The sequence below is a fragment of the Pseudoalteromonas sp. QJM3NY_22 genome (assembly GCF_056173065.1).
The window spans coordinates 1,784,373-1,842,043 of sequence record NZ_CM149655.1 but is presented as its reverse complement, the minus strand read 5'-3'; the positions used below and the strand labels follow the sequence as shown (position 1 = coordinate 1,842,043).

Below are 57,671 nucleotides of genomic sequence, written 5' to 3'. Positions count from 1 at the left end.
TTTTTCTTTACCTACACTTGCTACAATAAACCAGTTTTCAGCACCGTTATTTGCGTATACAAACAATGAAGAGATAATAATGCTTAATAAGAACAGACTATTTTTATAGCTAATATTCCAAGGAATATATTTAAAGCCGATACTAATCTGCTGAAAAACAACCGATAATGCTATAAATAATACACAGGCACTCGATACAACACCCGACACCATCACACCGGTTACCCCATAGCCTAAATAAAGCAATACAAGCGTACACACAGTTTGAACAATGCCCTGTAGTATAGCTAAAATACAAAACTGCTTAGCCATCTCGTAGTATCTAAAGTAACAAAATAAAATTGAAAGCAGCGATGATAGTGCTAAATTAACAGCCAACAGTTTTATATCTATCAAAGTTAATGAAACAGGCAGTAACGCGCTAAACGGCTCTACAAAGTAAACACATACACACACAAAGATACTGCTTAAAAAACCACATAAAATAAATGCATCTCTAAATAATGCTCGCTTTTTTTGAGGGTTGTTTATTTGTTGCTTAAAAAGTAATTCCGGTAAGCCTAAACATAAAAGTAACGACATAACCGCTGATATTGACACTAAAAAAGTTAGCTCACCAAACTCAGTTTGACTCAAAATACGTGTAGAAATAGGTAATAAAGCAAACCCCAGCACTTTAAGTGATAAGGTAGATAAACCAAAATATGCAATTTGCTTAATTCCATTCATAGTTTCACCTACACAGTTTGAATCCAGTTAGATAGCTTTTTAGCTTGCGAATTTGCATCAAACTTTTTAGTCACTAATTTTTTAGCATTTAGTCCTTTTTCGTATCTTTCATACGGGCTAAGATCACAAAATTCAGTTAAAATTCTTTCGAGACCGCCAATACTAGAAGGCTCACATTTAAACCCAACGGAGTCATTAACAATTTCTTTTGCTCCCATCAGTTCTGTCGTTATTACAGGAATGCCACTGGCCATCGCCTCTTTTAAAACCACAGGACCGGTATCGCGATCACCATTACTAGACACACAAAAAGGAGCCACTAAGGCAGAGTAATCACTGGTGTTTTTTGCTAGCCATGTGGGGCTTTTTGCACCTAAAAACTTAACTTCAGTAACAATATTAAGTTCTTCACATAAATAAATTAGATCATTTAATAAAGGCCCTTCCCCTACAATATCTAGCGAAATAGAGTGTTTTTTATTTAACTTTTTTATTGCTGGTAATAGAAATTGCAGACCTTTTTTTTCAACTAATCGCCCTACAAATAAGAGCTTTACTGACTCATTTAGACGACTTGGTTTGGCGTTAAACATACTTAAATCGATACCACAGTGCAGTAATTGAACCTTACCCGCGCTGTAATTATTTAGCTTTATCTGCATGTCTTTACATACCGCAACTGAGAAATCACACAGTGATAATTTAAGTTTTAAATCAGAATCGTTCACGTAAACATCGTGCCCATGCCCTATTGAGGACACGCTAACACCTGCAATTTTGCTGGCAACTATTGAATATGTGAGCGGGGCATGCATGAAATGGCAATGGATATGAGAGATTTTACGAGAATGAATTATCTCAGCAATATTCAGTCCATAACCCATTAGCGATACAAGAGAGATAGCGCTAAATTGACTGGCCAAAATGCTACTTTTAAGTGCCATAACAGGGTGTTGTAATGCAAAACTTATAGCTGACTGAGTCGATTTTTTTATAACAATAATACGAACGCTATTATCTAAATTGATACACTCATTCAAGTTTTCGAACGTCAGTACACTTACTTTATGCCCTGCTTTAACTAAAGCATTGATTTCAGTAACGACAAACGTTTCTGATGGAATGTGAAAGCTGGGGACAACAATACCAATATGTTTCATTTTAAAAACTCCAGATAAACTTAATGTTACTTCGCAAGAACTATGCCCTGCAAAAAACGGCTTAAATGAGCATTAAAAAATCAATATGCGAAGATAAATCGCAATATGCAAACCATTAAACAAAAAATCGCCCCGAAGCGTATTAAAATCGTTGGCGCTTATCTTGCGTAGTCTAACTACCTGAGAAAATGAAGGTTACTTAATATGAGCATTGAAGTAAGCGTTATTATTCCTAATTACAACTGCAAACCCTATTTAGCAAAGGCAATATCAAGCATTGTTATACAAGAGAATATTAGCTACGAAATACTCGTCGTCGATGATGGTTCAACTGACGGCAGTGTCGAATGGTTAGAAAATCTTCAAAAAATACTGCCTGAAATTCGAGTCATTACACAACCAAATACAGGGGTTGTAAAAGCGAGAAACAGAGCAATATCTGAAGCTAAAGGCGATTACATTGCCTTTTTAGACGCCGATGATTACTGGACAGACGACAAGTTATCCAATCAAATTAACTATATGAAACAAAATAGTGACTGTGTTTTAAGTTTTACTAATTACATACATGTAAATGAAAAATATGAACCAATTATTGATTGTTTCTCTTATTGGCCGGAGTTCTCAAAATTTATAGATAAAAATAGCACAGGGTATCAAAACCTTAAATCACCTATGGACTTACTCCTATTTGCTAATGTGATAGGCACGTCTTCTGTGGTGGTAAAAAAATCAGCTATCAGCTTCGTTGGAAAATTTGATACTTCACTCAATAGCGCAAGTGATTGGGATTGTTGGTTAAAATTAGCTCGAATTGGTGATGTTGCATTTTCACTTCAAACATCAATGGGCTATTTAATGAGGGCAGGTTCGATCACAGCAAATAGAAAAAATAGACTTAATGCAATGAAAGTAATCATTTCTCGATGTAAAAACGATACTGGATTTGATACAAAGCTTAAAGCTAAAGCGAGAATGTTAGAGTGTTATGGTGAGTACTACAGGGAAATCGGGCTTAAATTTAAAGCCTTACGCATTACAGCGGCTGCTTTTATGTTATTTCCTCACAAACGAAATTTTCAGCACCTATTACATGATATAAAACAGACGATTAAGCCATCGTGAGCAATTTTTATATACCTAAGCCCATTAAATAGCTTACGCAAACCGATTTTTAAAGGCTCAGCATAAAATCCTGAGCCTTTAAAGTTAATCAATAATTAAATCATAACTAAGCATTCTATGATCACTGCCTTTAAAGTCACTCACTGTTAATCTTTGCAAATTAATGCCTTCACTCATTATACAATGATCTATGGCTAAGCCTGTAAAAATAGATCGCCCACGTTCAAAAGGCATAAAGCTCACATACCGCTCACTTTCTCCGTAACACGTTTTACTATCATCCCAATTAAAGTATTGAGACCAAGGGACAATATTTAAGTCACCAGCGATTACCCAAACGCCCTTTTCATTATGTGCTGCCGTGTTTAGTGCTGCTAATAACGTATTTCTATTTTGCCAATGTTGTCTTGACCGTGGGGAAGGAGGATGAGCTACAAAAACCGTGACAATGCGATCTATAAATAAAAACTTCAATTTAATGTAACCTAATTTATCAGCATCCAGTTTAACTTGATGCTTATACACCATAGGTATTCGTGATAAAACAACTATGCCATAGGGAATTCCTTCTATTTCTTCATAGCCAAACATATCAGTTGTACTTAAAAATTGGTTCAGTAAATTACGATTTTTGTCGCTGAATTCTTGTAAAATCAACACATCCCATTTTTTTTGCAACAACGTTGCTAAATGAGTTTCTATATATTTATTACTATAGTTTAAGTTTATTTGCTTAACAGATAATACCGGCCCACTGTAGGATGTTGAGCTAGATAAATTAAATAACACAGGGGTAACCCCTACAATACACACAAGTAGTAATGCGGCTCCTAATTTAAATAGTTTGAGGGTAATTAATAGCAGCGCACACACTAACGCAGCTGACAATAATTGTAAGCGCAGAGACACAAACACATCTGCATAAAAATGCTCTAAAGGATTATACGCAAGTGCAATAAATAACAATGCGGCTAACAAAAGAATAATCCGCAAAAAAAATCGTTGCGGATTATTAATACCTAAGGCTCTAAACATAAATTTTTGACCCCGTGAGTGAAAACTTTCAAAGGTTATCGCATTATAAATAACTGTTGTTTTTCGCCTGAATTATATTTCCATGAATATAAAAGTGGCTGAGTAGAGCTATCGTAAAACCAAATTTCGGCTATTAACTCAATATCTTCGCGACTCAGTGTAAGCTGTTTTTCAAGCATACTATTGACCAATGGCCCTCTATAAACGCAGTTATTATAATCTGCCCGCTGTGCTGATATTTTCTTTTGGCATACATTTAAATACGCTCTAACCTCTCCCAGTCCAAGATCAACATCAAGATTAAGTGAGTATTTAGTGGAAAGATTAAATTGTTCATCAATTTGTAAAGCTGCTATTCCTGCAGGTTCATTTGAACTTTCCAAAGGTAGAGATACCGCTGCCTCAGGAGCTTTTGATTCTTCTGAACCCGAGCCGCCACATGCAATTAAACCTAGTGATAACATTGAAATTATAATAGCGTTATTCATTATTGATCCCCTTTTACAACATTATTAATACTGTAATCATTAAACCATTTTGTTTTTTGCGCACCCGATGACTCTGCAAATTCGGCAAAGCTGCCATAGGCATCAGTTATATCAACACCCTCAAGTGGATGGAGCCATTGCATACCAACTTCCATTGCCCAAGGTAAGCCACTTTCACTAAGGAAATACAAACCTTTACTTTGATCGCTCACATCATCAGAGCCAACATAGTTATAAAATGAGGAGTCAAACGCTTCAGTCGGCGTTTGATTTTTGATATGCACTTCCCAGCTTCTGGATTCTTTTCCTACCAAAAAGTCTCCATGATAAAAACCATCTGTTGCAAAAATAAAGGGGTCAAGAAGTGTACCTGGAGAGGCTGTGATTGCTTTTGGTAATTTTAATGGAATGGTCATGCTAAATGTGACTTTAACGTTATCATCACAGTTATTTTCTGTTCTAAAGTATTCACAACCGGACTGTCTAGAAACATACTCCCACGTATCTTGCATAAAAATTAGAATAGCTTCATCGCGGTTTTCTTCTAAATAACGGCCATTTTGCAATTGCCCATCAATAACCAAAGAAATAGCACTCTCATCAACTTCATTTCTTAAAATTGAGAGTGGATTACCATTTACCGTTTCCTTTAGCCTCACAGCAAAGCCATTATGATAGGTCGCACCAATCCCTATAAGTTGACCATCTATTTTGTAGCCAACTACACTGCTCCCTTCGATTAGCTGAGTCGTTCTGTAATTTAGTACGACATCATTAAAATCGTAATCACCTGCAAACGGCCATTTATCTTCGTAAGCAAGCGTTACCCAATCACTCTCACCTGGATACACAGCACTGGCAAATGTAGTTACTTCGTAATCTTCAACTTCGCCGCCAAGTACTCCCCCTGTTGCGGTGATAAGCGAGGCTTCGGTACCATCAGTTACTCTAAATCGAGCCCATGTTTGGCCTGACTTTGTATTACTAGGAACACTGACAAGAATACTGTTATCACCCTCATTAAGCTGAAGTTTGGTGACCGTTCGTTCATCTTCACTAAATGCTCCGTTTTGATCCCAATCAAACCATGCATATAAAAAGCTAGTCGCTGATGCCCTAACTATGATTTGGCTATCTTGACCTGCAGATATAGCAGTTACAAAACTAACCCCATCATCCGATCCATCAATCGGAAAATTGACTAAATCAGCTTCTGTATTTATATTTTCGCCATCAACAGAATCTCCTAGATAAATTAACTCACTGCCAGTGCTATTAAGATCAAACAGATGCCTAGCGCCACTTTTTTCAAGACTCGTGTTATACGGTGCTGGTGCATCACCAAAATCAATTGAGCTATCGGTGACTTTAACTTCAGCTATGGCACAACGTGCCCCATCGTTTTGGCTTGATTTAGGGCCTGATGTAAATACGTTAGCAACCGGCGTATAGTCAACAACTGGGCTAATGCTTAAATCAACCTTATGAATTTTACCGCTTTTGTTATTACTGAAATAAAATTGCCCATTAATATCAAAGTATGCAGCTCCAAAAGCCCCAGTATCATCACCAATGTCTACTTGAGTAATAAATCGAGCGGTATTAGCTGCTATGTCTATTTCATGCAAGTCACCATTAGATTCTACAGCGTATAATAAATTACTCTTTGGGTGAAAAGCGAAATCAAATATACCTAGCTTCCATGTATCTGAATCAGGTAGAAGTGTGGCCGTAATAGAGGCATCTAAATCACCATCTAGGTTGATAGAATAAAGACCAAAATTTGGAGTATAAACATAATATGAAGCGCTCTGAGTTCCTTCATCTTCAATGACTTGAATATCACCAACGTAAAAATTTGTTGCAGGAAGACCAACAACATCTAAGCGTTTCATTTCAAAATCATCACCGATTTGCACAACACTACTTGGTAATTGCTTACTAAACCCGTATAAATATTGATCTTTATAATTAAAGCCTATTGCGTTAACACTTTCATTATTAGCCTCATTTGCAAATGTCAGCTCTGTCGTTAAAACGGTAGGTTTAGCAGACACTAAATCTATTCCATACAGTTGTGCTTTTGAGTTTTGCATTAAAAAAGCCTGACTTGGACATTCATCAAATGGCTGACTTAAAACAGCACACGGAACTAGTGATAAAAGTGCTGTGGATAATTGGGTTAATTTCATAATTAGTTGCCCTTATTTATTAAGTAAATAAATCAGTGCAGACTTCATTCCAAAATTTAGTACATTGAATTCTTTATAAAAAAATAAAATAGAGCGATTTCTATGCATGTTGCAACTCTATTAATTCGCATTATGCGAATTAATACCGTGTTTATAAAATAGATATGACGGAAAAAGTTCTAAGCATAAGAGGTGTTAAAATCATTAGTATCGCAAATAAACCAGCTAGCTTATGAACTCTATAAATACCAAGATCTTAACTTTTCATCTAACCATAGGTGCTTTTTAAAATTAAAATGCCCTTAGGTAATCTATCTTCCTTGTTTGTCAGCGCTTTATCTGTAAGCTTTATTAGGTGTGCGAGAATCACTGTTATTTAAATAAAATATTCCCTTATACTTTGGGAAACTAACTCATTAGGTTATTTACATGTTTGATCACGTAAAAAGAGATTGGCTCTCTAATGTTCGTGGCGATGTGCTTGCTGGTATTGTTGTGGCGCTTGCCCTAATACCTGAAGCGATTGCCTTTTCTATTATTGCCGGTGTTGATCCAAAAGTAGGTTTATACGCCTCATTTTGTATTGCGGTTATTATTGCCTTTGTAGGCGGACGTCCTGGCATGATATCGGCGGCCACCGGTGCAATGGCACTGTTAATGGTGACGCTAGTTAAAGATCATGGTTTGGAATACTTACTGGTTGCTACCTTACTTACTGGTGTACTACAAATATTTGCAGGCTTTTTAAAGCTCGGTGAATTAATGCGCTTTGTATCGCGCTCTGTTGTAACAGGGTTTGTAAACGCGCTGGCGATTTTAATATTTATGGCGCAGTTACCTGAGCTGACCAATGTTACTTGGCATGTTTATGCGATGACTGCAGCGGGCTTAGGTATTATTTACTTATTCCCATATATTCCAACTATTGGCAAAATACTTCCCTCTCCTTTAGTGTGTATTGTTGTTATTACACTGGTTTCAATATTTTTGGGTCTTGATATAAGAACCGTTGGCGACATGGGCGAACTGCCAGACACTCTACCTATATTCTTATGGCCCGATGTACCGCTAACACTCGAAACACTGCAAATTGTTTTACCGTATTCAATTGGTCTTGCTGTTGTGGGCTTACTTGAGTCAATGATGACCGCCACTATTGTTGATGACTTAACTGATACAACGAGCGATCGTAATAAAGAATGTAAAGGCCAAGGTATTGCTAATATTGGCGCAGGCTTATTTGGTGGTATGGCGGGTTGCGCTATGATTGGGCAATCAATTATTAACGTTAAATCGGGGGGGCGCGGCAGGCTTTCTACCTTTATTGCAGGCACATTTTTAATCATAATGGTGGTGTTTTTAGATGAGTGGCTGCGTTTAATTCCTATGGCAGCCCTAGTTGCCGTAATGATTATGGTATCGATTGGTACGTTTTCGTGGACATCTGTTAAGGATTTAAAAAAGAACCCGCTTTCATCAAACGTAGTGATGATTTCCACCGTTATTGTGGTTGTTGCCACGCATAACCTAGCCATTGGCGTTTTAGTTGGTGTGTTGTTAGCTACGTTGTTTTTTGCCAATAAAATTGGTCGCTTTATGGTGGTTAAAACCAAGCATGATGAAAGCAACGATAAAATAACCTATGAAGTCGTTGGCCAAGTATTTTTTGCCTCAGCTGAGCAATTTATTGCATCGTTCGATTTTAAAAATGCAGTTTCTAACGTCGTAATTGATTTAACCCATGCACATTTTTGGGATATAACTGGTGTATCGTCACTCGACAAGGTGGTCATTAAATTTAGGCGTGAAGGCGCAACGGTTAATATTATTGGTATGAATAGCGCAACCGAAACTGTAATTGATAAATTTGGTGTGCATAACAACCCTGAAGAAGTCGAAAAACTACTTGGCGGACATTAAGGAGAATGCAATGACTAAAATAATTACCTATGTAGATGGCTCAGCCATTACTAAAAATGTAACCGACGCTGCTATTTGGGCTTCAAAAAAGCTAAATAAACCAATTAGCTTTGTGCATACAATTGAAAAAACGCAGCAAACTAATATCGGCGACTATTCTGGCAGCATTGGGCTTGGTGCGCATTCGACACTTCTTGATGAAATGACCAAGCTTGACGAACAACGCTGTAAAGTAAGTTTAAAAATGGCTGACGAATTATTAAACTCAGTAAGTGAGCATGCTAAATCGGCAGGTATTACTAATTTTGAATTAATTAAGCGCCACGGTGATTTGCTCGATACCGTTATAGACTTAAAAGACGACACACGCCTTATTGTTATTGGCCAAAATGGTGCTGGACATAGTAATAGCTTTGCGGTGCTGGGCTCACATATAGAAACCTTAGTGCGTAATGCAACACAACCTATTTTGCTTATTCCAGAAACATTTAAACAACCTAAATCATTTATGATTGCGTACGACGGCCGCGAAACAGCCGACAAAGCGCTACAACAAGTGATTGATGGCGGCTTGTTACATGGTTTGCATTGCCATTTAGTGAGTATTAAAAATAACGAAAAAGACCTTGAAGAAAAATTTGTTAATGCACAGCACAAGCTTATCAGTATGGACTTTGAAGTGTCGGCAAGCTTTTTAGAGGGCAATATTTTTGACTCGTTAATGCAATATAAAGAGCAAAATAATGTAGAACTAATTGTAATGGGTGCGTTTGGGCACTCTAAATTAAGGCAGTTTTTTGTGGGCAGTAACACCATAAAAATGCTCGAAAACAGCGATGTGCCTGTGGTTATTTTAAAATAATATTTTAATATTCTATTCTAAAAAGCCTAAAATCACTTAACTGATTTTAGGCTTTTTTGTTTTTAGCTTGGGTTTTAATTTTAGTTTTAGTTTTAGTTTTAGTTTTAGTTTTAAAGTAAGGTTGAGAGCCGCTTTATTTTTTAGCTTCAAACTTTTCAAATAAAAACTGAATAAACGACGTAACCTTTTGAGCCACAAATTTTCTATGCGGATAAATAGCAAATAAGCCAAATTCAAAGGTTTTATAATCCACCATAACCTGTACAAGCTTACCCGATGCAATATCGTCTCTCACCACTATTTCAGGGATTAAGCCAATACCGCCACCCGCTACAACCACCTCTTTTACAGCTTGCGGATTATTAACCGAAACACGCGAGTTTACGCTTGCCGTTAATGCCTCACCACTAGGTGAAACTAGAGGCCAATGGCGACCTATTTTAAAGTTGCTATCAATCACTGTGGCGTGTTGTTCAAGCTCATCAACACTCGCTGGTGCGCCAAAGCGCTGAATATAATCTGCTGATGCACATAAAATTAAAGGGTAACTGGTAATTTGCCTCGCAATTAAATTAGAGTCAGACACACTGCCAATTCTTATTGCTAAATCAACCCCCTCTTCTAGCAAATCAATTGTTTTGTCTGAAAGCACTAAATCAATACTTAAATCGGGATAGCGGCTCAGTAACTCAGGCATTAACGGCGCAAGGTTTGATTCACCAAACGACACCGGCGCACTCACCCTAATCTTGCCGCTAGCAAGCGCTGTTTGACCCGATAAGTTATCGAGCATTTCGCTGTAGCTTTCAATTACAGGCACTACGCTTGTGTAATAACTTTGCCCCGCTTCGGTAATCGAAATTCTGCGCGTGGAACGGTTAAATAATCTAACCCCTAAGTCTTGCTCTACAATGCCCACGTATTTACTAACCAGCGCCTTTGAAAGCCCTAGTCTGTCGCCTGCGGCTGTAAAAGAGCCTGTTTCAACAACCGCTATGATTGTTTTAATGCCAATAATAGTATCCATGATTGTCAATATAGCATTGACATTTATTCCTTACTAGCTCGGTTTTTCAAAACTGATAATAGTGAAAGAATAGCGTTATTAAAAATCACTATTCAAAATTAAAAAACAGGACAACCCATGAGCAATCTAACGCTATACCGTTTTACTTTATCTGGTCATTCACATCGTGCAGAGTTATTTACATCGCTTTTAAAGCTTGATGTAAATATGGTTGATGTGGCACTGCAAAACGGCGCACAACAGCACGCTGACTTTCTAAAAATGAATATTTTTGGGCAAGTACCGGTACTAAAACATAACGACGACATTATTAACGATTCAAACGCTATTTTACTGTACTTGGCACAAAAGTTTGATGCTAACAGAACCTGGTACCCAGAAGATATTACTGTTCAAGCGCACATTCAGCGCTGGTTGAGCGTTGCTGCAGGGCTTGTGGCTTCAGGACCGTGTGCAGCGCGTTTAGTTTCGGTATTTGGCGCAGAGCTTGATCATCAAAACGCGATAAACATTGCCCACACATTATTTAAAACAATGGATGCATACTTACAAAATCGCGAGTACTTAGTAGGCACTCAGCCTACTATTGCCGACATTGCCAATTTTTCGTACATAGCGCACGCACCAGAGGGCGGTGTATCACTTGAGCAATACCCAAATATTTTAAGATGGCTAAACAACGTTCGTAAACTTGACGGCTTTATAGCAATGCCTGAAACAAAAGCAGGTTTACTAGCTTAGTTTTAAGTTTTTAATACTGTTTTATAAGAGGCTACGTAGCCTCTTTTTTACGATATAAACCACTTCAATTTAATTAGATAATTATAGCTTCACGAGGCAGTATTTTGATGGAAGATTGACGATATATCTGGACTTTGTTGCGCCTTTATATTTAACGCATTCATATAAAAACCTTGCAAATCTATCTGGAGATATTAAACCTATTTAGCTGGCTTTTTGTTTTCATATTTAAGTAGTGATTATCTTTTTACTGAGCGTAACAGTAATGACAAAAATATTCCAAGCCTCCTAGATACAATACTGAGCTCTGTTACTTTTTAAATATGTAGTAAGTAACATCTACCAAACAAACAGTTGAATACGTCTAAGGTAAAGACTAATGCCACATTTTGAGTTAAAAACACAAACCAAGAAGCCCCGAAACCAATTAACAACCTACATTTAGACATCCTTAAACAAGCAACCAATAACGCATTAATCATTGAATTTATTAACTAAAGAGTTCAGAATAAAAATACGAGAAAGTAAGTACTTGACCCTAGTGCTAAAAGGATAGAGTTTAACAATGATTGATTTTGTTTTTGGTAAAAAAACCAACCCTCAAGCGGTTAGTGATTTAGTAGAGTCACTGAAAAGGCTAGACCTAACCGGAAGTCTGTACATTGGCTATCCGATTTTTGACGTTGATGATAACTCCTTGTTAACCGATGCACTATTGGTCACAAAAGAGCATGGCGTTGTTGCCTTCGATTTAACCACTGCCCCTGACAGTGATATAGACTCTATCATAGAGTACCAAGATGACATTTACAGGGGGTTATTCAAAAGGTTTTTCACCGAAAAAAGACTCGTTAAACGTAGAAAACTACTTTTTGAAATTATAACGTTTTCATTCCGTCAAACAGATGAAAAGAGTGACGATGTTGAATTAACGTCTCCAGGTAATATCGCAAATGACATACATGAACTAGGAAGTATTGATGACGATGTCTTTACCCTTGTCAATGCCGCGATACAAAAAACCTCAGTATTAAAACCACAGAAAAAAAGAACCAAAGCACAGTCTGAGGGCTCTCTAGGCTACACAATCAAAGAAATTGAAAAAGAAATAGCCAATCTCGACAAATGGCAAAAGAAAGCAGCTATTGAATCACCAGAGAAACCTCAGAGAGTTAGGGGGTTAGCTGGTTGTGGTAAGACTATTATTCTAGCAATGAAGGCCGCTTACTTGCATGCATATAACGAAAACCTAACTATTGCAGTTACATTTCAGAGTCGCTCCCTGTACCAGCAATTCAATAAATTAATTGAAAAATTTTACTTTGAACACTTAAAGGACGAGCCGGATTTTGAATACCTAAAAATTCGTCATGCATGGGGAAGCAATAAGGAAGTTGGTCTCTATTCTGAGATTTGTAATTTACTTGGAATGGAGCCCTTAAGTTTTTTCGAAGCCAAGTCAAAATACGGTCAAGATCTCGCATTTGAAGGAGCATGCCAAGAGGCACTGGACTTCTCTGAATCAGTTGACATTACACCTATTTATGATTACGTACTCATCGATGAAGCTCAGGATTTTCCTGTCCCATTCTTTAAACTTGTCTATAAATTCACAAAGAACAGTAAAAAAATAGTCTGGGCGTATGACGAACTACAGAACCTAGGCAGCTTTCAAATGCTCCCTCCAGATGAGCTTTTTGGTCTTAACGATAATGGCACTCCTTTGGTCACCCTAGTAAATGAAGAAGGGATGCCCAAGCAAGATAACATGCTCCCTATTTGTTACCGAAACCCTCCATGGACCCTAACCCTAGCTTTGGCTTTAGGACTTGGAATATACAGAGAAGAAGGCCCTGTAAGGATGTTTTCAGACCCTGATTTCTGGAAAAATATAGGGTACGAGGTTGCTGGTGGAAAACTTCGTCTCGGTGAAAGAGTTAACCTACAAAGGAGTAGTGAAAGAAATCCAGAATATTTTGACCGACTACTGAATCCTGAGTCGTCGATTGTGTATGGATCATTTCAAACCACGGTCGCTCAAGCCCAATGGGTAGCCTCTGAAATAAGGAAAAACATTACAACCGACGAATTAGAACATACAGATATTTTAGTCGTGTTTCCTGATGCGTACACATTAACCAGCGAGTCGTCTCACTTAATCCATGAGCTTAGAAAGCTTAATATCGATTGTCACATAGCTGGAAAAAACACTAGTCGCGACGTTGTTTTTATGGAAAAGTCTATCGCCATCACTCACATCTACAGAGCTAAGGGAAACGAAGCCCCTATGGTTTACGCCATGAACTCAAATTACAGCTATGCGGGCTTAGAGTTAGGCAAAAAGAGGAACGCATTATTTACCGCAATAACTAGAACAAAAGCTTGGATTAGGATTGTTGGAGTAGGAGATAATATGAACAAGCTATCTCAAGAAATAAAAAAGGTGTTTGACAATGAATTTCGCTTGGACTTTAAATACCCAACCAAAATAGAGCTTGAGCAACTCGATAGCGCATACCAAGACAAGACCGATGAAGAAAAGCAAAACCTATACGAAGGATTTGGGAAGATAAAAGAAATAAAGCGCCTATTGGAAACCGGAGAGCTATCCCTAGAAGATGTCCCACCAGAACTTCATGATTTTTTTAAGTCGAGTTAGAAGATGATAATTACCCCTCAAAAACTTATTAATAATATTAATGACTTGATTTATGAGTGGCAAAAATCTGGTCTCGTTTTTGACTCAAGAAACCATCAGATATTCAGGAAATCCAACGGAGTTCTTGAAGTTACATGGGGTAACGATGGATATATATTAAAAGATCAGCCATTTTCTACAATAGCTGAATATTGCGCCCTAATTGAAAACAAGCAATATTCAATGCTACTGAATGACGGTTCTTTTTTTCAGATATCATATTCCTTTAAACGAGGCGATGTAATTAAGCATAGGCTATGCTGGTATCCTGCCCCTATCAAAGTATCCGCTGACGAACTTGAACACGAAGACATAAGTGATATGGTACTATCAAAAATGTCTGCATTTAATATAGAGAGTTTTAAGAGCAGAAGCCCCTTGAGATTTGATTTTGCTCCTGATCAAAAGACAGAGGAGCACCCCGAAGTCCACCTACACATAAGCGAAGAAAACTGCAGAATCCCTGTTCGAGCGCCACTTTGCCTAAGAAAATTTATATTCTTCATTGTTGATAATTTTTATAATGACATTAAAGGCAAAGAGTCACTCTATACTACGGCCAGCTCTTGGGTAGGAAATGACACGCTTACAAAGGGACAAAAGACAAATCATCACCTAAATATTTTTGAAGCAATATAACCTCCACCCACTTCATAGCAAAAAAGCCTTCATTCTTTTTTGTTATTTAAATATAAAGCTCAATAAAGTGTTTATCCGGAGCCAAAATAAACGTGACATCCTTATCTAAATTTTCCTTGTATAGAATATTTGGATAAGGATCAGCACTCAAACATCACGTTTACCTTGGTAACTATTCAACTCCATAGCGATACCTAATTTTTATAAAGCACTTAAAGATTATTTCATAAGCTCATTTTTAAATTAATTTTCGCTGTTAGAGTTATTTTATTCTACAACCTTGCCATGTTTTCTTTCATAATATAGATGTATACTCAACTTAATACGTTATCAAAAGGTGATTGTGATGAATAAAAAAGTAGAAGCTTATGGCGTTTCAGCAGTTGCTAGACCTAAGATTAAAGCAACTAAAATTTTAGATTTATCTGGGGAATCAGGTAAGCAAATTGTAAAATCTGAAGCTAAACTAGCTATAAGAACGCACAGAAAAACATTTACTAAATTGGCTCATATGTAATGGAAATAATTTGCTTTCCATTTGAAAGGGTTATTGAAATTAATGCTTTTATTTTAGAAAGTGAACCCGGTATGAAAGGTGCTGTTGACATTCCTAAATTACAGGGTGCTTTAGGGCGAATAGATAATGCAATTATCTACGATGGATTGGATGATGTATTTGAAATAGCAGCTAAATATACAGCAAGTATAGCTATAGCTCATGCATTACCTGACGCAAATAAACGAACAGGGCTAGTTGTTGGTCTAGAGTATCTGTCATTAAATGAATACGAATTAATTAGCGATAACGATTTAATAGCTGATGCTGTAAAAGATTTAGTTATCGGTGAAATTAGTGAAAATGATTTTGCTGATGTATTGTATGCACAGTATTTCCAAGAAAACCCTACCAATAAAAATACATAATCGGATAGCTAAATAGTCATTACCTAAAACAGTATTAATTCCATTTTGGGCTTCGCAAATTTTTACACCTCAAGTGCAATTTTACCCCATAGCTCTATATTAACAACTACAGCTCTATATCAAGCTCATCAACGCCTTTAGCTGGTACGGCGCAGCAAATTAGCGCCTGCCCTGTCTCTACTGGGTAACTTACGTCATTACGATAAACCACAGCGCCTGCATTTATTTTTACGGCGCAACTGCCGCAGCTGCCGTTTCGACAGCCAAATTCAGGTTCTAAACCATGGGATTCGGCTACATTAAGTATAGTGTTATCGCCTTTGTTCCAGCGCTGTTCAAAGCCCGATTTACTAAATTTAATTACAGTGTTGTCTGCTTCCTCAGTGCTAATCTCTTTGCTTTTATTAGGCGCTTCGTTTGTGTTAAGTACTTTGCGCTTAATACTGGAGGGCCCAAATGCTTCAGCAAATATGTTTTTATCCTGCACACCGAGCAATAACAGTTCGTTATATACGTGTTGCATAAACGCTTCTGGTCCGCATAAAAAGAACTCGTAATCATCAAGTGGTAAATAGTATCTAAACACATCCGCATTTATGCGCCCTTTTAAATCAAAGCTTTCGTCTTTTAAATTAAAGCTCTCATCTTTTACGTTAAAGCCATCGCCTTGTTTTTCACTAAGCTCAGGCTGCGATAAAAGTGAGTAGTAATCTATCGCCCCGCCACTCGTATCTGCAAGTGTTTTTAGCTCGTTATAAAACGCACGCTGTTGGGTGTTTTTAGCACTGTGAAAAATATGCAACGGGCGAGTATAACGGGTTCTTAACCCTTCGTGTGCAATGTGTTTAGCCATTGAGATCATAGGTGTAATGCCTATTCCGCCACCAATTAGCACCGCAGGTTTAATGCTGGTTGGGTCAATAAAAAACTGCCCTTGTGGGTATTTAGCTAAAATAACGCTCCCGAGTTTTACATTATTATGAAAGTAGTTAGAAACCTCGCCACTGAGTTCTTTTTTAATAGATAACCGATAAAATAGTTCATGAGGGCTTGATGACACGGTGTAGGTTCTAATAACAGGTTTGCTATTACTGTTATTGCTACTATTTTTACATGGTATTTGTACAGTTAAATGCTGCCCAGCTTTAAACGGTAACAAGGTTGTATTGTTATGCCCTTCTAAATAAAAGGAGGTAATTACATTACTTTCTTTTATTATTTTGGTTACTTTTAAAGGCTGCCAAGTATGTTTTAGTTTTTCTGCTTGTTTGTTTTTATCAGCCTCAAGCCACGTGCCCGTCATTTTAGTGTTAGGGGAATAAGCATCAAATTTAGCACTAAACGGGAGTAAGTTTTTAAGCCACATTCCTTTAGTAAGCGTAAATTTCCAGCCTCGGTCTGCGCCAATAAAGCCCTCAAGCTCTGGGTGCCCATCCCATAAAATTTCAACGCTGCCGGTAAGCATTAATACATTGCCGGTGTCAAAATCAGGAAATAACAAACCTGCTTTTGGATTTAATAAAAAGTTACCTAGCGTATTAAAAAAATTATTACCTGCGTAATCAGGAATCGTTAATGTATTGCCTTCGCGCTTTACAAAGCCCGGCAACCCACCACGGTGAGAAACATCAACCCCTTCAATTTTTGGATTGTTTTTAGCGGTTATAAAACTTGAAACAAAAAATGTATCGGTGGTGTCAATTAACGTACTGGCTGCGTTATCAAGTGTATTAAATTCAACTTTTTGTACTGCATTACTTTTAAGTAAAGGATCTCTATTAAACGTTAAGTCGCGCGTTTGAATATACTGCGGGCAATTTCCAAAGGATTGATCAACATTAAAACTCACTTTATTATCACTAATTACCTCACCTACGCGCACATTTAAACGGTTACGCCTGCGCGTGCTTAACTCAATGCCTAATAAACCAATTGGCGAGCCGGCAATATTTAACGTGTTATGTAAGGGGTCGTTTTTATCAACCGCGTGGGTCATTAATAACGACGTGGGTGTGGGGGCGCTTAAAAAGCCTGACTGTCCTGAAACAATAGATACCCACACATCGGCGTTTTCATCAACACTGCCTGCAACCACAAATGGTAACTGCTCAAAAAAGGCTTGATGCTGCTCTGGCATAAATGAGCGCACGGCACGTTTGCCAAATGTTGCCAAATGTTGCCATTATTTCTCGTTTACCGAGTTTGTCTTGTATTGCCAGCTCGCCTTCGTGAAACGGTGAAGCATCTATTGAGTTTGTGTTAGTCATTTTGATCGTAATTCGTGTGCGTATTTTATGGGTTAAATTTAACGCAACACACACTCAATGATAATGAGTGTTTTATTGACTGATAATGCACAAAACAATGACAATACTTGCACCCTCTTAGTGCTAGGCGCGCACCAAAATATAACAAAATGGGTTTTATCATTACTCTAATAATACATTAAATACTATTTAAACAATAACTTAAAAAACTGGCTGTATTTTTGCAAACATTCTATTAACAAGCCCATTTTACTTACGGCAAAAATTTAGGTTGTGAGCACAATAGCTATTAGCAACCACCGGCAAAGAAGCCCGCACACAGTTATGCATAATGCGTATTTGTGGCGGGCTTTTTTGTTAATTGTATTTAAACCGTCACTTTAAGGAATGCCCTATGCAAACCTCGCAAAAAATACTCATTATTGGTAATGGTATGGTCGGACACCACTTTGTTGAGCAAATGCGCCAAAGCGATGCCAACGCAGACATTACTGTACTTTGCGGAGAAGCAAATCTTGCATACGATCGCGTGTACTTATCAAGTGTATTTGATGGCAAAACAGCTGCCGATTTAGCACTTACCACTCACGACAACTACAAACAGCTTAATATTAATGTGCATACCAGCCAGTGGGTTGAAGGCATTGATAGAACAGCAAAAATAGTGACCACATTAACCGGTGAGCAATACCCATACGACAAACTGATACTCGCGACAGGTTCATTTCCGTTTGTGCCGCCTATAAAAGGGAACGACCAACCCCATTGTTTGGTGTATCGCACATTAGAAGATTTAGAACAAATAAAAGCCAGTGCCGCTGTAAGCAAAAGCGGTGTTGTTATTGGTGGTGGTTTGCTGGGGCTTGAAGCCGCAAACGCAATTAAGCAACTAGGGCTTGATACCCACGTAGTTGAATTTGCGCCGCAACTTATGGCTGTTCAGCTTGATGGACAAGGCGGTACGCTACTAAAAAATAAAATAGAAAAACTCGGCGTAACGGTACACACATCAAAAGCAACCAGTGAAATAGTAAAAGGTGAAACGAGCCGCTTTAGATTAAATTTTTCGGACGAGTCATTTTTAGAAACAGATCTGATTTTGTTCTCTGCCGGTATTCGCCCGTATGATCAGCTCGGTAAAATTGCTGATTTAGAACTGGGTGAGCGCGGCGGTATTATTATTAATAACCAATGCCAAACGTCAGATCCTGATATTTTAGCCATTGGTGAATGTGCCCTGTGGGACAAAAAACTATTTGGCTTAGTAGCACCGGGTTACAACATGGCGCGCGTTGCAGCGAGTCAATTAAGTGGTGGCGAGCTTGAGTTTTTAGGTGCTGATATGAGCACAAAACTTAAGTTATTAGGTGTAGAAGTAGGCTCAATTGGTGACGCTCATGCAAAAACGCCAGACTGTAAAGAACTTATATACCAAGACGCTATTCGCGGCTGCTATAAAAAAATTATACTAAGTGAAAAAGGCGATAAATTACTGGGCGCTGTACTAGTTGGCGATACCAGCGATTACGATACTTTATTGCAGTACATGCTTAACGACATGGACTTACCAGAAAACCCTGAGTGTTTAATTTTACCAGACAGCGGCGGCGCGCCGTCGTTATCGGGCAGCGCCCTACCCGACACCGCCACTATTTGTTCGTGTCACAATGTGAGTAAAGGCGACATTATAGGTGCAATTGATGGCGGCTCATGCGATTTAGCATCGGTGAAATCATGCACTAAAGCAGCAAGCGGCTGTGGTGGTTGTGCCGCGTTATTAAAATCAGTTGTTGATAACGAATTAGCAAGCCGCGGTGTTGAAGTAAACAACCATGTATGTGAGCACTTTGCGTATTCACGCCAAGAACTACTGCACATGGTAAAAGTAGAAAGCATTAAAAGCTTTGATGACTTACTAACTAAACACGGCAGCGGTCATGGCTGTGAAATATGTAAACCTGCAATTGGCTCTATTTTAGCCTCAACATGGAACGACTTTATTTTAGAACCCGCTCATGTTGGCTTACAAGACACTAACGATACGTACCTAGCAAACATGCAAAAAGATGGTTCGTACTCTGTAGTACCGCGTATTGCTGGCGGCGAAATTACCCCCGACAAACTCATTGTAATTGGACAAGTAGCAAAAGACTTTAACCTGTACTGCAAAGTCACTGGTGGTCAACGTATTGATTTATTTGGTGCACGCTTAGAAGAGCTTCCTGTTATTTGGGAGCGACTTATAGAAGCCGGATTTGAGACAGGTCATGCCTATGGTAAGTCTCTTAGAACCGTTAAATCGTGTGTGGGTAGTACGTGGTGTCGTTATGGTGTGCAAGATAGCGTTGGACACGCAATAGAAATAGAAAACCGCTACAAAGGGTTACGTGCGCCGCATAAATTTAAAATGGCGGTATCGGGTTGCACCCGCGAATGCGCCGAAGCACAAAGTAAAGATATTGGCATTATAGCCACCGAAAACGGCTGGAACTTATACGTGTGTGGTAATGGCGGTATGCGCCCTCGCCATGCTGATTTATTTGCGACCGATTTAGACACGCCAACACTTATTAAATACATTGACCGCGTAATTATGTTTTACATTAAAACGGCTGACAAATTACAGCGTACATCGGTATGGATGGAAAACCTTGAAGGCGGTTTAGACTACCTTAAAAGCGTAGTAATTGACGACAGCTTAGGCATTTGCGACGAGCTAGAAGCGCAAATGGAGTTAATTACACAAACCTATGCGTGTGAGTGGAAAAAAGCGATTGAAAGCCCTGATGCAGCCAAACGATTCCGCCAGTTTGTTAATAGCCCCGAAACCGACGATAACATTTTGTTTGTACAAGAGCGTAACCAAATCCGCCCTGCTACAGAAGCCGAAAAGCGTGAGCAACGTAATACACAAAACCGTATTCCAGTAATGGAAGTTGAAGAGGAGCAAGCTGATGTCTTGGCATAATATTGGAACAATCGACAACCTAGTGGCTAATAGCGGCGTATGCGCATTAGTTAATAATCAGCAAGTGGCTATTTTTTACATTCCGCAAAACCCAACGGCTGTGTTTGCCATTAGCAACTACGACCCTATTGGCAAAGCTAATGTATTATCGCGTGGCATTATTGGCTCAATCGACAATAAATTAGTTGTTGCATCGCCTTTATATAAGCAACACTTTTGCCTAGAAACAGGCGCATGTTTAGAAGCACAAGCAATACACTTACCGGTTTTTAATGCAAAAATTGAAGACGGCAGTGTATTTATAAGCTCTGTACCAAAAGTTACAACAGCTGTGGCTTAGGGGAATAGTATGAGTGTACTGTCTTATTTTTCGGGTATTGAAAACGTGTGGTTAAATAAACTTGTGACTAAGCTAACAAGCTCAAATGATCGCAGTGCTAAAAGCGGCAACGTTTATATAATTGGTGCGGGTCCAGGGGACGCAGAGCTAATTACGGTAAAAGCGCAGCGTTTAATTAATACCGCCGATGCTGTTTTATACGATTGGTTAGTAAGCGATGATTTATTAAAAACGCTTCCTAAAAAAGCACAGCGAGTATTTGTAGGTAAACGTGCGGGTAAGCATTCGATGACCCAAGCTAACATTTGCGAACTACTGGTTAAATACGCGCAACAAGGCTTAAACGTAGTGCGTTTAAAAGGCGGTGATCCGAGTATATTTGCACGTATTAACGAAGAAGCCGATGCGCTTAGTAAGCATAATATTAATTTTGCTATTGTGCCGGGTGTCACAACGGCTTGCGCTACGTCCGCTTATACGGGTATTCCGCTTACAGCAAGAGACGTAGCCCGTAGTGTTACATTTTTAACGGCGCAGTTTGCCGATCCTAACAAGCAACCTCATTGGCAAAATTACGCGTTTATGCCTGGAAACAACAACCCCACTTTAGTGGTTTATATGGGGCTTTCGCGCTTACAAACGCTAAGCTGCGGTCTGCAATCAGTGGGCTGGCCAAGCAATACACCCATCGCACTAATAGAGAACGCTACTACCACTAAGCAAAAGGTAATTACCAGTACGCTTGAACTGATAGTAAATGAGCATGCTAAACACGACCTTCAAGGCCCTACCCTAATTATGATTGGTGAAGTAATAAATCATAAAATGGCAATTAGCCCCCAATTATTGCAAGCCGCTTATTGTAATGCTTAACAAATCATACGCGCTTACTTTGCTATTTTAGAGAGCTAAGCGCACCTTCTTTTATATAAGGTTCACAACTGTGCAATCGGTCTTTTTAATGCACCAAAAAGGGCCGTACCTATTTATATGTTAATTGTAATATTAATAAATAAATTCTTATGTCTATTTTAAGCGACTGTTTTAATTTGATTTTAAATTCTATCGTTAAATTTGTTAGTAATTGGAACAAGGGTTGCACTTTAAAAACAAAAAAGTGCGGAATAGTTCCAATGGCGACAAGCAATCCTCTCACAAAACAGTTTTTATTAGCGGCTAAATATCAAGAAATACACGCGCTAAAGCAATTACAAAACAGTTGTGCCTCGCTTACTAAATTAGGCGATTTTGTACATCAGTTACAAAAAGAGCGCGCAATGAGTAATATATTTTTAGCCTCAAATCGTGAACGATTCAAAACCCAATTACAAGAACAAATCCCTTTAAGCGACAGCGCACAAACTGCATTTTATGATTCTCTTAAACAAACATTTATAAAAGACAACGCCGATACTGGCCATACTCGGTTATTTAATTTAATTACCTACAGCTTACAAGCACTCGATGCATTATCGGTATTGCGCAATCAAATAGCACAACAAAACATTAGTGCAGTGCATGCTACGCAGTCGTTCACGCAGTTAATTGCTAGTTTACTCAATATTATTTTAGAGGCAGCAGATGGCGCAAGCGATCCTAAAATAACGCGTTTATTAGTTGCCTTTTTTAACTTTATGCAAGGTAAAGAATATGCAGGACAAGAGCGCGCCTGTGGTGCACAAGCATTTGCAGCGAGTAAATTTACCACTGAGCAAAAACAACAACTCGCGCATTTTGTACAAGAACAAAACCACAGTTTTGACTTTTTTAATGAGTACGCCGATGCGCACCTTTTAAAATGCTTTGCCACATTAACAACACATCAGGTTAATAATCAGGTAGAGCAACTTAGAAGTTTACTGCAAAAACTCGATGACGAGAACGCTCAACCGCTCTCACAACTGAGTGAAGTATGGTACGAAGTAACCACCACGCGCATAGATATAATGCACAAAATTGAACAAAATATAGCAGATCAATTAATTGATACCGCAGCAATGCAAATAGCCTGTGCTCAACGTAGTTTAAATACAAATAAGCAGGTACTTAACAATATGGCAGAGCAACACATAGCCCCGACTTTTGGGCAATTAGCTATTAAGCAACCAGATCCAGAAGTAAGCCAAAATATAGCGGCCGATAAGCTCAATAGTAATAAAAGTATGTATGATTTAATTATCGAGCAAAGCCAGCATATTAAACAAATAAACCAAGCGTTACTTGACGCTAAAAAAGTTATTAGTGAGCAAAAGGTTATTCACCAAGCCAAGTACATACTTATTGAGCAATTAAAACTCACTGAAGAACAAGCCCATAAACAACTTCAAAAGCAAGCGATGAATTCACATAAAACGTTATACAGCGTAGCGCAAACAATTGTGGAACTGAGTGATTGAAAAACGTCTCTGATACCAATCCGCAATAAATAATTAAGCGAATTTGTATAGGAGCATGATAGATTAAAGAAACTTCGTATAATTTATACTTCCCTGACCTAAATTTAGCGACGTAATTAAGTAACCCTTCATTTTAACAACCATAAACGATTTACTCATGCAATTTCCTAACTCCATAACTTTTTAAGCCGCCTGTGTGGCAGTGAACTTACTACCTTTCGCTTTTCTTTTGTAACAGTTTTTCTAAGCTGCCTGCGTGGCAGTGAACCGCTTTAACCAATAAATATCATTTTTTAGTGTTTTCTAAGCTGCCTGCGTGGCAGTGAACGAAAAAGCCAATAACGCCCAACAGTTCATTAATTTTCTAAGCTGCCTGTGTGGCAGTGAACATAGTTTATCCACTTAAATCTCTTATTTGAGTTTTCTAAGCTGCCTGTGTGGCAGTGAACAAAACGATGGATCACCATTTCCTTACGACAAATTTCTAAGCTGCCTGTGTGGCAGTGAACAAGATGATAAGCAAAAATTACGCGCCTATTCTTTTCTAAGCTGCCTGTGTGGCAGTGAACTCCGCGCAGGCATTAGCCAGCACTTTAGTTACTTTCTAAGCTGCCTGTGTGGCAGTGAACAATAGAAACATGGCGTCGTCATTCGGCTTCATTTTCTAAGCTGCCTGTGTGGCAGTGAACAACGAATTGATAAAAATGGGTGCTTGCACTGATTTCTAAGCTGCCTGTGTGGCAGTGAACTACATCCGTTGTGCGGTCAGTATCTCGTCGGTTTTCTAAGCTGCCTGTGTGGCAGTGAACTTCACTACCGCCTTTTAAAGCGATTAATTGCTTTTCTAAGCTGCCTGTGTGGCAGTGAACGGAACGGTGACGTATTTACATGGAATCAAAAATTTCTAAGCTGCCTGTGTGGCAGTGAACAATTGAAATACAAGTACAACAAGCATACAGCGTTTCTAAGCTGCCTGTGTGGCAGTGAACCCATTCTCCAGCAGTAACAACCGGTGCAACTTTTTCTAAGCTGCCTGTGTGGCAGTGAACTTGTAACTTTTATACCGTTTTCAGTGCCTTCATTTCTAAGCTGCCTGTGTGGCAGTGAACTTGTTCGCCTTTTGTTTTTTCTGGTACTCAACTTTCTAAGCTGCCTGTGTGGCAGTGAACAATTGTGCCGCAGCCAAATAATCTTCTTGAGTTTTCTAAGCTGCCTGTGTGGCAGTGAACGTTGATGGCGGTGCGGACGTTGATATTGCAAATTTCTAAGCTGCCTGTGTGGCAGTGAACCAGTAGTGCCATTCGTCATCTACGACAGGCGTTTTCTAAGCTGCCTGTGTGGCAGTGAACAAATACGTACAAATTACGTCTGGTATTGGCGGTTTCTAAGCTGCCTGTGTGGCAGTGAACGAAAAGGCTGGTCAAGCTGGTGTAATCGCTACATTTCTAAGCTGCCTGTGTGGCAGTGAACCATTCCCTGAATTTATCACCCCTTCAGCTAATTTTCTAAGCTGCCTGTGTGGCAGTGAACAAAATCGGATGTGTCGTGGAGCATGATTGCGTTTTCTAAGCTGCCTGTGTGGCAGTGAACATTGACCCTAGAATAGTAAGACTCGGCATTGATTTCTAAGCTGCCTGTGTGGCAGTGAACAGACTAACGCTTTCTGGTAGCGCATCTATGCCTTTCTAAGCTGCCTGTGTGGCAGTGAACAACATACGTAGCGTTCAATGCCGGTAACCTTGATTTCTAAGCTGCCTGTGTGGCAGTGAACCAATCGTGTCAGGGTTGTTTAACTCTTCTTCTTTTCTAAGCTGCCTGTGTGGCAGTGAACTAGTAAACAAAGTCACCAACCGAAGCGGTAGTTTTCTAAGCTGCCTGTGTGGCAGTGAACTTTTTTTAACCTTGCTTCTGTTGAACGGATTGTTTCTAAGCTGCCTGTGTGGCAGTGAACGCCAATACTTTATTTTTTAGAGGCTCATAGCGTTTCTAAGCTGCCTGTGTGGCAGTGAACAAATTGATGAGCTTGAGAAGAAAGCGGAAGACTTTCTAAGCTGCCTGTGTGGCAGTGAACGATAGTTGCAGAGCTAGCTAAGTTCTTTTCAAATTTCTAAGCTGCCTGTGTGGCAGTGAACGCGCCTTGATGATGCGCAAGTAATCACGGATATTTCTAAGCTGCCTGTGTGGCAGTGAACTATTTAACACTCTGATAGTTGCGCCCACCTTTTTTCTAAGCTGCCTGTGTGGCAGTGAACATCGACCATGAAATCTTGCAGCTAAAAGAAAATTTCTAAGCTGCCTGTGTGGCAGTGAACTCCTTCCCTGATGCCGATACGCCTAGCGTAATTTTCTAAGCTGCCTGTGTGGCAGTGAACTTACTTACGTGAAAAGATGGTGCAAGCTAATGTTTCTAAGCTGCCTGTGTGGCAGTGAACAATAGAATACCGATAAAAAAATAAGTTACAACAATCAAATAGGTTATTTTTGGCAATTTAACCTAAAATTTTTGATGGTTTGTAACTTATTGTTTTTAAATTATATTTTTAAAGAGCAAAAATAAGGGTTAAAAGTGCGGTACACTTACCCACTTACTTATATCTTTATGGTTTGCGTTTAAACCATAACAATTTACATGTCCTTTCTGCGGGTTCTCAAGTTCTATTCTTTTAATAAATAATGGAAACTTTATATTTTTCGCTGGATCACGTTGTTTTGTTTTTTGGCTTTCTAACCATATAAAAGGGCGTGTTGACCTTGCTTTAGGCTTACTTTTTTCAAGTGATAATAAGCATTCTTCCAAAGGTTGCCCTGATTTTTCAGACCAGTATTTCGCTTTAGCTTGCATCTTTTTTTCAATACCGGCCTCCCCTTTTACATGCTCTCGGGTAAAACACACATGCGTTATTTTCTCTGGTACTGGTTTAATCGATTTTATGTGTACGTAATCTTTAAATCGACTTAGCCAAGTTGGTATATTTAGCTCATTTAACTGTATTTCAGTTTTAGCAAATAGCCTTAACTGATCCCCTAATGGAAATAACTTTTCGCCATAGCGAGAAAATGCCACAGCAACGGCCGATTCATTTTCTCCTATTTTGTTATCAACAAGTGCAATATGAATTTGCTGATATATTTTTTGCCAAAGGAACCCTAAATTTGCTTCAGCATCGGGTAGCAGCGTTATTTCGAGATAATATTTCATATTAATTTATTCCCCAAATACGCCACCACGAATTAACATCGCCATAATATAGTGTTGCTGTTCAATCGCTGGCTCTTTACCTTTGATCATCCAAGCATCAAGTAAATTATAAAAGTCTGTTTTTTCTTTTGGCTGGCGGTAAGCTGCACCACGGTTTGTTACTGAGCCGTATGGTTCAACGGCAATTGGACCTACTTCGTCAACAGCTGGATGCCAAGTATCGATTGTGCGTAAGGCATTACCAATTTTTTGAGAGTGCATTGCGGCTTGTCCATCAAGCTGATATAAAAATTTACTTTTATCGCCTTTACCACCGCCCATTACTAATTCTTGTGATGGGTACACAGCTTGGCCTTCACCTAATTGGCTATACGCTTGGACTTTTATAAGTACATGATTATCGGTTAAGCCCTGTTGAATAAAGTGTGCAAGTTGAGTGATTTTTTCGTCACTTGAAAACTCACGCAATGAATAGTCTTGGCAGTTAAACTCAATGGTTTCATTTGCCACGGTTACAACCACTTTTACGTTTTCGGCACCTACTCGGTTACGCCATAAAAAGCGAGCACTAGCAATATTAAAAGCATAACGTTTTGACAATTCTTCAAAACTCACATCTGCTTGGTATTGCGTTATTTTATTAGCTAATTGTGCTTGATAATCAGGGTTATTACACGTTGATGGTGTTGCTAAGTCACTTAATACGCGCAAGGTAAAAACTACTTTTAAGGTATCTGTGTTATGTGCTAATGCGGCAATGTCAACTGTTTGCAAATTAGCTTTAGATACTTCTGCATCTAATTTTGTTGGATCATTTGCCGTTGCTGCTTTTAAGCGGTTTGAAATTGTGCCACGTACTGCTTTTTCCCCCACTTGTATTGCTTGCCATGCTTGCTGCTCCCAGTTACCTGCAAACATGATTGCGTCTGATGGTACTAACTTAGCTTCAAATGCTAATACTGAGGGTGTTTTTAATTTAATTTCGGCCATTTTTATTACTCCATTGATAAAATATTTGGTTAACTTCTTTGTTACACATTAATTAATAAGGCATTGCTTCATCTAATTCAGAACTCAAATCAGAACTATCAGGTTCAATCACTTCATCTTCGAAAGGGCTTGTTTTAGCAACATACCAAGGGTATTGCTGTTCATACCGCCAAAGGGTTACTTCAATATTTTGTATGTTATGTATGCTTTTCCATTCACCTACGCTATAAGCACTTTCAGCAAAGACAGTCGGCACCGTTGCATCTCTTACATTGCTCACTTCACCCGCTTCATAAATTGGAGAGATTGCACAATACCCCGTGTTAATAGGCACTAAATAGCCACTTTGAGGTTTTGCTACATATTGCCAATTAGCTTTTTGTTTTACGCTTTCAAGGGCTTCGGTTTCTTGCTCATCTTCACTTGTTATTTTTTCAGCTTTAAATTTAAGCTGGGCAAAATCACACCATGCATCAAATAAACAAGCGTTATCGTTTATGCTTTTTTGCTGTTGAAAATACTCAGCTAAATAATCACTGCGATCAATTAAGGCAAAACCTGGCATTAATTTACGCAGTGTTTTTTGTTCTTCATTTAACGGGGTCAACTCAATATTTTCTACGTGCGTAATTTGACCGCCTGCTAAACGTAGCGTTGGTACTTTTTGTTTTACCTGTTCAATTAATTGTTCTGTCGTTTCTGTATCGCCGGCAATCAAGCCATTAACTTCAATCAACAAAGATACTTGCATATGCATGCGCCCTTCTTCATTAATGGGTGCCGTTTTGCCTTGGTGAGTTAGCGGGTTACGGGATAATGCAAAAACATAGTCGCCCCACCCTTTAGGTTGTCTTGCGTGTACTGTGTTTTTATGGCTAATTACAGCAACGCCACCTAAATTAACGGCTAACGTTTCAGGTAATTTACGTGATAATGCATGGGCAAAACCCAAAAAATTAGTTATGGCAGGAAAACCATACGTTAAACCCGCAATGGCGTTGGCATTTTGTACCGATACTTTTTTAAGTAATAAATATTGGCTCATGGTTACGCCTCCGCTAATTTGGGTGTGTTGTGTTCAAAACGTTTTAGCTGATGCAAACAAACTTTGGAAAAATAAGCATGTTCGATATCACCTAAGCGATATTTTTCGTCATTTTTTAATTGTTTAATTAACCAACTGGCAAAATCAGCCGCTATCACAGCTTGCCAGTCGAGCTTTTCACGCTCACGTTTAAAACCCTCATGTGGGTTATAAACATCAAGCCACAAAGCATGGGCGGGTTTTAGTTTGCAATGTGATTCACTTGCCCAGCCTGCTGGTAATGTTTGAATGTTGGCTGCGTGGATCATTAGTTGATCGAGTATGGGTAAAATAAAGTGATAATCGCGCTTGTAGCGCACTTTAAAGTTATTTTCTTCAAGTTTTAAATTACTTAAAAAGGCTTTAAAGTCGCGCAAGTAAGTCGATACTTTGTATGTTAGTTGTCGGTTAAATAAACTGGTATTATTTATAGGCGGCTTAACTTGTGCCTGAAAAGTAGGAGGAGCTGTATTTAATAAAAAATTCTGACCATAACGCTCACTATTTAGTTGTGAAATGTTTTGTGGTTTTGAACCACCAAAGCTCTGCACGGCGGTATTTGGAAAGCTTATATCCATTCGTTCATCGTACTTATTGGATCTGCGGGCATCACGAATATCTTTTGAATCACCAAAGCGCGTATCGGTGACTTTTTTATGTAAATTATGCGCCAGTGCCGATGAAAATAGCGGACACAATAAATGATATTCAAGATCATTACTTTCTGACTTCACCGGAAAATAAATCTGCTTACTTAAATTATGTGAGCTTAACTTTTCATCGGCCAGTGCTAACTTAAAGCCATCAACCCAAGTTTGTAACAATTCGTCATTATCAGTAAAAACACTTAACGCTTGTGCATGATTTTGTTGCAACTGCGTAATAAGGCTTTCACCATTGACCGTTATATTTAGCAGCTTTGCAACATCTAATGCTGCCGCATTACCTACAGCATCAATTGCTTTATTTGTTAAGCTTGTTGTAACAAGGTATTGATTATTTATAGTTTGACTATCTGTACATGGCTGACTTACTAAAATACTGCTCGCTTTGGCATCACTATGAGTAAATTTTGCCGCATGGGTTGCTAAACTGATTTGTTTTGCTCGCCTAGCTGCATCAGTTAACCACATCACAGGTTTATAACCTTCTTCAATAGGTGCCGATTTTTCTGCGTATTCTGCTTTAGCTGTCGCTATTTCTGTTTCGTTTTCACTTTTTTCTAACACTTTATTTAGTGCTTTTTGAAAAGGTTCCAACTTAGCTTGTTTACGCTGCTCTATATAATCAGCTAGCGCATGAGTTAATGTTGCTTCCATATTAAAATATCTCCTTAAAGAGTAGATTTACTATCAAATAAAATACAAATAGAACCATCCAAACATTGAATAGGGGGATTATCCACCCTAGTAAAAAATGACGGTTTAATTGTTAAAACAGCAATAAACATTAAAAATCTGCACAATTTTCTAAAATTTTTAGGTTTCATGATACCTGCTCATTAAGTGAATATGAGCTCAATATAACTTACAATAAAAAATCGATCAACCTAAGAGTTATTAAAATAAAATTAAACACCTAAGAATCATTGATATCTCATATAACTTTGGTTAGACTGCAAACACTATCCAATAGGTAGCTTAGAAGTAAGAGTTATTAAAGTTTACTGCCGAACAGGTAGCGTTTGATGCCTTAATTGGCATCAAACACCCCTAACTGCTCGTGCCAGTGCCAATTTAATTCTTGATCTTTACTCGGTTCTCTTAAGCCAATTACACCAAAGGTTTCACTTACTTGTTGCAAGCTTTTATCTACTTTATCTGCAAAAATTTGATAGGTTTTTTCAACGCTTAAGTTAAACCACCAATGGTTGCCTTGGGCTAATTCAATCAATTGGTTTTCATCTATAAAGCGATTGCTTTGCTCTAAATACACTGGTGGGTAGCGGGTATCGTCAATTTGACTCCACGTTAATGTTTCACTTTCTTCTAAGCGTAAAATAAATTCTTCTTGTGGTTGTGATTTTCTAAACTCAGTTTGATGAATAAATTCAGCGCTCCAATCTATAGCAGGGTTTTCATTCCACCAGAGTGATGCAGGTTTTATTGAGTTATAGAAGTCCTTATGTTTAAGATCTCCTCCCATAACATCTAATGTAACTCGTAGCGACCTATGCTCTTGTACTGAAAGTAAATTAGCAGCATTAGCAACAGAGTTACCTTTTTTTGATTTTTTAAAATCGTCAGCTTTTATTTCTTTAGGTTCAACAATCCTTGGTATTGCTGAAATATTGTCTAATTCTGTTGTTAACAATTCATTCAAGTCTTTACTGTTAAGGGGAAGTTCTGGGGTTTCAAAACCTGGTTTACAATAAGCTACTTTTTCACCTTTTAATGCCCGTATGTTTTGGTTAAGCATCACCACGTTTGCAACAGTAGGCGGTACTTGCCTATGCCGTTGTATACGCCCCGCTAGCTGGATAATTGAGCGTAGCGAGCTAGGTTCTGCAATTGCCCAGTCGTAATCATGGTCACGCCCTACTTCTACTACAGATGTGCCCACTACAATAAACACATGATTGCCTGTCGATGTTTTATTTAGTCCGTCAGCTTTCAATATGTTGGCAATTTCAGGTTGTTGCCAAAGCGCTTGTTCATCATGGCGGGTTAAGGTTTTATCTAAGCGGGATTCTTTGTAGGAGCGTAACGCTAGCGGAAACTGCGAATGATAAATACAAAAATGAAATTGATAGTTGGCCCTTGGCGGCATAGCTAACAGTATTTTTGTAACCGCAATCATCGGATTAATGTTAGCCATTCTAACCACACCAATAGATACTTTTTTACCGCTGCTATGTGTTACATGGTGTTGGTTATGTAATTCATAAATTTGTTGGTGAATGATATCTGCCACATTTTGAAAAACCTGCTGATTTCTCTCATCTATATTTTGACCTGTTAAATTTTGATCTGCTGAGTCACTATTATCCGTGTCAGGCAACTCAATATTAACGATCTTTCCTTTACGTAATACTTTGCTGTTAGCCGTTAATTTTTTTAATCGTGATTCAATAAATATGTTATTTTTTTGTTTGAATCCCTCTTTATTATTTATTAATTCAACTTCACTTTTGTTTTCATCAAACCAAGCACAAACAATACCTGTATTGCTATTATGTGGAAAATTAGCTTGGTTATAATGTTTACGACCTGATACATAAGCGTTGTACAAAGCACTGATAAGTGCAGGTGGTAACGTTGCCGATGATAATAAAACTCGTGAACCTAACATGCCTGCCCAGTTAACTAATCGGCATAATGCAGGTAAGTCTTCTAATCCAAAATCGTCGGGTTCATCTAAAATCAAGTCTGACGTTAATAACCGCAGCATAGGCGCGATTTGTTTACCGCCTCGTTTACTTTCTGTAGCTGGCATTAAATGATCGATTGTACTGACCAAAATAGGCGCACTGATTAACTGCTCTAATTTAGGATTCCCATTTAACCAATGCTTTAAACGCCCGTCGTAAATTTGCCCTTCGTAACTTACATATAATTGTTCAAAAAAGTCTTGTGCTGATTCACTGCCATGATCGGGCTTTGCTAATTTCCCGTCCTCTTTATTTAACTGATGTAGTAATTTAACAGCATTAGAACCTATCAAAACGGCGAGTTCATCATCACCTAATTTGAGTAAATCTCGATATGCATCACCGGTTTGTAAGGTTAGAGTACGTAAACCTAAAGCAACTGAGAACCGGCAACCTTCGCGCTCATTTGCTAGGGCATACATAACTCGTGCATTTGCCATGGTTTTACCACACCCTGTTGATGCCATGTTAATACCAAAAAAGCCCTGTTTTTCACTGGTTTTAGCAAACTCTTTTGACGCTTTAAAGGCTTTGTCTTGCCATTGGTATTTACGGTCTTTAGCACTTTGTGAAAAAAGTCTATGTTGGGCTAATGCTGGTAAGGTGTATTTTAAAGCAGGCAAGTTTTTAGCAAATAAAAAAGCGTTATGAGCAACCCCAATATTGTGTTCATCTAATTTTTGTTTTAACTGATTTGTTTTTCTATCTGTATTTGCGTTAGCTTGATAGCTATTATCTCGCCATTTCATTTTTGAATCTTTTAACTCAAGAGACGAATAATAATGATCCGCTAACATGAGTGATAATCTTGATAAATGACTAACAAAACGTTGATTTAGCCAATCTGTTTTTTTAGATAATTTATGATAACTCAATGCTCGTTTTGCAATTTCACTTGCTTTGTTTTGCCATGTTTTACTCAACAGCGGCGTGCCATGAACAAAACGCCAATTAGCATTAATTACTGAGGGTTCTATATCAGCCAAATTTTCTGCATTTTTAGAATTCCAATGACAATCAAAGCACTTGGTTAGCCAGTGTTCAGCTTCGTCTAACTTAACTGGGTTAACTTGTGGGTAAGGTAAACGATGGTGCGAGACAATTAACCACGCAACTAGCTTTCCAAACTGTGTATTATCGCCAAAAGAATTAAACGGGTTTTGATGTTTTCCGTTATCTTTAAATAATATTTTGTGTATTTTATTTTCAGCCTGAGTAGCATTTGATTGCTGATTTATTTCTACCAGCTTTGTTAACCACTCTTGGTCGGTTAACTCTTTAATAAAGGCTTCAAACAATCTTAACGATACCCACTCATGACGATATGGTTCAGATTTTGATTGTGTTTTACCAGCCAACTTTTGTTGAAATAAATCATTTGCTTTACCAAAATCATGAAATAAACCAGCAAGGCTTGAGGCCAACATTATTGCTTCGTTTAATTCCCAGCCGTTTTCCCATTCTTTATGAGAAAGATCTAGTTTGGTGTAATTTACCGGCACAACACCCTGCGCATTAAATTTTAATTTATTCCCCACCACCCATAAAAGCTGACTTCTCGATCTTGAGCGTATCCAATGGCAACTCACGGCAGTGCTTTTACTGGCGGTTTGCCGTAGCATTTTTTTTACAGTGAATAAACCATCTTCTGTGATTAGGGTTTGCCACGTGTTGTCGCCTATACGGTTTGCGAATGCGTCGAGTACGCGGCGCGTTTTTTTTAAGGCGTTTTTTTCACATTGGCTAACAAAAGTGACCATCATTGGTTTTCACCTGTTTTGTGCTCTGTTTGCAGTGCTGCTTTTTTTACTTGATCAAACATAAAGTCGAGTGCTTTGTTGTCGGTAAAGGCTTGTAAAATTTGTTGTCTAAATTCTTGTTCGGTGGCGTTTTCTTGTGCGCAAATAAATGCCCAAGGCAGTACAATGGCGTCTTTAATTAGGTCGGCAATATCAAATACAAGCGCTCCGCGTCTGGTTTTACCATGCATTACAGCAAAACCATGGGGAATACCCAGCACCCACAAACAACTGGCGGCTAAGCCATACGCTAAATAATTACCATGATTTAAAAAGTCGTTCGCAAGGTCGGTTGAGGTGTGTTGGCGCGTAAAGCCTTCTGCCTTGGTTATATTGGCGGCAAACTTATACAAAGCTTTGGTAAGCTGTGCTTCAGTTAATAGCAGTTCAGATTGCTTTGTTGCAACGAGCATCCGCTCGTTGAAGCGTGTTAAGGCCGTTTCAATGCTGTTATTTTGGGTTGTAAAGCCTTCACTTTTTAAACTGCGGTCTTTATTCCAAATTTTGTTGAGGTATTCTATGCGTGCTTGCTGAAATTGTTTGGCTACGGCTAAGCGCTTTTTATCGTCAAACCAAAAGCTCATCCAACCTTGCAAATACTCAGTTGGGCGGTACTCACTTTGGGGCGTTAACCATTCTATGTTGTTGCCCATATAAAGCGGTGTGCCTCCGCCACCACTAAACCCAACGAGTACTCCCGCTTGCGCCAGCATGCGCATGGCGGCTTGGGTTATTGATGTGCCATTGCCTAACAGTAAAACTGTGGTGTTAGCAATAGGAATATTAAAATACTGATTTTCGTTTTTAGCTTCTGTGAGGTATAAAACACGCCCGTCTTTTTGCATTACTCGGCAATATTCTAGGTAATACATGTTGGCACGTTTTGAGTGCAAAATTGTTTTTAAATTGCTTGGGCTAAAATCGTCCATGTGTCTGTCCTTTTTTTCATTCCATTAAATTTATAGTTTGTTTAGCTTTTGAGCAACACTGTGTATTTATCACCTGTCGTGTTTTTAGGCAGGTTTTTAATAAGAAAATTATGTTTAAATTTTGTTTTATATTAAGGCATATAAGGCTGTAGCTGGGCTAAACAATGCGGGCTTAATATAATTTGCTGAGCCTCTGGGTTTGCTGAGTCACTTTTAAGTAAGTGCCTAAGTCATTTAAACCGTGTTTTGAAACAAACTTATTACTTGCTTCATACCCTTTTTTTGAACTGTTATAGATTAAGAAGTTAGGAAAAAACGTTAGATAATCTTGAATGTATTTTGAGGCGCTAGAGCGGCTTATTTGAAAGTGTTGTTGTATACGGTTTGTTGTTAAACGACCCTCCCAGTAAATAATAAGTTCTATAAAATGAAAACGCTGAATTGCGTCGTAAGTAAATTGAATTGACATCTTTTTCCTTAAATCAGTAATTCCACTTTTATACATTACAATTAATAAAGCAATGAATCACTCACTTTATTAAACCGTATATTAAAATGCCTGAGTAATTGCTTTTAAAAACCTAAAACACGGTGTATTTAAATTAGGTAAGCTTTTAATTTAAAAAGTTAATTTATAAAAATAGATTATTTAAGCAAACTCATAATAATCAACTACAATAAGTTAATTGCTTGTTACATAGCGTTTTAATGTGAGGGCATTTTATATTAAGGCCTGTTCATCTTTCGAGGTTAAATTTGCAGCAAACTGTTTGGTATTTAAGCAAGGCAGAGCCTATGTAGTGTGGTTACTCCCCAAAAATAGGCGATAACGCAGAATAAATGCCAAATATGCGCTCCCTAAGGGTGATTGACTCTTTGTTGCTCGGTTTTTACTTATTCTTACAATGGTGTAAGCCATTAGAGTACGCAGGAGCAGTTGCCGAGCCCACTAGGTTACAAACCTCGCGCCACGATTAAACAGCTCTTAGATTGAACGAATTTCAATCATGAAAGTTCAACAGATACTAGTTAAGTGATTAGATTGAAGGAAGTGTTAATGCCTAATGTAGGACGCTATATTGAGAATATATTACCAACAGATTCGAATTTTTTTGTTGATAACGACATTCAAAAAAACTTAGAGCACATTGTTGAACTAATCTTAAATGTTTTTGATGCTACGGCATGCTCTATTATTGCAAATTCACCACAGGGTCAAATTGAGTTGTACCAATATGGTTCGAAAATAGCCATAACCGCAGAGGCGCTAAATAGTGAAGTATTTAATGAATCTATTATCGAGGGTAACTCAAAAAGCACTTCAAATACTCCCTTAAATGTAAACTCCAAAATGCGTAGGGTTATATCACTCATTATTTTACCATCGAACTTAAAATTGGGTTGGTTGATATTTGAACGAAAAAGTGAGTCCGCATTTACAGAAAAAGATAAAACGATATTAGCCACCATACAAAAAAATATTGTAAATCAATTACTCCAACTTAATTTTATATTTAAAAAAGAAAAAGATGCTGAACTTCATTCAATGATTTCTGAGCTAAATAGAGATTTTGTTTTTATAAAGGACGAAAACTTTAAAATTGTATACGCAAATGATGCCTTCAAAAATAGTTATCCAAAAGAAATGCAAAACAAAATAATCGGCTTTACTACAATTGAAAACTACGAAGAAGATGCGGCTACTGCATTTTTAGCGCAAGACAAAATTGCTTTAGATTGCGGCATTAGTAAAACAGTCGAAAATTTAGCAATGCCTAATGGCATGCAGATTACTGTAGAAACTATAAAACAACGCTTTGAAGATAAGTCTGGTAAACATTATATTTTAGGTGTGTGCAGAGACATAGCTGAAAAAGAAAATTTAATATCTGAATTACAAAAAGCAAACAGTGAACTTGACGAGTTTACCAGTATTGCTTCTCACGATTTAAAATCGCCATTAAATGCAATTAAGCGTTTACTAGAGTGGATTTCGGATGACTGTAAAGATCTGCTTCCTGAAGAGTATTTAGAAAACTTTCAATTAGTAATTAATCGCACTAATAGAATGCAGGTATTACTAGAGGATTTACTGAGCTATTCGAGAGTAGATCGCTGTGATTCTACCCGCTCTGACTTGTCTTTAGAAAATGTTTATCTTGAAATCGCTGAATGTTTAGAGATCCCAGAAACAGTGACTGCTCATATAAATGCAAATGATAAATTATTAAACATACCTGTAGTCCCTTTTAAAACAGTCATTTTAAACCTTATTAGTAATGCTATAAAACATAACGATAAAGAGCTTGGTGTTATACACGTTTCTCTACGGCCTTCTCATCATTATTATCTTATTGAAATAACAGATAATGGTCCTGGAATAGATCCAAAGTATTTTTCACTCATTTTTAAATTGTTTCAAACTCTGCGATCTCGTGATGACGTAGAAGGCAGTGGTATTGGTCTTTGTGTAGCAAAAAAGCTCATTATTAATTATGGCGGTAAGATTGAAGTAGCATCTGATGGAAAGCTTGGCAGTACATTTACTATTTTTTGGCCAAAAATTTAGCAATAAAATTGTTTTATTAATTAAAGATGAGTATTGGCATAGTGCTAAACCCTTAAGGAACTTATGTATATTTTAATAGTTGATGATGACTTAGTAGATCGTAAATTAATTAAGAAGATGCTTATTTCAGATGGCTCCCAACTTCATGATATTACTGAAGTAACATGTGTTACCGAAGGTTTAAACGCTATTGAAAGTTCGCATTTTGACATAATACTACTCGATTATAATATGCCTAAAGAAGATGGTATCGAAATGCTTCTTGAGATGCGAGCAAAGCCAAAACTTGGTAATACTGCAATAATTATGATTAGTTCATCAGAGAACTCAACCCTCGCAATTGAGTGTATAGAAGCCGGTGCACAAGATTTTTTACCTAAGGGTGATATTACACGTAGTAGTTTAAATAAAGCACTTATATACGCTAAAAAACGCTTTGAAGCTGAACAACGCATGCATGACAGTTACCTCGCTGTAAAGCATATGGCAGAAAGGGATCAGCTAACGGGTTTGTCAAACCGATACCATTTTGAAGAAATATTAAAAGTAATGATTGCCAATAATAAACGGACTAAAAATAGTGTCGCGCTTTTGGCATTGGATTTAGATAATTTCAAACATATAAACGACACATTAGGGCATAATGTTGGCGATCAGATTTTAATACAAACTGTAACAAGAATTAACCACTGCCTAAGAAGAGACGAAGGGTTTGCTCGATTAGGTGGGGATGAATTTGCTGTTATTATTGGTGGTATAAGTAATATTAATCAAATAGGTATGATAGCAAATAGGATCCTAGCTAATGTTTCTGAGCCTTTTTTATATAATCGTAGGACGATTAACTGTAGTGTGAGTATTGGCAGTGCTATATATCCTCAAGATGCGACGGAGTCACATGAACTACTTAAATGTGCTGATATTGCAATGTATCGCTCTAAGCAAAACGGTAAAGCAAAAATTAGTTTTTATAAAGAACAATATCAATACGAGTTTAGTCGTCGCGTTGATATTCAAAACAAAATTAAAGAAAATTTAGAGCAAGAAAATTTTCGAATATTTTACCAACCTGTTTATTGCTCTAAATGGCAAAAAATATCAGGTGTAGAAGCTTTAATTCGCTGGCCAGATACCGATATTAGTTATACTCCTGATGAATTTATACCCATTGCAGAAGAATGCCGATTAATTGTGACGCTTGGCGAGTGGATTATTTCAACAGCTCTACAGCAATTATCATTATGGCAAACTCGTTTTAAAATTCCGCTAAATTTATCAATAAACATTTCCCCGATACAGCTTCAGAGTGAAGGATTGCTCACTTATTTACTCGCAGCTGTAAAGCAATATGATGTGAATGTTAATAGTATAATTTTAGAAATAACTGAAACAGCCTTTATCAAAGATAACGAAGAAGTTACTGATATATTAACCACCTTATCCAATAATGGCTTTAGAATTGCTTTGGACGATTTTGGTATGGGCTATTCATCTATATCTCACCTTATATCTTATCCTATTGATATTGTTAAGTTAGATAAAAGCATGCAATCATCTGATGGTGAAAAAGGGAAACGACTAAGAGTAATTGAAGGGTTATCTCTGATGCTTAAAAAATTAGATTTTGATATTGTCGCCGAAGGTATTGAAACCCAAGCACAGCACGATTTATGTAAACTATTAGAAATAGATTATTTACAAGGTTTTTTATTTTCAAGGCCCATGTCTGCAAACGACATAGACTTATTACTCACTAAAAACACCGACGATTCAATCTAGAAATATTACCTATATTAAAATCGTCAAAATAAAATAACGGATGCTGTATTTTGCTAAACCGAAAAACACCTAAAACTCTATTTCCACTCAATATATACAAATATAAATTAATAATATATTGAGATCGTAATAATTTTTAATCTCCCTGTATTGGTGCATCAATGACAGACAGTACCTTCTCTTTTAGATCTTCAGCCTTGAAAGTTCCCTTAACTAAATAGCCTTTAACAAAGTCATGCGCCATAATAATTTTTTTCTCTTCTTCTCGTTCTGAGGAACTAAACATCATAACTACGCAAGAACTTATTTCAATGACTTTCCTGAGCTTGGCAAACTCGTCTAGAAATTGAATACCATTAACTCTGGGCATATTAATGTCTAAAAAAATCAATATTGGGGGAAAGCCATCTGGGTACTCTTTTCTATTCGCTTCATAATTTTCGAGAAATTCTAACGCCTCTTGACCATCTTTTTTTTCAAAAATAGTAAGCTCTAAGTTAGCTTCTTTTATTAATCTTTTAAGGATATACCGATCAACTTCATTATCATCGATAATTAATATAGGTGGTTTTACTTTTTTCATCTTAATTTATCCATAGGTATTGTTATTTTAAATATTGTACCGCTATTAGAACTTTGCAATGATATTTCTCCATCTAAATACTCTATATGTTTTTTAACTAGTGCCATACCCAAACCTGAGCCGCTACTCGTCTCAACATGAAATCGCTTGAACATATCAAACACTTCGCTTTGATTCTCATCAGGTATTCCAATCCCATTATCGGTAACAGTAATATTGAACGTCTCTTGTTCGTTAAAAATATCGCAGTGAACATAGGGTGCATCCTTATTTGTGTCGTAATATTTCAACCCATTTGATATCAAATTCTCGATGATTTGAGCAAAACGCGCTTTTTCGGATTTAATAGGTGTCGATAAATTAATATTCGTTGATAATGTACAAGGATTATCTTTCATTAACCAAGCCAGTCGTGCTTTCATATCAATAATTAACTGATTAAAGTCAATTACATCTCTATCTTCACTACCAATTTCAGCTTTCGCTAATAGTAAAATATCAACAACAAGTGTCTCTAACTTTTCCATTTGTTGATAGATAACCAATGCATTTCGGCTTGCCTCTTCAGTATCTCCTGCTTTTATATCTTCAATAACAAAATGCGCTAGGGATTTAGCCCCTGACAACGGTGATTTCAGGTCATGTGAAGCTCGATAAGCAAACTGGGCAAGTTCGTCATTTGCTTGCTGCAGGAAAGCTGTTTGGCTGTTAATAATTTCTTTGAGTTCAATACTGTTTTCAATATTTAAAAGATCATTTTTAATCCGCTGCCTGGCCGCGATAACTAGTGCTTTTAATTCGCCCGTGGTATTTTTATCAAGTTCGTCATCTAAATTAGTACTATCTTCAGGTTTACTAGCTAAAAGAATAGTTAAATTTCGTATAGAGCTAGATATGGTACGTGACAGGTAACTAATTAGAATAATATTAAAAAAGGATATAATTAAAACAAGTGGTATTAAAGTGATCAGTATAAACGACACTGTTTTTCTGACTAGTTCTTCAAACATTTCTGAATGTTGATTGAATCCATCAAGTGCAAGATTAAGAGTTAGTAAAAAGTCATCTCTACTGAGTTCACCTTTCTTATATTGAGTAACTGAAAGTAGTGTTTTCTCAGCAATTTCAATATCGTTTTCACAGATTGTTAATGTATGCTCTGTATTAATAATTTTCATAACAGCATAATTTAACGGGTTTATTTGTTCAATACACTCTATCGGTTGTTGCCTAATTAACAATATATCCGACTCAATAGTTTTTATATCAATGGGGAGGTCGTTTTCTATTTTTTTCACTGATTTGGTAAGTTGATGAGCATATTTTAAATGAAGAAAATTAAAATGATGAAACTTAGCGCCTTTAGCTATTTCAAAGGCAGAAAAAACGGTAATACTTACTTCGGCTATCGTTAAGATTACTATAAGCATCAATTTTTTAGATATATTCATATACGAAGCCTGTTTTTATATTCGCTATTGGTTAATAACCGTAACACTATATTTATTATAGTTTTTCTAACCTTAGTTATAGCAGGCATTCTTTTTTTTACTAGTTAATATATAAGTTTTGCGCTTATTTAGAGAATTTAATTACTGCATAAGAATTGCACAGCATTCATTTGGCCGACTCAACTTTAATAGCAAGTTTCTTTTCTAACTTTTCTTGCCACTCTACAGCAAGCTCTGGCAAAGTTAGGGCCTCTAAAAGTACGTCTTCATAACCTACGTAGTTTTTATCAAAAAACGCCTGAAACAGCTTTTTAACTGAAATATTATGCGCCGCTTTTTTTTCTATAGTGACTGTATCGCCTGTTTTGGCAACGCCTTGCTCAATGACTCTAAAATATACGCCCGTGCAGTAGTGCTGCGTGAACAGTTTAAGGCTGTTTTTATTATTAAGGGCAATAGCAAGTTTAAAACATGGCACACGAGGCTGACTTACTTCAAGTAATGCTGTACCAATTCGAATATGATCGCCTATGTGTATATGCGCTTCGTCAAGGTCTGAAATCGTGAAATTTTCACCAAATATGCCACTGGTTAAATCCTCGTTTTCAAGCGTTTTTTTCCAATAGTCATAATGATTGTGCGAAAAAGCATATACCGCTTTATCTACGCCGCCGTGGTAAACTAAATCAGCTTGCTCATCACCTATAATACTTAGCTTTTCAATAGTTACCGGCTCGTCAGTCGCCGTTTTAAATATACCTGTTTTGACTTCTTTGCCGTTATGAACAACCGTTTTTATTTTAGAGATATTAGTAGAGATTATTTTCATTAAGACTCCCATTTACCTAATGCTTGTTTGTCACTTTGTTTAAACTCAACCCAGTTTGATGAGCCTTTAAAGTGCTCTTTTTTCCAAAACGTGGCGTGGTTTTTTAAATAATCCATTATAAATTGTGCGCCTTCGAACGCGGCTTGGCGATGGCGGGACGTTACGCCAACAAATACAATTTGTTCGCCAAGTACTAAGTAACCAACGCGGTGAATAATACATATTCGCGCCAGTTGCCAGCGAGTTTGTGCTTGCTCTGCAATAGATTGAAGGAGTTGCTCGGTCATACCAGGGTAGTGTTCAAGCTCAAGTGCAATAACGTTATCGCCACTGCTGAACTCTCTTACCAAACCTGTAAAGGTGGCAACAGCGCCATCGCTTTTGTTATTACTACAAAGCGTATTGTGCTCGTCACCTACATTAAAGTCATTGGTTTGTACTTGAATATGTATGCTCATTAGCCACCTGTAACCGGCGGGAAAAAGGCAAGCTCATCCCCTGCTTTCACTATTTCATCGCTTGATGACATAGTTTGGTTAAGCGCTGCAAGTAGCTCACGCTCTTCCAGCCACGGTTGCCAATGCGGGTATTGGCTTACTAATCTTAATTTAAGCTCTGAAATAGTAAGCGGCTGCGTAATCTCAAGGCTTAATTTACTGCACTTTAACCGCTCTTTTAGTTGCCCAAAAAACAATAACTCTACTTTTCCGGCGCTAGATATAACATTGTTTGGATTAATCGCGCTGCCAACTGCCATTTTTGCCCCCAGCTTTTTGAGTAACGCGCATGCCGCTAATTTCCATTAGTGGGTCGGCTGCTTTACACATATCAAACAAAGTAAGGCTAGCCACAGATACCGCTGTTAACGCTTCCATTTCTACGCCAGTTTTACCGGCAAGTTTGCAGTAGCTGGTTATTTTAATTTGGCTGTTTGCTTCATCAAGTTCAAAATCAACAGCGACTTTACTAAGTGCAAGCGGATGACAAAGCGGGATTAAATCAGCGCACTTTTTAGCGCCTTGAATACCTGCAATGCGTGCCACGCCTAACACATCACCCTTTTTGTTTTGATTAAGCATTACTTGTTCAAAGGCAAGCTTGCTCATGCTAATAAATGCTTCAGCTGAAGCATCGCGTAGGGTTACGTCTTTGAGCGATACATCAACCATATTCGCTTGGCCGTTTTCGTCAACATGGCTCAACATACTATTGCTCTCGCGATTCGCACTTTTTACCAATGGTAATGTGTGGTGCAAAGTTACACGGTTTATGCATTGAGTTAAGTTGATCTTTTATAATGCCTGTCCACGCTGTTTTGCATGCGCCTGTAGAGCCTGGCATACAAAAAATAACGGTGTTGTTAGCAAGTCCCGCAAGTGCACGAGATTGAATAGTAGAGTTACCAATTTCGCCGTACGATATGTGCCTAAATAGCTCACCAAAACCGTCTACGCTTTTATCAAACAGCGGCGCAAATGCCTCTGGTGTTGAATCGCGTTCGGTAAATCCTGTACCACCAGTCACTAAAATAGCATGAATGGTGTCATCGGCTATCCACTGCGATGCCACTGCACGCATTTGGTAAACGTCATCTTTAACTATGTCTTTATCAGCTAAGTGATGACCAGCTTCAGTTAGCGCTTTAATTAAGTAATGACCTGAGGTGTCAGTAATTTCATCGCGTGTATCGCTTACCGTCATTACGGCAATGTTTAATGCTATTTGTGACTCAGTTGTGTGGCTCATAATGTTCTTCTTAATTGATTAATGCTTTGGTCAAAATGCTCATTTACAGCTTTAAATTGCGCCGGCGTATTGGTGTTTATTAATGCATGCGTTTTATTACATAAAAGCGTTTGCACACCAATACTTTGGGTAAACTGTTTTATTGATTTATGACTGTTTGCGTTTGTGAGTATGTGTTTTAAATGATTTTTTACACTGCTTGTATTACGAATATACAGCGGTAGCGGTTCATTTTCAAAGTGCCAAGCATGTATTTGTGACTGATTTAATTGATTGTTCATACTTTGTACGTTATTTGTCTGAGAAGCCAGCACTATTGTGCTTAACAAACTACTCGTAAGTAATGGCATATCTACCGCAGTAATAAGTAAATCGTGATCGGTGGCTATTAATGTTGAGTAAATTCCGCCAAGGGGTCCACTATTTGGGTATATATCTTTAACGTACTTTTCTGAGGGATAATCGCTCGGCGAGTAATGGCTCGATGATTTGACTGAATTTGTAACGTTGCGGCTTATAAGTATGTTTTTAGCGCCTGCGTCTTTTAATAAATCACACGCGTTGTGCAATAGCGTTTTATTTTTTAAAACTAAATCGGCTTTGTCTGTGCCCATTCTTGATGACTTACCACCAGCAAGCACAACGCCTGTAAAATCTCGCTTAGCTTTTACTTCCATATTAACCACCTAACATGGCTAAGTGAGTTGTCGCACCTGTTAAGCGTTTATCCAGCTCATGGCTTATTTCTTTATTGCCCATAGCAGCTCGAATTGCCTTTACGGTCGCGGCAGTATCGTCCTCGTTGAGTAGCTCGCGTAAATCTATACCTTGCTCGGCAAACAAGCATAGGTGTAATTTACCCATCGCCGACACCCTTAACCGATTACAGCTTTTACAAAAATCTTTACTGTACGGCATTATTAAACCAATACGACCATCGTAATCAGGATGGCAAAATTCCTCAGCGGGTCCATTTAATTTCCCCCTAACGACTTGTAACCAGCCTTGAGCTAAAAGCTGGGCTTTAACTGTTTGTCCACTTAAGTGGTTTTCTTCAAAAAAGGTTGCGCCGTCACCTGTTTCCATTAATTCTATAAAGCGCACTGTAACTTTTTGGTGTTTTACCCACGCTAAAAAATCCTTCAATTGGTTTTTATTAAACTGCTTGGCAAGCACTGCATTTATTTTTATATCTTTTATGCCCAGCTCTACCGCGCGTTCAATCCCTTTTAAAATAAGGTTAAGTTTGTCGTGCCCTGTTATGAGTTTAAACATACTCGGATTTAAACTATCAATACTGACATTAAGCGCATCAAGCCCTGCTTCTGCAAATTCATCAATTTTCTTTAATAAATTAAATCCGTTGGTAGTAATAGCTACTTTTTCTATTCCAGGCGTATTTTTACAGAGTTTTATAATATCGGTTACGTCGTTTCGTAAGCATGGTTCGCCACCCGTAATGCGCACTTTTTTAGTACCTAGCTCTGCAAACGCATTTACCAGCGTGCTAATTTCGTTTTTATTTAAAAAATTACGCGGCGTATCGCACTGATACCCGTTTGGTAAACAATAACTACAACTAAAATTACATACGTCGGTTATTGAGAGGCGCAAATAGTTAAACTGCCGACCAAATTGATCATTAAGCATATGCTTCCTTTTTTCTTTACATTACAACCGCAACATCAATGCTGCTAGAACCTGCTTTGTAATGTTGTTTTATTAATTGGCTTAATTGTGTTTTACACGAACCACAGTTCGTTCCACATTTAAGTTCAGACCCCAATTGCTCGACTGTGTTTGCACCGTTTTTAATGGCGTTTATAATTGGCTGCTCTCTTACTTTAAAGCAGCTACACACTTGTGCACCTTGGGTAAATTCTTCATCGGGAGTTGCATAAAGCAAAGACTGTAACTGTGTAAAGGTCAGTAATGGCTCTGCAAATAAATGGTTTATCCACTCAAGTGATATTTCTTTTTGCTCGTTAGAAATAACACCAACAAACGCTAATTGATCGTTTTGAATACACTGCACATGCATAGCTTTTGCAGTACTCATAGCCGACCACTGCCCTTGTAAACCGGTTAAGGTTTGGCAGTAATACAGTAAATCACTTTGTGGTTCATTAAGCGCCAATTGGTAATTAAAGCAATTACTTGCATTAACTTTGAGCCAAAAATCACTGTTTATAACAAGTTCGTTTTTAGCAAACAGCTGCATATATTGCCCAAAGGGTGCTTTAACTATATTAACAGCGCCGTGTTTGCACTCAGCCTGACCAGATAGAGGGTCAACTACCGATTGATACAACCCACTTACTGTAGCGGATGATGCAAATTGCTTATTCCAGTGAATAGGCATAAAGCATTCACCTTTTCGCACGGCATCGGTTACTTTTGCATGCGCGGTAACCTGCCCTGTTTGGGCAATTGCACTTATTAAATCGTTTTGTTTAATTGCTAATTTACTGGCATCAAGCGGATTAATTTCAATGTACGGGCGTGTAATATGCGATGAAAGCGCAGTGCTTTTACCCGTGCGGCTCATTGTATGCCATTGGTCGCGTATACGTCCTGAGTTCATTACAAACGGATAATCGCTTGATGTTTTTTGTACCGGTAACTGCGGCGTTATAGGTATGAAATGCGCTTTTTTATCAGCGGTGCTAAATTGGTTATTTGTAAAAACTTGACCATTTTTATAAGGCTCGTTTTTAACAACAGGCCACATAATGGGTTTTAAATTATCGTACTGGCTTTTTGTGAGCCCAACTAAACCAGAAAGGTTTAATAATCGGCTGCCGTTATTTTCAAAGTCGGTTAATTGTGCCCATTCTTCAAAAATGCCACTTGGATCTGTAAAGTCAAACCCTTCAAAGCCCATTTTTTTAGCAACATCGCACATAATTTGCCAATCGTTTTTAGCACCCGAATAAGGCGCTACTAATGGGCGCTGCCTTGATATTCTTCGTTCTGAGTTAGTTACTGTGCCGTTTTTTTCACCCCATCCGGTTGATGGAAAAGCAACATCGGCAAATTTTAACGTATCACTTTTTGCAATACAGTCAGATACAACCACCAGCTCGCAGGTCTCTAATGCTTTTTTAATAGCGGCGTTATTGGGCAAACTCACCATTGGGTTTGTTGCCATTATCCACACTGCTTTTATTTTGCCCGCGGCTATGTCATCAAACATATCGATGGCATTGCTGCCTGCTTTTTTAGCAATAGTTGGCGAGAGCCAAAAGCGTTGTACAAGTGATTGATGCGCTTCGTTTTCAATATCTAAATGCGCCGCTAACTGATTAGCCAAGCCACCTACTTCGCGCCCGCCCATCGCATTGGGTTGCCCAGTAATCGAAAACGGACCACTGCCAGGTTTAAGTAATTTACCTGAGGCTAAATGTGCATTAATAATGGCGTTGCATTTATCTACACCCGAGCTTGATTGATTTATACCCATTGAATAGAAGCTAATTGCGCTTGGGCTGTTAGCAAATAGCGCGTAAAACTCAATTACTTGCTCAATTGCTATATCGCAAAAGTCGCTAACTGCCTCACAGCTCCATTTTGTTGCCTCTTGCAGTGCGCTTTCAAAGCCGTTTGTGTGCTGAGCAATAAATTGCGTGTCGAGGTGGTTATGCTTATTTAAATAATTAAGTAAGCCGTTATAAAGCGCGGCGTCACTGCCTGGTTTTATATTTAAAAATGTGTCGGCAAGCTCAGCTGTGTCGGTTTTACGCGGATCAATAACCACCACTTTCATATTTGGGTTAAGCTGCTTTGCACGCTCCATTCGCTGATACAAAACCGGATGAGTCCATGCTGCATTAGAGCCAATTAATATAAGTAACTCAGTTTGCTCTAAATCTTCGTAGGTGCACGGCACTACGTCTTCACCAAAAGCGCGTTTATAACCTGCCACAGCAGATGACATACACAGACGTGAATTAGTATCAATATTGCCTGAGCCTATGTAGCCTTTCATTAATTTATTCGCGATGTAGTAATCTTCAGTAAGTAACTGCCCTGACACATAAAAAGCCACCGCATCAGGTCCGTGCTTTTCTATTATGTCGTTAAATTTATTGGCAACGTGGTCAGTTGCTTCATCCCACGTGGCTGCTTTATTATTAATAAGGGGCGACGTTAAGCGATTATCACTGCCTGTTGTGTCGAGCAAATGGGTGCCTTTTACACATAAACGACCAAAGTTTGCGGGATGCTCTCGCATGCCTTCAAGCTTGGTTGGCACATTATTAAAAAGTGAAATATCAACACCACACCCTACACCACAGTAAGCACATGTTGTTTGTTTTAAACTCGTTTTATTTATAGTTGGTGACGTATTTGCGGTTGCCATACTGCTCTCTTTTAATGTGCTTTAGTTAGTGTGCTTTAATTTATGCGGGCTGTTTTACAGGCTCATTAAGGGTAACTACGTTAATTGTGTTACTTGCTTTAGCGAGTGCGCTGTTTATTACGTTTTGAACGAGTTTTTCACACCCTCCACAGCCTGTACTGGCTTTGGTGCTTTGCTGCACACTTGCCAAATCTATGCAGCCTTTAGCGACTGTTTGTTCAATGGTGTGTTTAGTTACTTTATGACAAGCGCAAATAATGGCGTCATCAGGCAAGTCATCGGCGCTTAGCTCTGCTATGTCGCCGGCAAGAGGCATAATGAGCGCTTCGGGAGCGGTGGTAAGTTCAATGTCGTTTAAATGATATTGCAGCAAATTGTCGTAATCGTTGGTATCGCCAACAAGTACCGCGCCAATCAGCTTATTACTTTGTGAATTGGTAACTATTTTTTTATAAATACCATTGGGTTGATCTTCAAAATAATAGCTTATTGCGCCTTCGCTGCGTGCATGTGCATCGCCAATAGAACCCACTTCAACACCCATTAATTTAAGCTTAGTGCTCATATCGGCACCACTAAATTCATCGGCTTTATTGTCTAAGCCAGTACTTTGCAAAGTACCTTGCTGCGTATCTTGTAAAATATGCCCAACTGCTATTTTAGCCATGGCGTAACCAGGTGCCACTAAGCCAAAAATAAAATTATTCCACAGTGCACATTCACCAATAGCGTATATGTTTTTATCACTCGTTTGGCAGTGGTTATTAATTACAATACCGCCGCGCTCGCCTAACTCTAAATTAAACTCGCGTGCCAAATTATCATAAGGGCGAATACCTGCCGAAAATACAATCATGTCGGTTTCAAGGGTTTTACCGCCTTTAAAACACATTTTGTAACGACAACTTTCACCTTCTACTATTTCCTCTGTTGCTACCGATGTATGCACAGTAACGCCCAAGTCTGTAATTTTGTTTTTTAGTAACCGACCGCCCCCCGCATCAACTTGTACGCCCATAAGTTGCGGTGCAAATTCTATTACGTGAGTATGCAGACCCAGTTGCTTTAATGCGTTTGCAGCTTCAAGCCCCAGTAAACCGCCACCAATTACCACGCCTACTTTACTGCCGTGGGCTGAGTTTTTTATTGCGTGTAAATCGTTAATGGTGCGATAAACAAGGCAATGCTCGCGATCTTTACCCGGTATAGGCGGTACAAATGGGAATGAACCTGTAGCAAGCACAAGCTTGTCGTATTCAAACAACTCCCCTTTAGCGGTCGTTACAGTTTGCGTATCACGATTTATATCAACCACTTTAGAATGAGTATGAAAGCGTACTTGCCAATCGTCATAGGTTTTATTGCATGTAAGTGCGAGATCGTCTGCGGTTTTGCCTTTAAAAAAAGACGATAGCTGCACGCGGTCATACGCTAAACAGTCTTCACCGCTAAGTACCGTAATTTCAAATTGCTCATCAGCTTGATTTTGAGAAACTAGCTGCTGCACAAAATGGTGCCCCACCATTCCGTTTCCTACCACTACAACACGCTGCTTGCTTAGCATTTACTCACCTTAAAATGATATCTACTTTAGTGATTGACTAAAGTAGATATCGAATAATTTGTTATAGGATTGTTATAGCAATATGTAAGCCAAATATATAAACATTTAAAATCAGTAACTTGCCCACATTGGTGCAGAGGTGAAAAGCATAAAGCCCCACAAGATGGTGCAACTGCACCATCTTGTGTCGCTATAAATTACAAGAGGATTTTAGAAGATAGTGAGGGTTAAAATTTAGCGCTCATCCATACCCACAATTTTTGAGTATCGACTTTATTAGCAGCAGTATCGCCCGCTGAGTAATCAGCGTATTTAACACCTACTGCATATTGTTTATTAATAGGTTTAACGTATTGTACGTTTAGTTCAGTACCCAAATCGTCAACCCCATTTGATTGCTCATTAGCATCAAAACTGTGATAAGCCAGCAGCCATTTTCCGTCAAACGCTTTACCGTTTAAGCTTATGTAAGTGTCGTCCAAGCCTTGTGCGGGTGTATTTAAAAACGTATCTGCCCAACCATTAAATTTATGTAACGTGGCAAGCGGTGTTGCAAACCCGTAATCGCCATTATCAGAGCCAAGTGACTCTATGCCAACTTTTAATGTTACTGTTTTTATACCCAAACCATTTAAATCAACAGCGCCTTCAAGTGCATAGTAATCGGCATCAAAATCACTCACGCTTGTTGACGCAGACTGCGTTGCATACTCCGCTTTGTAATAAAATTTTATGTCGTTTAGGGTTTTATTACCGTTAAAAGAAACGCCATAAGTGTCTAAACTGTCGTCTTGTAGTGCATCGTCACTTAATAAGTAACTGTATAAAACCACTTTACCGTAGTCTGTTTTAAAGCTTGCATTAATTAGATGATCGGACGATTTAATGTCTTTATCGTCAGCAAATATGCGGTTACGCTTATTTAAATAACTGTACTGTAAATCTATGTTATTAAGTGCGTAATTAATGGTTGCTGCATCAAAGGTTTGCCTGTCTTGGCGCCAACCTACGTGCCCAACAAAACGCTGCCCATCAAGGGCTATTACTTGGCGCCCTACTTTTAGCGATAGGCCATCGCGGGCATATTTAACAAAACCTTGGTCTATCTCGGTGTTTTCTGGGTCGGCAATAACAGAGTAATTAGTATTTTTCCCCACCGTATTGTTGTAATCATCTACGCCCAATAGGCTGCGAGTATCTTCTACTTCAATAAGGGCTGAAAAACCATTCACCTCGTCTGTTTGATGCGTTAAGCGGGTTCTAAGTGTTAAGCCGCTTGCATCTTTTAAGGCATTGTTTTGATCAACGCTTTCAAAACGCAGTCTAAAATCAAGATCAGTTTGCGAAGCTTGGCTTATTGAAGGCGCAGTGAAGCAACCCAGTATAAAAATAATAGGTAAGTTGTTCTTATAGTTAAGCATTTTGGTTCTCTAAGTTTTAATTATTAATACATATACCAAAGCAATAAATAAACACAGCGAAATACATTTCCACACCACAACTGGATCGCGTTTCATTATTGAACTTTTATTAGCGGTACTTTCTAAATAAGGATTAGGTTTGTTGATATCGTTTATAAACTCAGAAAAGGCTTGGTATCTGAGCTCTGGTTTAGGGGCAAGCGCTTTCATAAGGGCTTGATCTAACCAAAACGGAATATCGGCTCTGTATTTACGAATACTTGTGTAATGCCAATGGCTGTAATCTTTTGGGGCTACGTGGTTAAGTGGCAGTGGTTTGTAAGGCAATTTTGAGCACAATAACTCGTATGCAATAACGCCAAGTGAAAACAAATCACTTTTAAAATCGGCGTGCATAGTAATAAGTGTTTCGGGTGCGGTGTAGTCGGCAGTGCCTTGCGGGCAATCATCCGCAATTTGTTTAACCGACTCGTCCATAGCCGCAACACTTACTGTGCCGTAATCTATTAGCGTTACTTTACCGTGCGCATCTATCATTACGTTATCGAGTTTTAAATCGCGATGTACCATATCGAGTCGTTGAAACGCCCTTAGTGCATGTACTATTTGTTCAATAATACTGCGCACTTGGGTTATTTCTGGGTGCGGCACGTCGTGCTTCCAATCACTGAGTGTTTGCCCGTCCATGTACTCACAAATATGATACAAAAAACGACTTTGCGATTGCGTACTCAGTACTTTCATCACGTTAAGGTGGTTTATGCGTTGCCCTACCCAGCCTTCTCTTATAAAGCCTTGAAGGTAGTGCACATCGTCTTCAAAATTAACCGAAGGTGCTTTTAAAACCACTGGCGGTATATCGGGCGCTTGTTGCACTAAATAAATGTGCGAGCGACTACTGGCATGTAATTTACGAATAACCGTGTAGTCATCAATTTTTTGCCCAATATTAAGCGCAGGTGGAATTTTTCGTCGTGTTAGCGAATGATAAAGCTCATCTAACTTTTGCTCGGCAATATTTTCTACTTTTACAAGCAAACAACTTACGTTGTCGTCACTACCTCGCGCTAATGCAAGTTCGGTAATTGCTTTAGCTGCATTTTCTAAATTAGTGTGCACGTTAATTAATTTAGCTATATCACTACTTGGAAGCACATCGTGTACGCCATCGCAGGTTAATATATAAATATCGTCTGCTTTAAGCTCTACTTCATAAACATCTATTTCTTGATGAAGTTGTGCGCCAAGCGCACGCGTTAGCGTATCGTTTACTTTGTGATCCCGTGTAATTGCCTCTATTTTATTTCCTCGCAAGCGGGTAATACGCGTATCACCTAAGTGAAATATATAACCCGTTGCCGACTTTAAAATAAGCGCTGTAAAAGTGGTCATCCAATCGGCTTGGCGCTGACCAAGGTGATTATAATTAACCGATTGCGAATAAAGCCACTGATTTAAACTTGCTAACACCTTCGATACTGACTTTTTAACCGCCCAACTTTCGGGGGTATTTAAATACTCATTTATAAAATGAGTAACCGAAAGTTGAGACGCTTGTTTAGCATTTTTTGCTGATGAACACCCATCGGCTAAGCAGGCAATAACGCCTTTAGACTCTTTTTCTTGCGCTTTGGTATTAAGAGCTGCAAACGCATCTTGGTTTTCTGCTTTTAAGCCTTTTGCGCTGTGTCCGCCAAATGAAACGTTGAGTTCATTTTTTAGCGCTTTAGCGTGGAGTGTTTCATCAAACATAGTCAATAATGCCTTAAGTCACTGAAATAAGTTCAACGGTGCCGTCTTCATTTACCTCGGTAATATGCCCGTCTGGCTCGGTCATAAAAAACAGTGCGCCTAAGCCAAGTAATGCACTACCCGCAATAATGAAAAAGAAAGTTTGATAATCAACAAGTGACAATGCCGTTAAGTACACTACTGCACCTACATTACCGTAAGCACCTGTCATACCTGCAATTTGCCCAGTTAAACGACGCTTAATTAGCGGTACTGCGGCAAATACAGCGCCTTCACCTGCTTGCACAAAGAACGAACATGCCATAGCCGCAACAACTGCAAGCCATAAAGGCCAAGATGCATCAACCAAGCCCATTACAAAATAACCAACAGCAAGACCCATTGTAAGTACAATAAGGGTAATACGACGACCTAATTTATCTGAAATCCAACCGCCACCCGGGCGAGATGCTAAGTTCATAAATGCATAAGCAGAGGCTAAAATACCCGCGTACACCATATCAAGCGCAAACACATCCATAAAAAACAGCGGTAACATAGAAACAACCGCAAGCTCAGAACCAAAGGTTGTAAAATATAAAATATTTAAAACAGCTACTTGCTTAAACTCATAACGATGCGACTCGGGTACAGGCTCTTTAAAAATATGACCATTTACGTCAAAGGTTTTATACACTTCGTAAATATAAAGCAGAACTAAAAAAGCATACACGGCAAGTACAAAATTAGCCGAAATTAGGTTAGCACCAGTTGGTGAAAGCTTCCAAGTAAGTAATGCTAATGCGCCATACATAGGGATTTTCATAATAAGCAGTAATACAAAGTCGCCTTTACTGGTTACTTCCATTGCGCCTACTTTTTTAGGTTTAAAGTATGTACCGCCTTTTGGTGTATCGGTTACATTTAGGTACCAAATAATACCAAATATAACGCTTAATACACCGGTTAAACCTACTGCATAACGCCAACCATCTTCGCCACCAAACATAAGTGCAATAATTGGCAGTAACATAGCCGCGGCTGCTGAACCAAAGTTACCCCAACCGCCATAAATACCTTCTGCTATACCCAGCTCGTTAGCAGGAAACCATTCACTCACCATACGAATGCCCACAACAAAGCCAGCACCAATAAAGCCTAGCGCAAAACGCGCTATAGCAGCTTGTTCAAATGTGGTTGCCATAGCAAACATAAAACACGGAATACTACAGCTAATAAGTAGCGCCGCATAAACAATCCGAGGACCAAATTTATCGGTCAGCATACCCACCACAACACGGGCAGGAATAGTTAACGCTACATTTAAAATGAGTAATGTTTTGACTTGTGCCATGGTAATACCAAGCGAGCCCGCAATTGCACCTAATAAAGGAGCATGGTTAAACCATACAAAAAATGACACAAAAAAGACCATCCAACTCAGGTGTAATACTTTCATTTTTCCTTTAAAGGATATTAAGTTAAATCCAGAACTCGGTTGCATGTTTATTTCCTCGTAAACGTATTATTTTTTTATAAATGCCCCACTCTTTTATATGAGTAGCAGCCCTAATCTTGTTAAATTTTAGTTAACCTAATACAGCAATTACTGAGCCACTAATTAAAAACCATATATTTCAGTTGGTTATATGTATTTATTATTTTAATGCGTTATAGTTGCACTATATGAGTGAGGGGATATGGGCTGTTACAGTGCAAATAAAAAGCGTTACTACTTGCTCTAGGATTTAACAAATTGGTATTGTTCAAAAAAAGTATGAGATGTTTAAAAATGCAAAAAGCACCGTTAACGTACCAACAGCAACTACGCTATTCTCGGCACATTATGCTGCCGCAGCTTGATATAGACGGGCAAGAGCAGCTATGGCAATCGCATGCTTTAATTGTTGGTGTGGGTGGGCTTGGGTGTGCGGTAGGTCAATATTTAGCGGCCTCAGGCGTTGGCACGCTTACCTTAATTGATAACGATGAAATAGACGTGACCAACCTGCAAAGGCAAATACTGTATAAAGAAAGTGATATTGGTAGCTCAAAATGCAGTGCTGCTAAAAAACAGCTTAACGCGCTTAATAGTGAAATAGATATAAACACCATTGAGGCATTTTTTGGTGTAAATACCATTACAGAACAGCTATTTAATAACATTGATATAGTGATTGATTGCTCAGATAATCTAGCAACGCGCAACGCACTTAATAGCACTTGTTTTAGAGCTAAAGTTCCACTGGTGTCAGGCTCTGCAATACGTATGGAAGGACAAGTCACGTGTTTTACTATGGATGAAAACAGCCATTGTTATGGTTGTTTATCGCAATTTTTTAGTGAACAAACACAAAGCTGCTCCGAATCTGGTGTGCTCTCTCCTCTTGTGGGGTTAATAGGCAGTATTCAGGCTACTGAAGCGCTAAAAATGCTTGCTGATTTGCCAAGTGGTTTAAGCGAGCACTTATTGCTGGTGGATGGTTTAAGCATGGAATTTAATCGTTTTAAAATAGCTAAAAATAGTCAATGTGCGGTGTGCAGTATTTAGTTATTCTAGATTACTGATTGTTGTATAAAGCACATCGCCCACTTTAAAGTCGTTTTTGTCCCACACTCGTCTTGATGCCAAACAATACAATGTTTGCCCATCTACATTAAGCGTTAACTGCCACTTATTAATAAGCTCAGCCTGAGTTAATACCGACTTTAAAACATTGCTATGCGTTGTTTGTTCAGGCTTTAACGCACTAAACGACATTTGCTCACTCTCTATGATTAGCTTATTACTGCTATCTACAAGTGCAGGAAGAACAAAAAGCGGTTGCTCACTTTGCTGTAATTGCAGTTGATATAGCCCGTAGTCTTCATCAAATTTGACCACATCGTAATTAATTAAGCTCAGCGGTGTTTGCCTGTCGTTTGCGTAAATAGCTTTTGCAACGTGCGCACTTGCACCTTGGTTTATCACCTTACCTTTATCAAGCTGAATAAGGGTATCGCAGCAAAATAGCAGCTCTTTTAATGAGTGACTTACTATTATAAATTTAATATTAAACTTAACTGCAAACTCGCTAAGTTTAGTGAGCGTTTTAAAACGCAATGACCAATCAAGCGCACTAAAAGGCTCATCAAGCATTATAAATTTTTGACCGGCAAGTAAAGTGCGTGCAAATACTACACGCTGGCGCTCACCGCCCGATAAGCTTTGTACATCACGATTTAGTAAATCTTGTAATTCAAGTGCTTTAACAACGTATTGAAGCGTTAAGCTGGTTTGCTTATTCCCGCAGTGTTGTTGTGTAAACACTAAATTACCTGCCACATCTAAATGAGGAAACAACGGGCACGATTGCAGCTGAAGCGTAATACCACGTTTATCGCTTGGCAACTCATGCACTGGCTGATTATTAATATAAACGCTTTTTGCAGGCTCTAAACCACTAATACAACGCAGTAATGTTGACTTACCCGAGCCAGAAGGCCCGTAAACACCGAGTAAATTAAACGACTCAAGCTCAAGGTTTATATCTAAATCAAAATTATTGAGTGCTTTAAGAAGGCTTAACTTAATCATGTTATTACTTAACCCCTACAATGCTTTTATTAAACTTAAATAACAGCACTAAACAGGCAAACGAAATTGCCAGTAAAATAAGTGAAAGCTGATGCGCCGCCGTATAATTTAACGATTCAACATGGTCATAAAGCGCAATAGACACCACCTGTGTTTGCCCCTGAATATTACCGCCAATCATTAATACCAAACCAAATTCACCCAATGTGTGCGCAAAACCTAAGGCAAACGCGCTACCAATACTGGGTTTTAAAAGCGGAATAATTAAATGCACAAAGCGTTTAAACGGGCTTAATCCAAGCGCAATGGCAGCTTCGTTATAGGTTTGATTAATATGCTTAAACCCAGCCACAAGCGGCTGCATTACAAAAGGCAGTGAATAAAAAAGCGAGCCAATAACCACTCCCTGAAAACTAAACGCAAGCTGTGTACCCGTTAGCCAAAACCAAAACTGCCCAAAAGCGTGGTCAGGCGAAAACAAAACAAGTAAGTAAAACCCTAATAACGTAGGCGGCAGCACTAAAGGCATTGCAATTAATGCTTCTAAAAATGGTTTGAATTTACCGTTATAGCCAGCAAGCTTGTAAGCCAGTGGAATACAAAAAACAAGAAGAAGTACTGCGGTTATAAAGGCAAGTTTTATAGTTAACCACAGCGCGGTTAAATCACTTTGAAGCATTGTTGTCCTTTATTCTGTAACCTAATTCAATTAACTGTTGCTGCGTAGCCTGCGTCATTAAAAATTGCATGAGTTGCTTAGCGCTAGCACGCTTTTTAGTCGAGCTAATAATAACGCCTTGTTGAATTATATCGGGATATTGATTGGTAGGCAGCACGGCGTAATCTAAATATTTTTGATCTTGCGTGTTACTGTAAGCCGCCTTTAGCGATGAAACAGCCACCAGCCCTACTCCTACATTACCACTTTGCACAAACTGAAAAGCATGCGTAATGTTATTACCGTACACATAATTTATTGGTTTTTTAAAATGGTTATTCGCGTAGTGCTCTGAGGCACGTCCGTATGGTGAAAAACGCGGATTAGCAATGGCTACTTTATCATTTACTTTTTCAGCTTTTGGTTGCCACAAAGCAAGTTCGCCTAACGCGTAAGTAATTAAACTGCTTTGCTCGGCATAGCCTTCTTTAATAAGTGATTGCGGGCGAAAATCGTCA

The 57,671-nt window shown here is 38.5% G+C and carries 47 protein-coding genes and 1 CRISPR repeat array (2 of these 48 cut by a window edge); of the genes, 15 read left to right on the top strand and 32 right to left on the bottom strand.

Going from position 1 to position 57,671, the window contains the following annotated elements:
* Both AC0VZ4_RS08175 and AC0VZ4_RS08170 read right to left on the bottom strand, forming a co-directional pair.
* Positions 1–729, bottom strand: the 5' portion of a protein-coding gene (locus AC0VZ4_RS08175; protein ID WP_475441412.1) for a lipopolysaccharide biosynthesis protein. Its footprint begins 684 nt before the window's first position; 729 of the gene's 1,413 nt are visible here — the first part of the coding sequence; its start codon is at positions 727–729; its stop codon lies off the left edge, out of view.
* Between the two features lie 8 nt (positions 730–737).
* Complete coding sequence (locus tag AC0VZ4_RS08170; RefSeq protein ID WP_475441411.1) at positions 738–1,889, bottom strand: glycosyltransferase; 1,152 nt, start codon at positions 1,887–1,889, stop codon at positions 738–740.
* Between the two features lie 204 nt (positions 1,890–2,093).
* Here AC0VZ4_RS08170 and AC0VZ4_RS08165 point away from each other — a divergent pair, with 204 nt between their 5' ends.
* Complete coding sequence (locus tag AC0VZ4_RS08165) at positions 2,094–3,014, top strand: glycosyltransferase family 2 protein (protein WP_475441410.1); 921 nt, start codon at positions 2,094–2,096, stop codon at positions 3,012–3,014.
* Between the two features lie 84 nt (positions 3,015–3,098).
* Here the strand turns inward: AC0VZ4_RS08165 and AC0VZ4_RS08160 are convergent, their stop codons facing one another.
* The 3 genes from AC0VZ4_RS08160 to AC0VZ4_RS08150 are packed head-to-tail and all read right to left on the bottom strand — an operon-like array spanning position 3,099 to position 6,729.
* Positions 3,099–4,049, bottom strand: a complete 951-nt coding sequence (locus AC0VZ4_RS08160; protein WP_475441409.1) for an endonuclease/exonuclease/phosphatase family protein — start codon at positions 4,047–4,049, stop codon at positions 3,099–3,101.
* Positions 4,050–4,084: 35 nt separating this feature from the next.
* The gene (locus tag AC0VZ4_RS08155) at positions 4,085–4,537 is read right to left on the bottom strand and encodes a hypothetical protein (RefSeq protein WP_475441408.1); all 453 of its coding nucleotides are present in this window, start codon (positions 4,535–4,537) and stop codon (positions 4,085–4,087) included.
* Entirely contained in the window at positions 4,537–6,729 is a 2,193-nt protein-coding gene (locus AC0VZ4_RS08150) for an LruC domain-containing protein (RefSeq protein ID WP_475441407.1), read from the bottom strand. The genes AC0VZ4_RS08155 and AC0VZ4_RS08150 overlap by 1 nt, the downstream gene beginning before the upstream one ends.
* A 429-nt stretch (positions 6,730–7,158) precedes the next feature.
* Here AC0VZ4_RS08150 and AC0VZ4_RS08145 point away from each other — a divergent pair, with 429 nt between their 5' ends.
* Positions 7,159–8,649 carry a SulP family inorganic anion transporter gene (locus AC0VZ4_RS08145; protein WP_033030584.1) on the top strand — a complete coding sequence of 497 codons (1,491 nt, stop codon included), beginning with the start codon at positions 7,159–7,161 and terminating at the stop codon, positions 8,647–8,649.
* 10 nt (positions 8,650–8,659) lie between these two features.
* On the top strand, positions 8,660–9,511 hold the full coding sequence (locus AC0VZ4_RS08140; RefSeq protein WP_008135486.1) for a universal stress protein: 852 nt from the start codon (positions 8,660–8,662) through the stop codon (positions 9,509–9,511).
* A gap of 133 nt (positions 9,512–9,644) precedes the next feature.
* On the opposite strand, the gene AC0VZ4_RS08135 is transcribed toward AC0VZ4_RS08140, so the two are convergent.
* Complete coding sequence (locus tag AC0VZ4_RS08135; RefSeq protein WP_475441406.1) at positions 9,645–10,538, bottom strand: LysR family transcriptional regulator; 894 nt, start codon at positions 10,536–10,538, stop codon at positions 9,645–9,647.
* A 117-nt stretch (positions 10,539–10,655) separates the two neighbouring features.
* Between AC0VZ4_RS08135 and AC0VZ4_RS08130 the strand changes: the two genes are divergently transcribed.
* The 5 genes from AC0VZ4_RS08130 to AC0VZ4_RS08110 all read left to right on the top strand — a co-directional run bounded on the left by AC0VZ4_RS08130 (position 10,656) and on the right by AC0VZ4_RS08110 (position 15,540).
* Entirely contained in the window at positions 10,656–11,279 is a 624-nt protein-coding gene (locus AC0VZ4_RS08130; RefSeq protein WP_475441405.1) for a glutathione S-transferase, read from the top strand.
* 565 nt (positions 11,280–11,844) lie between these two features.
* The gene (locus AC0VZ4_RS08125) at positions 11,845–13,938 is read left to right on the top strand and encodes a DEAD/DEAH box helicase (RefSeq protein ID WP_475441404.1); all 2,094 of its coding nucleotides are present in this window, start codon (positions 11,845–11,847) and stop codon (positions 13,936–13,938) included.
* Between the two features lie 3 nt (positions 13,939–13,941).
* Positions 13,942–14,616, top strand: coding sequence for a DUF2290 domain-containing protein (locus AC0VZ4_RS08120; RefSeq protein WP_475441403.1), 675 nt, complete (start codon positions 13,942–13,944; stop codon positions 14,614–14,616).
* 346 nt (positions 14,617–14,962) lie between these two features.
* The gene (locus AC0VZ4_RS08115) at positions 14,963–15,133 is read left to right on the top strand and encodes a hypothetical protein (RefSeq protein ID WP_007375222.1); all 171 of its coding nucleotides are present in this window, start codon (positions 14,963–14,965) and stop codon (positions 15,131–15,133) included.
* On the top strand, positions 15,133–15,540 hold the full coding sequence (locus AC0VZ4_RS08110) for a type II toxin-antitoxin system death-on-curing family toxin (RefSeq protein ID WP_007375223.1): 408 nt from the start codon (positions 15,133–15,135) through the stop codon (positions 15,538–15,540). The genes AC0VZ4_RS08115 and AC0VZ4_RS08110 overlap by 1 nt, the downstream gene beginning before the upstream one ends.
* 106 nt (positions 15,541–15,646) lie before the next feature.
* Here AC0VZ4_RS08110 and AC0VZ4_RS08105 read toward each other — a convergent pair whose 3' ends face one another.
* Positions 15,647–17,677 (bottom strand): 2Fe-2S iron-sulfur cluster-binding protein, encoded by a 2,031-nt coding sequence (locus AC0VZ4_RS08105; protein WP_475441402.1) that lies wholly within the window; start codon positions 17,675–17,677, stop codon positions 15,647–15,649.
* On the bottom strand, positions 17,649–17,807 hold the full coding sequence (locus tag AC0VZ4_RS08100) for a hypothetical protein (RefSeq protein ID WP_475441401.1): 159 nt from the start codon (positions 17,805–17,807) through the stop codon (positions 17,649–17,651). The genes AC0VZ4_RS08105 and AC0VZ4_RS08100 overlap by 29 nt, the downstream gene beginning before the upstream one ends.
* Before the next feature lie 394 nt (positions 17,808–18,201).
* Between AC0VZ4_RS08100 and nirB the strand changes: the two genes are divergently transcribed.
* The 4 genes from nirB (at position 18,202) to AC0VZ4_RS08080 (ending at position 23,511) form a co-directional block, all read left to right on the top strand.
* Positions 18,202–20,775, top strand: coding sequence for a nitrite reductase large subunit NirB (gene nirB / locus AC0VZ4_RS08095; RefSeq protein WP_475441400.1), 2,574 nt, complete (start codon positions 18,202–18,204; stop codon positions 20,773–20,775).
* A complete protein-coding gene (gene nirD, locus AC0VZ4_RS08090; protein WP_475441399.1) occupies positions 20,762–21,115 on the top strand; it encodes a nitrite reductase small subunit NirD in 354 nt (117 codons plus the stop codon). The genes nirB and nirD overlap by 14 nt, the downstream gene beginning before the upstream one ends.
* Before the next feature lie 9 nt (positions 21,116–21,124).
* Positions 21,125–21,988 (top strand): uroporphyrinogen-III C-methyltransferase, encoded by an 864-nt coding sequence (cobA, locus tag AC0VZ4_RS08085; RefSeq protein WP_475441398.1) that lies wholly within the window; start codon positions 21,125–21,127, stop codon positions 21,986–21,988.
* A 260-nt stretch (positions 21,989–22,248) separates the two neighbouring features.
* Positions 22,249–23,511: a nitrate- and nitrite sensing domain-containing protein gene (locus AC0VZ4_RS08080; RefSeq protein ID WP_475441397.1), complete on the top strand. Its 1,263-nt coding sequence runs from the start codon at positions 22,249–22,251 to the stop codon at positions 23,509–23,511.
* 180 nt (positions 23,512–23,691) lie between these two features.
* A CRISPR array of direct repeats spans positions 23,692–25,943; the repeat unit is 28 nt; unit sequence TTTCTAAGCTGCCTGTGTGGCAGTGAAC.
* Positions 25,944–26,071: 128 nt separating this feature from the next.
* Here AC0VZ4_RS08080 and cas6f read toward each other — a convergent pair.
* The 7 genes from cas6f to AC0VZ4_RS08045 form a co-directional block, all read right to left on the bottom strand.
* Positions 26,072–26,710, bottom strand: a complete 639-nt coding sequence (cas6f, locus tag AC0VZ4_RS08075; RefSeq protein WP_475441396.1) for a type I-F CRISPR-associated endoribonuclease Cas6/Csy4 — start codon at positions 26,708–26,710, stop codon at positions 26,072–26,074.
* A gap of 6 nt (positions 26,711–26,716) precedes the next feature.
* Entirely contained in the window at positions 26,717–27,700 is a 984-nt protein-coding gene (gene csy3 / locus AC0VZ4_RS08070; RefSeq protein ID WP_475441395.1) for a type I-F CRISPR-associated protein Csy3, read from the bottom strand.
* 52 nt (positions 27,701–27,752) lie between these two features.
* Positions 27,753–28,745: a type I-F CRISPR-associated protein Csy2 gene (gene csy2, locus AC0VZ4_RS08065; protein ID WP_475441394.1), complete on the bottom strand. Its 993-nt coding sequence runs from the start codon at positions 28,743–28,745 to the stop codon at positions 27,753–27,755.
* Between the two features lie 2 nt (positions 28,746–28,747).
* Complete coding sequence (csy1, locus tag AC0VZ4_RS08060; protein ID WP_475441393.1) at positions 28,748–30,103, bottom strand: type I-F CRISPR-associated protein Csy1; 1,356 nt, start codon at positions 30,101–30,103, stop codon at positions 28,748–28,750.
* A gap of 373 nt (positions 30,104–30,476) precedes the next feature.
* The gene (gene cas3f, locus AC0VZ4_RS08055; protein WP_475441392.1) at positions 30,477–33,917 is read right to left on the bottom strand and encodes a type I-F CRISPR-associated helicase Cas3f; all 3,441 of its coding nucleotides are present in this window, start codon (positions 33,915–33,917) and stop codon (positions 30,477–30,479) included.
* Entirely contained in the window at positions 33,914–34,882 is a 969-nt protein-coding gene (gene cas1f / locus AC0VZ4_RS08050) for a type I-F CRISPR-associated endonuclease Cas1f (protein ID WP_475441391.1), read from the bottom strand. The genes cas3f and cas1f overlap by 4 nt, the downstream gene beginning before the upstream one ends.
* Before the next feature lie 172 nt (positions 34,883–35,054).
* Positions 35,055–35,351, bottom strand: coding sequence for a BrxR family helix-turn-helix transcriptional regulator (locus AC0VZ4_RS08045; protein ID WP_475441390.1), 297 nt, complete (start codon positions 35,349–35,351; stop codon positions 35,055–35,057).
* A 588-nt stretch (positions 35,352–35,939) separates the two neighbouring features.
* Here AC0VZ4_RS08045 and AC0VZ4_RS08040 point away from each other — a divergent pair.
* Both AC0VZ4_RS08040 and AC0VZ4_RS08035 read left to right on the top strand, forming a co-directional pair.
* Positions 35,940–37,451 (top strand): PAS domain-containing sensor histidine kinase, encoded by a 1,512-nt coding sequence (locus AC0VZ4_RS08040; protein ID WP_475441389.1) that lies wholly within the window; start codon positions 35,940–35,942, stop codon positions 37,449–37,451.
* 63 nt (positions 37,452–37,514) lie between these two features.
* On the top strand, positions 37,515–39,230 hold the full coding sequence (locus AC0VZ4_RS08035; protein WP_475441388.1) for a two-component system response regulator: 1,716 nt from the start codon (positions 37,515–37,517) through the stop codon (positions 39,228–39,230).
* Positions 39,231–39,366: 136 nt separating this feature from the next.
* Here the strand turns inward: AC0VZ4_RS08035 and AC0VZ4_RS08030 are convergent, their stop codons facing one another.
* The 14 genes from AC0VZ4_RS08030 to AC0VZ4_RS07965 form a co-directional block, all read right to left on the bottom strand.
* On the bottom strand, positions 39,367–39,813 hold the full coding sequence (locus tag AC0VZ4_RS08030; RefSeq protein ID WP_475441387.1) for a response regulator: 447 nt from the start codon (positions 39,811–39,813) through the stop codon (positions 39,367–39,369).
* Complete coding sequence (locus AC0VZ4_RS08025) at positions 39,810–41,264, bottom strand: sensor histidine kinase (RefSeq protein WP_475441386.1); 1,455 nt, start codon at positions 41,262–41,264, stop codon at positions 39,810–39,812. The genes AC0VZ4_RS08030 and AC0VZ4_RS08025 overlap by 4 nt, the downstream gene beginning before the upstream one ends.
* A gap of 166 nt (positions 41,265–41,430) precedes the next feature.
* Positions 41,431–42,093 (bottom strand): MOSC domain-containing protein, encoded by a 663-nt coding sequence (locus AC0VZ4_RS08020; protein ID WP_475441385.1) that lies wholly within the window; start codon positions 42,091–42,093, stop codon positions 41,431–41,433.
* Positions 42,093–42,551: a molybdopterin synthase catalytic subunit MoaE gene (moaE, locus tag AC0VZ4_RS08015; protein WP_475441384.1), complete on the bottom strand. Its 459-nt coding sequence runs from the start codon at positions 42,549–42,551 to the stop codon at positions 42,093–42,095. The genes AC0VZ4_RS08020 and moaE overlap by 1 nt, the downstream gene beginning before the upstream one ends.
* Complete coding sequence (locus AC0VZ4_RS08010; RefSeq protein WP_475441383.1) at positions 42,551–42,850, bottom strand: MoaD/ThiS family protein; 300 nt, start codon at positions 42,848–42,850, stop codon at positions 42,551–42,553. The genes moaE and AC0VZ4_RS08010 overlap by 1 nt, the downstream gene beginning before the upstream one ends.
* Positions 42,828–43,298 carry a cyclic pyranopterin monophosphate synthase MoaC gene (gene moaC / locus AC0VZ4_RS08005; protein WP_007375236.1) on the bottom strand — a complete coding sequence of 157 codons (471 nt, stop codon included), beginning with the start codon at positions 43,296–43,298 and terminating at the stop codon, positions 42,828–42,830. The genes AC0VZ4_RS08010 and moaC overlap by 23 nt, the downstream gene beginning before the upstream one ends.
* A gap of 1 nt (position 43,299) precedes the next feature.
* Entirely contained in the window at positions 43,300–43,839 is a 540-nt protein-coding gene (gene moaB, locus AC0VZ4_RS08000) for a molybdenum cofactor biosynthesis protein B (protein WP_039488093.1), read from the bottom strand.
* A complete protein-coding gene (mobA, locus tag AC0VZ4_RS07995) occupies positions 43,836–44,516 on the bottom strand; it encodes a molybdenum cofactor guanylyltransferase (RefSeq protein ID WP_475441382.1) in 681 nt (226 codons plus the stop codon). The genes moaB and mobA overlap by 4 nt, the downstream gene beginning before the upstream one ends.
* Position 44,517: 1 nt before the next feature.
* A complete protein-coding gene (gene moaA, locus AC0VZ4_RS07990) occupies positions 44,518–45,489 on the bottom strand; it encodes a GTP 3',8-cyclase MoaA (protein ID WP_475441381.1) in 972 nt (323 codons plus the stop codon).
* A gap of 16 nt (positions 45,490–45,505) precedes the next feature.
* Positions 45,506–48,202 (bottom strand): nitrate reductase, encoded by a 2,697-nt coding sequence (locus AC0VZ4_RS07985; protein ID WP_475441380.1) that lies wholly within the window; start codon positions 48,200–48,202, stop codon positions 45,506–45,508.
* Between the two features lie 40 nt (positions 48,203–48,242).
* On the bottom strand, positions 48,243–49,766 hold the full coding sequence (locus AC0VZ4_RS07980; protein WP_475441379.1) for an FAD-dependent oxidoreductase: 1,524 nt from the start codon (positions 49,764–49,766) through the stop codon (positions 48,243–48,245).
* A 227-nt stretch (positions 49,767–49,993) separates the two neighbouring features.
* Positions 49,994–51,187, bottom strand: a complete 1,194-nt coding sequence (locus AC0VZ4_RS07975; protein ID WP_475441378.1) for an alginate export family protein — start codon at positions 51,185–51,187, stop codon at positions 49,994–49,996.
* A 9-nt stretch (positions 51,188–51,196) separates the two neighbouring features.
* Positions 51,197–52,939: a bifunctional protein-serine/threonine kinase/phosphatase gene (locus AC0VZ4_RS07970; RefSeq protein ID WP_475441377.1), complete on the bottom strand. Its 1,743-nt coding sequence runs from the start codon at positions 52,937–52,939 to the stop codon at positions 51,197–51,199.
* Positions 52,940–52,952: 13 nt separating this feature from the next.
* On the bottom strand, positions 52,953–54,422 hold the full coding sequence (locus AC0VZ4_RS07965; protein WP_033037804.1) for a NarK family nitrate/nitrite MFS transporter: 1,470 nt from the start codon (positions 54,420–54,422) through the stop codon (positions 52,953–52,955).
* Positions 54,423–54,710: 288 nt separating this feature from the next.
* Here AC0VZ4_RS07965 and moeB point away from each other — a divergent pair, with 288 nt between their 5' ends.
* Positions 54,711–55,469, top strand: a complete 759-nt coding sequence (moeB, locus tag AC0VZ4_RS07960; protein ID WP_475441376.1) for a molybdopterin-synthase adenylyltransferase MoeB — start codon at positions 54,711–54,713, stop codon at positions 55,467–55,469.
* Here moeB and AC0VZ4_RS07955 read toward each other — a convergent pair whose 3' ends face one another.
* The 3 genes in view from AC0VZ4_RS07955 to modA are tightly spaced (at most 4 nt apart) and all read right to left on the bottom strand, a layout consistent with a single transcriptional unit that may run on beyond the window.
* A complete protein-coding gene (locus AC0VZ4_RS07955) occupies positions 55,470–56,495 on the bottom strand; it encodes an ATP-binding cassette domain-containing protein (RefSeq protein ID WP_475441375.1) in 1,026 nt (341 codons plus the stop codon).
* Between the two features lie 4 nt (positions 56,496–56,499).
* Entirely contained in the window at positions 56,500–57,174 is a 675-nt protein-coding gene (modB, locus tag AC0VZ4_RS07950) for a molybdate ABC transporter permease subunit (RefSeq protein ID WP_475441374.1), read from the bottom strand.
* Positions 57,161–57,671, bottom strand: the 3' portion of a protein-coding gene (gene modA / locus AC0VZ4_RS07945) for a molybdate ABC transporter substrate-binding protein (RefSeq protein ID WP_475441373.1). Its footprint extends 242 nt past the window's final position; only the last 511 of its 753 coding nucleotides appear in the window; the start codon falls outside the window, past its right edge; it ends in the stop codon at positions 57,161–57,163. The genes modB and modA overlap by 14 nt, the downstream gene beginning before the upstream one ends.

What these genes read in the sequence shown, in the direction of transcription:
- AC0VZ4_RS08170 (WP_475441411.1), bottom strand. Translation starts at nt 1,889, where the DNA reads ATGAAACATATTGGTATTGTTGTCCCCAGCTTTCACATTCCATCAGAA.
- AC0VZ4_RS08165 (WP_475441410.1), top strand. Translation starts at nt 2,094, where the DNA reads ATGAGCATTGAAGTAAGCGTTATTATTCCTAATTACAACTGCAAACCC.
- AC0VZ4_RS08160 (WP_475441409.1), bottom strand. Translation starts at nt 4,049, where the DNA reads ATGTTTAGAGCCTTAGGTATTAATAATCCGCAACGATTTTTTTTGCGG.
- AC0VZ4_RS08155 (WP_475441408.1), bottom strand. Translation starts at nt 4,537, where the DNA reads ATGAATAACGCTATTATAATTTCAATGTTATCACTAGGTTTAATTGCA.
- AC0VZ4_RS08150 (WP_475441407.1), bottom strand. Translation starts at nt 6,729, where the DNA reads ATGAAATTAACCCAATTATCCACAGCACTTTTATCACTAGTTCCGTGT.
- AC0VZ4_RS08145 (WP_033030584.1), top strand. Translation starts at nt 7,159, where the DNA reads ATGTTTGATCACGTAAAAAGAGATTGGCTCTCTAATGTTCGTGGCGAT.
- AC0VZ4_RS08140 (WP_008135486.1), top strand. Translation starts at nt 8,660, where the DNA reads ATGACTAAAATAATTACCTATGTAGATGGCTCAGCCATTACTAAAAAT.
- AC0VZ4_RS08135 (WP_475441406.1), bottom strand. Translation starts at nt 10,538, where the DNA reads ATGGATACTATTATTGGCATTAAAACAATCATAGCGGTTGTTGAAACA.
- AC0VZ4_RS08130 (WP_475441405.1), top strand. Translation starts at nt 10,656, where the DNA reads ATGAGCAATCTAACGCTATACCGTTTTACTTTATCTGGTCATTCACAT.
- AC0VZ4_RS08125 (WP_475441404.1), top strand. Translation starts at nt 11,845, where the DNA reads ATGATTGATTTTGTTTTTGGTAAAAAAACCAACCCTCAAGCGGTTAGT.
- AC0VZ4_RS08120 (WP_475441403.1), top strand. Translation starts at nt 13,942, where the DNA reads ATGATAATTACCCCTCAAAAACTTATTAATAATATTAATGACTTGATT.
- AC0VZ4_RS08115 (WP_007375222.1), top strand. Translation starts at nt 14,963, where the DNA reads ATGAATAAAAAAGTAGAAGCTTATGGCGTTTCAGCAGTTGCTAGACCT.
- AC0VZ4_RS08110 (WP_007375223.1), top strand. Translation starts at nt 15,133, where the DNA reads ATGGAAATAATTTGCTTTCCATTTGAAAGGGTTATTGAAATTAATGCT.
- AC0VZ4_RS08105 (WP_475441402.1), bottom strand. Translation starts at nt 17,677, where the DNA reads ATGCCAGAGCAGCATCAAGCCTTTTTTGAGCAGTTACCATTTGTGGTT.
- AC0VZ4_RS08100 (WP_475441401.1), bottom strand. Translation starts at nt 17,807, where the DNA reads ATGACTAACACAAACTCAATAGATGCTTCACCGTTTCACGAAGGCGAG.
- nirB (WP_475441400.1), top strand. Translation starts at nt 18,202, where the DNA reads ATGCAAACCTCGCAAAAAATACTCATTATTGGTAATGGTATGGTCGGA.
- nirD (WP_475441399.1), top strand. Translation starts at nt 20,762, where the DNA reads ATGTCTTGGCATAATATTGGAACAATCGACAACCTAGTGGCTAATAGC.
- cobA (WP_475441398.1), top strand. Translation starts at nt 21,125, where the DNA reads ATGAGTGTACTGTCTTATTTTTCGGGTATTGAAAACGTGTGGTTAAAT.
- AC0VZ4_RS08080 (WP_475441397.1), top strand. Translation starts at nt 22,249, where the DNA reads ATGGCGACAAGCAATCCTCTCACAAAACAGTTTTTATTAGCGGCTAAA.
- cas6f (WP_475441396.1), bottom strand. Translation starts at nt 26,710, where the DNA reads ATGAAATATTATCTCGAAATAACGCTGCTACCCGATGCTGAAGCAAAT.
- csy3 (WP_475441395.1), bottom strand. Translation starts at nt 27,700, where the DNA reads ATGGCCGAAATTAAATTAAAAACACCCTCAGTATTAGCATTTGAAGCT.
- csy2 (WP_475441394.1), bottom strand. Translation starts at nt 28,745, where the DNA reads ATGAGCCAATATTTATTACTTAAAAAAGTATCGGTACAAAATGCCAAC.
- csy1 (WP_475441393.1), bottom strand. Translation starts at nt 30,103, where the DNA reads ATGGAAGCAACATTAACTCATGCGCTAGCTGATTATATAGAGCAGCGT.
- cas3f (WP_475441392.1), bottom strand. Translation starts at nt 33,917, where the DNA reads ATGATGGTCACTTTTGTTAGCCAATGTGAAAAAAACGCCTTAAAAAAA.
- cas1f (WP_475441391.1), bottom strand. Translation starts at nt 34,882, where the DNA reads ATGGACGATTTTAGCCCAAGCAATTTAAAAACAATTTTGCACTCAAAA.
- AC0VZ4_RS08045 (WP_475441390.1), bottom strand. Translation starts at nt 35,351, where the DNA reads ATGTCAATTCAATTTACTTACGACGCAATTCAGCGTTTTCATTTTATA.
- AC0VZ4_RS08040 (WP_475441389.1), top strand. Translation starts at nt 35,940, where the DNA reads ATGCCTAATGTAGGACGCTATATTGAGAATATATTACCAACAGATTCG.
- AC0VZ4_RS08035 (WP_475441388.1), top strand. Translation starts at nt 37,515, where the DNA reads ATGTATATTTTAATAGTTGATGATGACTTAGTAGATCGTAAATTAATT.
- AC0VZ4_RS08030 (WP_475441387.1), bottom strand. Translation starts at nt 39,813, where the DNA reads ATGAAAAAAGTAAAACCACCTATATTAATTATCGATGATAATGAAGTT.
- AC0VZ4_RS08025 (WP_475441386.1), bottom strand. Translation starts at nt 41,264, where the DNA reads ATGAATATATCTAAAAAATTGATGCTTATAGTAATCTTAACGATAGCC.
- AC0VZ4_RS08020 (WP_475441385.1), bottom strand. Translation starts at nt 42,093, where the DNA reads ATGAAAATAATCTCTACTAATATCTCTAAAATAAAAACGGTTGTTCAT.
- moaE (WP_475441384.1), bottom strand. Translation starts at nt 42,551, where the DNA reads ATGAGCATACATATTCAAGTACAAACCAATGACTTTAATGTAGGTGAC.
- AC0VZ4_RS08010 (WP_475441383.1), bottom strand. Translation starts at nt 42,850, where the DNA reads ATGGCAGTTGGCAGCGCGATTAATCCAAACAATGTTATATCTAGCGCC.
- moaC (WP_007375236.1), bottom strand. Translation starts at nt 43,298, where the DNA reads ATGTTGAGCCATGTTGACGAAAACGGCCAAGCGAATATGGTTGATGTA.
- moaB (WP_039488093.1), bottom strand. Translation starts at nt 43,839, where the DNA reads ATGAGCCACACAACTGAGTCACAAATAGCATTAAACATTGCCGTAATG.
- mobA (WP_475441382.1), bottom strand. Translation starts at nt 44,516, where the DNA reads ATGGAAGTAAAAGCTAAGCGAGATTTTACAGGCGTTGTGCTTGCTGGT.
- moaA (WP_475441381.1), bottom strand. Translation starts at nt 45,489, where the DNA reads ATGCTTAATGATCAATTTGGTCGGCAGTTTAACTATTTGCGCCTCTCA.
- AC0VZ4_RS07985 (WP_475441380.1), bottom strand. Translation starts at nt 48,202, where the DNA reads ATGGCAACCGCAAATACGTCACCAACTATAAATAAAACGAGTTTAAAA.
- AC0VZ4_RS07980 (WP_475441379.1), bottom strand. Translation starts at nt 49,766, where the DNA reads ATGCTAAGCAAGCAGCGTGTTGTAGTGGTAGGAAACGGAATGGTGGGG.
- AC0VZ4_RS07975 (WP_475441378.1), bottom strand. Translation starts at nt 51,187, where the DNA reads ATGCTTAACTATAAGAACAACTTACCTATTATTTTTATACTGGGTTGC.
- AC0VZ4_RS07970 (WP_475441377.1), bottom strand. Translation starts at nt 52,939, where the DNA reads ATGTTTGATGAAACACTCCACGCTAAAGCGCTAAAAAATGAACTCAAC.
- AC0VZ4_RS07965 (WP_033037804.1), bottom strand. Translation starts at nt 54,422, where the DNA reads ATGCAACCGAGTTCTGGATTTAACTTAATATCCTTTAAAGGAAAAATG.
- moeB (WP_475441376.1), top strand. Translation starts at nt 54,711, where the DNA reads ATGCAAAAAGCACCGTTAACGTACCAACAGCAACTACGCTATTCTCGG.
- AC0VZ4_RS07955 (WP_475441375.1), bottom strand. Translation starts at nt 56,495, where the DNA reads ATGATTAAGTTAAGCCTTCTTAAAGCACTCAATAATTTTGATTTAGAT.
- modB (WP_475441374.1), bottom strand. Translation starts at nt 57,174, where the DNA reads ATGCTTCAAAGTGATTTAACCGCGCTGTGGTTAACTATAAAACTTGCC.